The 56086-nt window shown below is 67.8% G+C and carries 52 protein-coding genes and 1 pseudogene (1 of these 53 cut by a window edge); 16 read left to right on the top strand and 37 right to left on the bottom strand.

What is annotated here, in order from left to right:
- Together C9I47_RS00260 and C9I47_RS00255 are read left to right on the top strand one after the other, a co-directional pair.
- Positions 1 to 660: the 3' portion of a TIGR00266 family protein gene (locus tag C9I47_RS00260; RefSeq protein WP_111264946.1), read on the top strand. The gene continues 357 nt to the left of window position 1, outside the view; only the last 660 of its 1017 coding nucleotides appear in the window; its start codon lies beyond the left edge, outside the window; its stop codon occupies positions 658 to 660.
- Between the two features lie 210 nt (positions 661 to 870).
- Complete coding sequence (locus C9I47_RS00255; protein ID WP_111264945.1) at positions 871 to 1923, top strand: patatin-like phospholipase family protein; 1053 nt, start codon at positions 871 to 873, stop codon at positions 1921 to 1923.
- Between the two features lie 15 nt (positions 1924 to 1938).
- Here C9I47_RS00255 and C9I47_RS00250 read toward each other — a convergent pair whose 3' ends face one another.
- The 7 genes from C9I47_RS00250 to C9I47_RS00220 all read right to left on the bottom strand — a co-directional run bounded on the left by C9I47_RS00250 (position 1939) and on the right by C9I47_RS00220 (position 8107).
- Complete coding sequence (locus tag C9I47_RS00250; RefSeq protein ID WP_111264944.1) at positions 1939 to 2499, bottom strand: hypothetical protein; 561 nt, start codon at positions 2497 to 2499, stop codon at positions 1939 to 1941.
- Between the two features lie 14 nt (positions 2500 to 2513).
- Entirely contained in the window at positions 2514 to 4001 is a 1488-nt protein-coding gene (locus C9I47_RS00245; RefSeq protein ID WP_190238556.1) for a peptidoglycan-binding domain-containing protein, read from the bottom strand.
- Between the two features lie 25 nt (positions 4002 to 4026).
- A complete protein-coding gene (locus C9I47_RS00240) occupies positions 4027 to 4671 on the bottom strand; it encodes a lysozyme inhibitor LprI family protein (RefSeq protein ID WP_190238555.1) in 645 nt (214 codons plus the stop codon).
- A gap of 286 nt (positions 4672 to 4957) precedes the next feature.
- Positions 4958 to 5302: a hypothetical protein gene (locus C9I47_RS00235; RefSeq protein ID WP_223250211.1), complete on the bottom strand. Its 345-nt coding sequence runs from the start codon at positions 5300 to 5302 to the stop codon at positions 4958 to 4960.
- 113 nt (positions 5303 to 5415) lie between these two features.
- Positions 5416 to 6672, bottom strand: a complete 1257-nt coding sequence (locus C9I47_RS00230) for a S8 family peptidase (protein ID WP_223250210.1) — start codon at positions 6670 to 6672, stop codon at positions 5416 to 5418.
- 39 nt (positions 6673 to 6711) lie between these two features.
- Entirely contained in the window at positions 6712 to 7275 is a 564-nt protein-coding gene (locus C9I47_RS00225; protein ID WP_111264941.1) for a hypothetical protein, read from the bottom strand.
- A gap of 346 nt (positions 7276 to 7621) precedes the next feature.
- Positions 7622 to 8107, bottom strand: coding sequence for an Lrp/AsnC family transcriptional regulator (locus C9I47_RS00220; protein ID WP_111264940.1), 486 nt, complete (start codon positions 8105 to 8107; stop codon positions 7622 to 7624).
- 131 nt (positions 8108 to 8238) lie between these two features.
- Between C9I47_RS00220 and phhA the strand changes: the two genes are divergently transcribed.
- The gene (phhA, locus tag C9I47_RS00215; RefSeq protein WP_111264939.1) at positions 8239 to 9129 is read left to right on the top strand and encodes a phenylalanine 4-monooxygenase; all 891 of its coding nucleotides are present in this window, start codon (positions 8239 to 8241) and stop codon (positions 9127 to 9129) included.
- A gap of 121 nt (positions 9130 to 9250) precedes the next feature.
- The gene (locus tag C9I47_RS00210; RefSeq protein WP_190238553.1) at positions 9251 to 10855 is read left to right on the top strand and encodes a DUF389 domain-containing protein; all 1605 of its coding nucleotides are present in this window, start codon (positions 9251 to 9253) and stop codon (positions 10853 to 10855) included.
- A gap of 127 nt (positions 10856 to 10982) precedes the next feature.
- On the opposite strand, the gene C9I47_RS00205 is transcribed toward C9I47_RS00210, so the two are convergent.
- From C9I47_RS00205 to C9I47_RS00185, 5 genes are all read right to left on the bottom strand, one after another.
- Entirely contained in the window at positions 10983 to 11396 is a 414-nt protein-coding gene (locus C9I47_RS00205; protein ID WP_111264937.1) for a hypothetical protein, read from the bottom strand.
- A 31-nt stretch (positions 11397 to 11427) separates the two neighbouring features.
- Positions 11428 to 12225: a LytR/AlgR family response regulator transcription factor gene (locus C9I47_RS00200; protein WP_111264936.1), complete on the bottom strand. Its 798-nt coding sequence runs from the start codon at positions 12223 to 12225 to the stop codon at positions 11428 to 11430.
- Positions 12218 to 13555 (bottom strand): sensor histidine kinase, encoded by a 1338-nt coding sequence (locus C9I47_RS00195; RefSeq protein WP_111264935.1) that lies wholly within the window; start codon positions 13553 to 13555, stop codon positions 12218 to 12220. The genes C9I47_RS00200 and C9I47_RS00195 overlap by 8 nt, the downstream gene beginning before the upstream one ends.
- Positions 13556 to 13715: 160 nt before the next feature.
- On the bottom strand, positions 13716 to 14402 hold the full coding sequence (locus C9I47_RS00190; protein WP_111264934.1) for a helix-turn-helix transcriptional regulator: 687 nt from the start codon (positions 14400 to 14402) through the stop codon (positions 13716 to 13718).
- A 70-nt stretch (positions 14403 to 14472) separates the two neighbouring features.
- On the bottom strand, positions 14473 to 15231 hold the full coding sequence (locus C9I47_RS00185) for an NIPSNAP family protein (protein ID WP_111264933.1): 759 nt from the start codon (positions 15229 to 15231) through the stop codon (positions 14473 to 14475).
- Between the two features lie 470 nt (positions 15232 to 15701).
- On the opposite strand from C9I47_RS00185, the gene C9I47_RS00175 reads away from it, so the two are divergent.
- Entirely contained in the window at positions 15702 to 16025 is a 324-nt protein-coding gene (locus tag C9I47_RS00175; protein WP_111264931.1) for a hypothetical protein, read from the top strand.
- 18 nt (positions 16026 to 16043) lie between these two features.
- Here the strand turns inward: C9I47_RS00175 and C9I47_RS00170 are convergent, their stop codons facing one another.
- Both C9I47_RS00170 and C9I47_RS00165 read right to left on the bottom strand, forming a co-directional pair.
- The gene (locus C9I47_RS00170; RefSeq protein WP_111264930.1) at positions 16044 to 17405 is read right to left on the bottom strand and encodes an ATP-binding protein; all 1362 of its coding nucleotides are present in this window, start codon (positions 17403 to 17405) and stop codon (positions 16044 to 16046) included.
- The gene (locus C9I47_RS00165) at positions 17402 to 18070 is read right to left on the bottom strand and encodes a response regulator transcription factor (RefSeq protein ID WP_223250209.1); all 669 of its coding nucleotides are present in this window, start codon (positions 18068 to 18070) and stop codon (positions 17402 to 17404) included. The genes C9I47_RS00170 and C9I47_RS00165 overlap by 4 nt, the downstream gene beginning before the upstream one ends.
- Positions 18071 to 18259: 189 nt before the next feature.
- Here C9I47_RS00165 and C9I47_RS00160 point away from each other — a divergent pair, with 189 nt between their 5' ends.
- The 4 genes from C9I47_RS00160 to C9I47_RS00145 all read left to right on the top strand — a co-directional run bounded on the left by C9I47_RS00160 (position 18260) and on the right by C9I47_RS00145 (position 22424).
- A complete protein-coding gene (locus C9I47_RS00160) occupies positions 18260 to 18757 on the top strand; it encodes a GNAT family N-acetyltransferase (RefSeq protein WP_111264928.1) in 498 nt (165 codons plus the stop codon).
- Positions 18758 to 18845: 88 nt separating this feature from the next.
- Positions 18846 to 19928 (top strand): MBL fold metallo-hydrolase, encoded by a 1083-nt coding sequence (locus C9I47_RS00155; RefSeq protein WP_111267869.1) that lies wholly within the window; start codon positions 18846 to 18848, stop codon positions 19926 to 19928.
- A gap of 86 nt (positions 19929 to 20014) precedes the next feature.
- Complete coding sequence (locus C9I47_RS00150; RefSeq protein ID WP_111264927.1) at positions 20015 to 21082, top strand: class 1 fructose-bisphosphatase; 1068 nt, start codon at positions 20015 to 20017, stop codon at positions 21080 to 21082.
- A 610-nt stretch (positions 21083 to 21692) separates the two neighbouring features.
- Positions 21693 to 22424: a 2OG-Fe(II) oxygenase gene (locus C9I47_RS00145; RefSeq protein ID WP_223250208.1), complete on the top strand. Its 732-nt coding sequence runs from the start codon at positions 21693 to 21695 to the stop codon at positions 22422 to 22424.
- A 94-nt stretch (positions 22425 to 22518) separates the two neighbouring features.
- On the opposite strand, the gene C9I47_RS00140 is transcribed toward C9I47_RS00145, so the two are convergent.
- On the bottom strand, positions 22519 to 22956 hold the full coding sequence (locus C9I47_RS00140; protein WP_111264925.1) for a response regulator: 438 nt from the start codon (positions 22954 to 22956) through the stop codon (positions 22519 to 22521).
- A complete protein-coding gene (locus C9I47_RS00135) occupies positions 22956 to 24161 on the bottom strand; it encodes a sensor histidine kinase (protein ID WP_111264924.1) in 1206 nt (401 codons plus the stop codon). The genes C9I47_RS00140 and C9I47_RS00135 overlap by 1 nt, the downstream gene beginning before the upstream one ends.
- Before the next feature lie 141 nt (positions 24162 to 24302).
- On the opposite strand from C9I47_RS00135, the gene C9I47_RS00130 reads away from it, so the two are divergent.
- Both C9I47_RS00130 and C9I47_RS00125 read left to right on the top strand, forming a co-directional pair.
- Entirely contained in the window at positions 24303 to 26156 is a 1854-nt protein-coding gene (locus tag C9I47_RS00130) for an SLC13 family permease (RefSeq protein WP_223250207.1), read from the top strand.
- Positions 26157 to 26181: 25 nt separating this feature from the next.
- Positions 26182 to 26937 carry an AAA family ATPase gene (locus C9I47_RS00125; protein WP_111264923.1) on the top strand — a complete coding sequence of 252 codons (756 nt, stop codon included), beginning with the start codon at positions 26182 to 26184 and terminating at the stop codon, positions 26935 to 26937.
- A gap of 66 nt (positions 26938 to 27003) precedes the next feature.
- On the opposite strand, the gene C9I47_RS17340 is transcribed toward C9I47_RS00125, so the two are convergent.
- Positions 27004 to 27540: a hypothetical protein gene (locus tag C9I47_RS17340; protein ID WP_145985369.1), complete on the bottom strand. Its 537-nt coding sequence runs from the start codon at positions 27538 to 27540 to the stop codon at positions 27004 to 27006.
- 23 nt (positions 27541 to 27563) lie between these two features.
- Positions 27564 to 28223, bottom strand: coding sequence for a tetratricopeptide repeat protein (locus C9I47_RS00115; RefSeq protein ID WP_145985368.1), 660 nt, complete (start codon positions 28221 to 28223; stop codon positions 27564 to 27566).
- Between the two features lie 156 nt (positions 28224 to 28379).
- Between C9I47_RS00115 and C9I47_RS00110 the strand changes: the two genes are divergently transcribed.
- Both C9I47_RS00110 and C9I47_RS00105 read left to right on the top strand, forming a co-directional pair.
- Positions 28380 to 28700, top strand: a complete 321-nt coding sequence (locus C9I47_RS00110) for a transposase (RefSeq protein WP_111264920.1) — start codon at positions 28380 to 28382, stop codon at positions 28698 to 28700.
- Entirely contained in the window at positions 28661 to 29542 is an 882-nt protein-coding gene (locus C9I47_RS00105) for an IS3 family transposase (RefSeq protein WP_111264919.1), read from the top strand. The genes C9I47_RS00110 and C9I47_RS00105 overlap by 40 nt, the downstream gene beginning before the upstream one ends.
- A 512-nt stretch (positions 29543 to 30054) precedes the next feature.
- On the opposite strand, the pseudogene C9I47_RS18200 reads toward C9I47_RS00105, so the two are convergent.
- The 7 genes and pseudogenes from C9I47_RS18200 to C9I47_RS00080 all read right to left on the bottom strand — a co-directional run.
- Positions 30055 to 31134: pseudogene (locus C9I47_RS18200) on the bottom strand (RHS repeat-associated core domain-containing protein); the annotation flags it as partial.
- 72 nt (positions 31135 to 31206) lie between these two features.
- Entirely contained in the window at positions 31207 to 31563 is a 357-nt protein-coding gene (locus tag C9I47_RS17335) for a hypothetical protein (protein WP_145985367.1), read from the bottom strand.
- A gap of 56 nt (positions 31564 to 31619) precedes the next feature.
- Positions 31620 to 31961, bottom strand: a complete 342-nt coding sequence (locus C9I47_RS18195; RefSeq protein ID WP_407067531.1) for an STY0301 family protein — start codon at positions 31959 to 31961, stop codon at positions 31620 to 31622.
- Positions 31962 to 32445: 484 nt separating this feature from the next.
- Positions 32446 to 32664, bottom strand: coding sequence for a hypothetical protein (locus tag C9I47_RS00095; protein WP_111264917.1), 219 nt, complete (start codon positions 32662 to 32664; stop codon positions 32446 to 32448).
- A gap of 3 nt (positions 32665 to 32667) precedes the next feature.
- Positions 32668 to 36933, bottom strand: a complete 4266-nt coding sequence (locus C9I47_RS00090; protein WP_111264916.1) for an RHS repeat-associated core domain-containing protein — start codon at positions 36931 to 36933, stop codon at positions 32668 to 32670.
- A 39-nt stretch (positions 36934 to 36972) separates the two neighbouring features.
- Entirely contained in the window at positions 36973 to 37515 is a 543-nt protein-coding gene (locus C9I47_RS00085; RefSeq protein ID WP_145985366.1) for a hypothetical protein, read from the bottom strand.
- Positions 37516 to 37748: 233 nt separating this feature from the next.
- Entirely contained in the window at positions 37749 to 38864 is a 1116-nt protein-coding gene (locus tag C9I47_RS00080) for a PA0069 family radical SAM protein (RefSeq protein WP_111264914.1), read from the bottom strand.
- Between the two features lie 91 nt (positions 38865 to 38955).
- Between C9I47_RS00080 and cls the strand changes: the two genes are divergently transcribed.
- The 3 genes from cls (at position 38956) to C9I47_RS00065 (ending at position 42234) form a co-directional block, all read left to right on the top strand.
- A complete protein-coding gene (gene cls, locus C9I47_RS00075; RefSeq protein WP_111264913.1) occupies positions 38956 to 40383 on the top strand; it encodes a cardiolipin synthase in 1428 nt (475 codons plus the stop codon).
- A 730-nt stretch (positions 40384 to 41113) separates the two neighbouring features.
- Complete coding sequence (locus C9I47_RS00070; protein ID WP_111267867.1) at positions 41114 to 41386, top strand: hypothetical protein; 273 nt, start codon at positions 41114 to 41116, stop codon at positions 41384 to 41386.
- Positions 41387 to 41454: 68 nt separating this feature from the next.
- Positions 41455 to 42234, top strand: coding sequence for a pyridoxine 5'-phosphate synthase (locus tag C9I47_RS00065; RefSeq protein ID WP_111264912.1), 780 nt, complete (start codon positions 41455 to 41457; stop codon positions 42232 to 42234).
- 63 nt (positions 42235 to 42297) lie between these two features.
- Here the strand turns inward: C9I47_RS00065 and C9I47_RS00060 are convergent, their stop codons facing one another.
- The 12 genes from C9I47_RS00060 to dnaA form a co-directional block, all read right to left on the bottom strand.
- Positions 42298 to 42720, bottom strand: a complete 423-nt coding sequence (locus C9I47_RS00060; protein ID WP_111264911.1) for an ExbD/TolR family protein — start codon at positions 42718 to 42720, stop codon at positions 42298 to 42300.
- A 535-nt stretch (positions 42721 to 43255) separates the two neighbouring features.
- Positions 43256 to 43666, bottom strand: coding sequence for an ExbD/TolR family protein (locus C9I47_RS00055; RefSeq protein WP_111264910.1), 411 nt, complete (start codon positions 43664 to 43666; stop codon positions 43256 to 43258).
- Positions 43667 to 43678: 12 nt separating this feature from the next.
- Positions 43679 to 44098: an ExbD/TolR family protein gene (locus C9I47_RS00050; RefSeq protein ID WP_111264909.1), complete on the bottom strand. Its 420-nt coding sequence runs from the start codon at positions 44096 to 44098 to the stop codon at positions 43679 to 43681.
- Between the two features lie 39 nt (positions 44099 to 44137).
- A complete protein-coding gene (locus C9I47_RS00045; RefSeq protein WP_111264908.1) occupies positions 44138 to 44890 on the bottom strand; it encodes a MotA/TolQ/ExbB proton channel family protein in 753 nt (250 codons plus the stop codon).
- Positions 44891 to 45013: 123 nt separating this feature from the next.
- Positions 45014 to 45688, bottom strand: coding sequence for an energy transducer TonB (locus C9I47_RS00040; RefSeq protein WP_111264907.1), 675 nt, complete (start codon positions 45686 to 45688; stop codon positions 45014 to 45016).
- A gap of 163 nt (positions 45689 to 45851) precedes the next feature.
- Complete coding sequence (locus C9I47_RS00035; RefSeq protein ID WP_111264906.1) at positions 45852 to 47066, bottom strand: tetratricopeptide repeat protein; 1215 nt, start codon at positions 47064 to 47066, stop codon at positions 45852 to 45854.
- 177 nt (positions 47067 to 47243) lie between these two features.
- Positions 47244 to 48101, bottom strand: a complete 858-nt coding sequence (locus C9I47_RS00030) for a M48 family metallopeptidase (protein WP_111264905.1) — start codon at positions 48099 to 48101, stop codon at positions 47244 to 47246.
- A gap of 130 nt (positions 48102 to 48231) precedes the next feature.
- Positions 48232 to 49050 carry a CPBP family intramembrane glutamic endopeptidase gene (locus tag C9I47_RS00025; RefSeq protein WP_111267866.1) on the bottom strand — a complete coding sequence of 273 codons (819 nt, stop codon included), beginning with the start codon at positions 49048 to 49050 and terminating at the stop codon, positions 48232 to 48234.
- Positions 49051 to 49204: 154 nt separating this feature from the next.
- On the bottom strand, positions 49205 to 51685 hold the full coding sequence (gene gyrB / locus C9I47_RS00020) for a DNA topoisomerase (ATP-hydrolyzing) subunit B (protein ID WP_111264904.1): 2481 nt from the start codon (positions 51683 to 51685) through the stop codon (positions 49205 to 49207).
- A 222-nt stretch (positions 51686 to 51907) separates the two neighbouring features.
- Entirely contained in the window at positions 51908 to 53005 is a 1098-nt protein-coding gene (gene recF, locus C9I47_RS00015) for a DNA replication/repair protein RecF (protein ID WP_111267865.1), read from the bottom strand.
- A 312-nt stretch (positions 53006 to 53317) separates the two neighbouring features.
- A complete protein-coding gene (gene dnaN, locus C9I47_RS00010; RefSeq protein WP_111264903.1) occupies positions 53318 to 54418 on the bottom strand; it encodes a DNA polymerase III subunit beta in 1101 nt (366 codons plus the stop codon).
- Between the two features lie 336 nt (positions 54419 to 54754).
- Complete coding sequence (gene dnaA, locus C9I47_RS00005) at positions 54755 to 56086, bottom strand: chromosomal replication initiator protein DnaA (protein WP_111264902.1); 1332 nt, start codon at positions 56084 to 56086, stop codon at positions 54755 to 54757.

Genomic DNA, 56086 nt, shown 5'->3' with positions numbered 1-56086 from the left:
GACGGCTCGCACAGCGGTCAGGGCGGTGGCGTGTTCGACAAGCTGCTGGCGGCCGGCAAGCGCGTGGTCACCGGCGAGAGCCTGTTCACCACCACCTTCACCCACACCGGCCACGGCAAGGCCCACGTCGCCTTCGCCGCGCCGTATCCGGGCACGGTGCTGGCGATGAAGCTCGACGAGCACGGCGGCCGGCTGATCTGCCAGAAGGACAGCTTCCTGGCCGGCGCGCGCGGGGTCTCGATCGGCATCCACCTGCAGCGGCGGATCCTGACCGGCCTGTTCGGCGGCGAAGGCTTCATCATGCAGAAGCTGGAGGGCGACGGCTGGGTGTTCGTGCATGCCGGCGGCACCATCGTCGAGCGCGAACTCGCCGCCGGCGAGCACCTCGACGTCGACACCGGCTGCGTGGTCGCCTATCACCACAGCGTGCAGATGGACATCACCAAGGTCGGCGGCATCAAGAGCATGCTGTTCGGCGGCGAGGGCGTGTTCCTCGCGCGGCTGAAAGGACCCGGCAAGGTCTGGCTGCAATCGCTGCCGTTCTCGCGGATGGCCGGTCGCATGCTGGCGGCGGCGCCGCAGGCCGGCGGCCAGAACCGCGGCGAGGGCTCGGTGCTCGGCGGCTTCGGCCGCTTGCTGGACGGCGACAACAACTTCTAGGGCGCCCCGGGCGAGGCCCTCCGCGTCAACGGCCTCGCCCCCCTCACCCCAACTCTCTCCCCCGATCCCGATTGGGGGAGAGGGCGCCTTGCCCGGCGCGATGCGAGCGCCCCGCCGGTGCGCAGCCCGGCGCCCCGTTTGGCCGCCAGTCGATTTTGTCGCCACCGGCCCGGCTATGCTGCGGCGTCACTGCCTGTCGATGGCCCCCGCATGCGATCCCACATCCCCCGTCCGCTTCGTCGAACCGCGCTGCTGGCCGCCGCGACCGTCCTGTTGGCCGCCTGCGGCGGCAATCCGACCCGGCCGGATGCGTCCACGCCGGCGCCGGTTCCGCCACCGCCTGAGCTGAAGGTCGGCCTGGCGCTGGGCGGTGGCGCGGCCAAGGGCTTCGCCCACATCGGCGTGATCAAGATGCTGGAGGCCAACGGCATCCGCGTCGACACCATCGCCGGCACCAGTGCCGGCAGCGTGGTCGGAGCCCTGTACGCCAGCGGCATGGATCCGTTCGAGATGCAGCGCAAGGCGGTCGCGCTGGACGAGTCCAGCATCCGCGACGTGCGTCTGTTCTCCGGCGGCCTGGTCCAGGGCCAGGCGCTGCAGGACTACGTCAACGGCCAGGTCGACGCCACCCCGATCGACCGGCTCGCGCGCCCGTTCGCGGCGGTCTCGACCCAGCTGGAGACCGGCAAGCGCACGGTGTTCGTGCGCGGCAACACCGGCCAGGCGGTGCGCGCATCCAGCAGCATTCCCGGTGTGTTCGAGCCGGTCACGATCGCCGGCAAGCACTATGTCGACGGCGGCGTGGTCAGCCCGGTGCCGGTCGATGCCGCGCGCGAACTCGGCGCCGACTTCGTGATCGCAGTGGACATCTCCAACAAGGCCCGCGGCACCGCGCCCAGCGACATGCTCGGCATCGTCAACCAGTCGATCGCGATCATGGGCCAGCGCGCCGGCGCCGAGGAGCTGGCGCGCGCCGACGTGGTGATCCGGCCCGAGGTCGGCGACATCGGTCCGGCCGATTTCGAGCAGCGCAGCGCGGCGATCCTGGCCGGCGAGCGCGCGGCGCTGGCGGCACTGCCGGCGATCCGCGCCAAGCTGGCCGAGGCCTCGGTCGCCCGCGCCAGCGAACACCGCAGCCGTCACCAGCGCGAACAGCGCGAGGCCGCCCGCCTGGCCTGCCTGCAACAGGAGCCGGGGCGCATCGCCCGCCTGCTCGGCCGCGAACCCGACTGCGAAGCCGCCGCGGCCTCGACGAGCAATTGAGGTCGCGCACCCGGATCAGCGCGCCGCCGCCTCCTGCGCGCTGCGCGGCAGGACCGGTCGATACCGCCCGCGCTCACCCCGCGCCGGGCTCTTGCTGTCGACGTTGACGCACAGCCGCTCCTCGCACAGCACCGCATCGGAGTTGTAGAAGGCCCGAACGACGGGTACCGCATTCTCGTAGCGCTCGAGTTCATCGCGGGCCTGTGTCAACTCGCGCTGGTAGTAGCCCAGCACAGCCCATCCGGCCAGCGCGGCCACCAGCAGGGTCGCTCCAGCAACGGCGAACCACGACCAGACCATCCTGCCGGCGCCCTTCAACTGCCCGGAGACTGCCGAAACGGCATGACCGTACTCGGCGGCGACCGGCCTGAGCGCCTCGCGCGCCTCTTCGGTGATCCGCGCCTGGGCGCCGTCGACGATGCCGTTGACGCGCTGCTGCAAACGACCGACCTCGTCCTGCAGCCCCTGCAACCGCTGATCGAACACGGCTTGCATCCGCGCCTCACGCTGCTCGATCTTGGCGACCAGCGCAGATAGAAGCTGGAAGACGTCCCGGGTCGGGGCTACGCTGGACATGGGGCCTCCGTGGCTCAGTGATGGACCAGGTTTTGCGATTGAGCTTCGTTCTGACGGGCCGCATCCTGTTGCTGGCGCTCCTGCTCGGCCAGGGTCTCGTGTCCCTGTCGAACCATGGCCGCCATCTCCGGCGAACGCTCGATCTCGGCGCAGATCCGCGATACGGCGGCGTCATCGTCGGCCAGTAGCGCCGCCGCCAGCCGTTGCATCCGTGGGTCATCGAACACCGGTTCCGGACCGCAGGGCTGCAGCTGCCGACCTTCCGGCTGCGATAGGCCCGCCCGCAATGCCTGCACGGCCGCGCCCGCGTCGCTCCTCCCCGACAGGCTCGAATCCACAGCGGGGATGCCTTGCAAGGCCCGGTCGAAGGCCTGCTGCGGATCGAGCTCGTTCACCCGATCCTGTATCGCTTCGACGATCCCGGGTGTGAGCCTGCCGTCGACTTCGATTCCACGGTCGGACTGGAACGCCTCGATCGCATGGCGGGTGGCCGGCCCGAAGTCGCCATCCGCCACCAGTGCGCGGCCCCGGCCATCGGTGAACCCAAGGGTGTTCAGATTCTCCTGCAGCTGCAAGGTCACCTGCTCGGAGTAGCTGAGGTGCCGCGAACGCAGTCCAACCGCGTGCAGGGACTGCTGGATGTCCAGATCGCCCGCCTCCGTCGCCGGATCGTAGTCCTCGGCGCTGACCTTGGCATGCGCTCGGTCCATTGCCGCCTGCTTCAAAGGGTCGGAGTATTCGGCCTGATAGCGGCGAGCGATCGCCGCCGCCTTCAGTCCGTCGTAGTAGCTGATGTTCGAATCCAGCCTCTCTCCGACGGCCATCACGGCATCGTAGTCGCCGCCATCCTTCAACGCCGTCTCGAATCGATCCAGCCGTGCCGGCATCTGGTTCGCCGTCTTGGCGATCATCGATATCACTTCGAACTTCCTGTCCTCGGGAATGTTCTGCCCGAAGTCCTCGACCATGGTGGTCGCGGCAGTGCTGATGTTCCGTACCTGGGCGATATCGATGTTCCGATGTATCCAGTTCTTGCCTTCATCCGAACCGGCCCATGCGTTGATGCTGTCTCTGGTCGCGGTATCGATGAAGCTGACTTCTTCCCTTCTCGTGCCGTTTGGCCTCAGTCCACCATCTCCATGACTGAGTAGATCGGATCGAAGCCGGGGCAGGTCGTCGGTGAATTGCAGTCCGTTCCGCTCGGCATAGCCGGACGCCTGCTCGATGATGGCATCGACATAACTGATCTCACCTTCTTCCAGCGCACGGTCCCCGGTCTCCCCCAATGGCCACGTCCCACGCTGGCCAAGATCCACCTGGATGGCGCCGATGGTGTATCCGCTGTTGGAAGCAACCGCGTCCACCACGCCCCAAGTGCGGTTGGTAACGCCGGCAATCGACAAGCGGTACGAAGCCGCACCCCCCTCGGTACCTCTTCCCACCACGAAGTAGACCGCGCCCACCACCGAATCAGCATCGTTCAGATCGACCCCTTGGTTCATCGCGGCTCCCTCCATGGCGACATTGCTACAGCTCTACGGTGTCGAGGTACTTCTCCAACAGGTTGGCTCGTTCGCAGATCCTGAACAGCCTGTTCTCGTGCTTTTGTGCGTTTTCGACTATCTCGTTGCCGTAGATATGGCTCTCCAACTCCATATCGCTGGATGCGAGCTTGATCCAAGCGCTTTGAGATTGCCTGAGATCGTCCTTTCCGTCCTCGCCCAGTGCCTCCATGAGCTCTCCATACAGTCGGTTCAAGCGCGCATCCTGGCGCTCGATCTCGCTGGAAACACAGCTCGCACTTTCCACGGCACGATAGTTCGTCCGCTTCAGGCACGAAAAGTACGATTCACTAAGCCCTTTGGGCGACCGGCTACGGAACCGACGTTCTTCGTCATAGGCGGTTTCAGCCACGCCTCCGGCACTGTGCGAAGGATCATCGCGCCGATGGCCACGATCACGTTCCAGCTCATTCGTGACCACCTCCGGTGAAGGCCCATCGTCGGAAGCTGCCTGCGCCGTCGGCTTGCAGGCCACAACCGCGATCAGAAGCACCAGGACAGCGGTAGTGAGTCGCCGCGCCGCTGCGTCCGTCTCGCGCTCTGCCATCCTTGAACCCCCGCTTACCGTATCGAATCCAATTGCAGGCTCTTTAGGCGTCTTCAGATCCATGGCGACTCTGGCCACATCGAGTCCAGAGCAGGATGCCTTGGCATCAATCGTCATGGCAACGCGAGATTTGGTCTCGTCGGCACCCCAGGGCCGTGTGACGTTGAGTCTTTCGATCGCCCCACGTCCGCTCGACAAAGCCGGCCACCATTCGACTGGATGCGGTCTCCCGCCCGCATGCCAGCGTGGCTAGCGATATGGCAATTGCAGACGCGTGGGTGCAAGGGTGGCTTCCCGCTGTACGGACCGCGCACCCTCTACGCACCTTTGCGGGCACAAGGTGGCGGACTCACCCCTCCGGCGCGTCCCCCGCGCTCGCCGCCGAGCAATGACTGTCGAAGGCCTCGGCGCTGTCCTCGAAGCCTTCGCTGGCGGCCAGTTCCCACGGCCGCACGCATTCGTTGCGGCTTTCGCACCACTGGTAGCCGGCCGAGCCGATGCAGCCGTGGGCATCGCGGTCGCCACCGACCATCGGCGGCGACTCCGACTCTGCCTGCGCCTGCTCTTGCGGCTGTGCGCCGTCCTGGCCGCTCTGCGGGGCCGCGCAGGCGGCGAGGATCGCCAGCGGCACGGCCGCCAGGACGCCGACGATGGCGCGCAGCGCGCGCGGGCGGTTGTGGATCCGGAGCCTCATCTGTCCTCCTGACCTGCCGGATCGGCAGGGATCGATCGACGGTGCCGGCACGCTGCCGACACCGCCGATCCTACCCCGGCGCGCGTCAACGCAACCGGGGCCCGCGCGACCGGTCAGTGATTGCCGGCGCCGGTCTTCTTGCCCTTGCAGGGATTGACGGCGAGGTAGTCCATCGCCGCCTGCGCCTGCACCAGGCCCCAGCCGCTGTAGTAGTCGTAGCCGGGCGCCTCCAGGTCGTAGGCGGACTCCCGCAACGCGTTGCGGATCTGGTGGTTGCTGCACTCCTTGTGGTTGCTCCACACCAGCGCGGCGACGCCGGACACGTGCGGGGTCGCCATCGAGGTGCCCGAGGCCGTGCCGTAGGCGCCGTTGAGCACGGTCGACAACACGTCGACGCCGGGGCCGGCGATCTCGACCTGGCTGGTGTACTGCGAGAAGTACGCCTTTTCCAGATTGTTGTCGTAAGCGGCGACCGACATCACCGCGTCGTAGGACGCCGGATAGGAGAAGGTCGCGTAGTCGCCCTTGGGCTCCAGTCCGCCGATCGAACCGCCGTTGCCGGACGCGGCGACCAGCAGCACGCCCTTCTTGTTGAGGCGTTCGGCGACGCGCTCCTCCAGCCGGCTGGAGTAGTCGCCGCCCAGGCTCATGCTGATCACGTTGGAGCCGGCCGCCGCGCAGTCCTCCATCGCGCCGGCCAGATCGGAGGCGTAGACGAAGCCGCCGCCGGAATCGAACAGACGCACGATGTGCAGGTCGAGGTCGCCGCCGGGCACCACGCCGATCACGCCCTGGCCGTTGTCGCCCAGCGCCGCGATGGTGCCGGCGACATGGGTGCCGTGGTAGTGGAGGCCGCCGCCGTCGCTGTTGTCCCAGGGGCCGGCGCCCTCGTCCTCGCCGTCGACCCGGGTGGTCTGCAGGTCGGGATGGCCGAGGTCGTAGCCGGTGTCGATGATGCAGACCTTGCGGCCGCCGCCGTAGGGCACGCCGAGCGAGTCGACCGCCTGGATGCCCCAGGGCACGGTCTCGCCGTCGACGACGACATCCTCGATCGGGGTCGGGATCGCCATCGTGCGGCGGGCGACGTCGATGCCGTAGCCGGTCACCTGCGGCAGCTGGGCGCGCAGCGCGACCAGGTCGGGCAGGTTGGCCATGTCGACATTGACCGCCAGGGTCGCGCCGTTGGCATCCTCGAAGCTGCGCACGACATCGACGCCGTGCGACTGCAGGACCGCGGTCACCGCGGCGGCGTCGCTGCCCGGCGCCAGGTTGACCAGGTAGCGCTGGGTGTCGGCCGCCGATGCCGGCGCGGCGATCATCGCCAGGCCCGCACCGAGCGCGGTGGCGAGCAGGGTGTTCTTCATGTTCATGTGGATTCCTCGTGTATGCGTGGTCCGTCGCGATCGTGCTCAGCCTTCGGCCGGCGCCTCGCAGGCATGCGTCTTGATGTTTCCGCTCATCGTTCCGTGGTTGAAGTAGCCGTCGTACGGCCCGCCCACGAACGAGATGTCGTTCACCAGGACCACGTTGGGATCCACACCCCCGACATCGTTCTCCCGCGTCGACAGGAAGCAGGCGCGGAACACGCCCTCGCCCGGTGCCGCCGGGTTGGTCGACACATAGGTGCCGACCGCGGCCGGCCAGCCCTCGCAGATGCATTCGGACTCGTCCGGGTCCAGCGAGCCGGAATCGCCCATGCCGCAGACGCCGGCCTTGGCGATCGTCGCGGTCGCCGCCACGCCGCCCACCGCCTCGAAGTCGATCGCGGTACGGTCGGCGTACTTGACCCGTCCCTTGGCGTTCTCGTTGCCGCCGCAGGTATCGGCATTGATGGTGATCACCGCCTTGCCGGTGCCCCCCGCCGAGTTGAGCGTGCCGCCCCCGGTGTACTTGGCGTTTCCGTCAACGGTGCAGGCGGACGTTCCAAGGACCAGGGCCGCGCACAGGCCCAGCAGTCGGTATTGCTGTCTCATCTGTTGATCTCCCGAATCGTTGAGAATCGGGGTCCCCCTGTTTGACGCAACCCGACCTGGCCATGCCCGCCCTGGCGACGCCACCCCCTCGTCGGCGCCACAAAGCACATCCAGCGCCTACTTGCAGGCAACCCGATGTGACGACCGATGTCAATCTCGTTTGTCTCTTTGCGCGCAGACGTGTCGCGAAACGTGTCGCAGCCCGCATGCGAATCGAGTTTCCCTATCGGATCGAACGGTTCATGCGCACGCTGTCGATCCGAATGCTGCGTCGCGCAAGCCCGCAGCGCAGCCATACGTCAGCGCATGCACGGCACCGACGACCGCATCGGCGGCCATCGCCCGCTCAACCGCCGCCCTGGCGCGGCAGCGGCATGCCGCGGAACGCCTTGACCGTGCGCAGCACGAAGCTGGAATTGACGTCGGCGACGCCGGACTGGTTCAGCAGGCGGTCGAGCAGGAAGCGCGAGAAGTGGTCGAGATCGCGCACCGCGATGTGCAACAGATAGTCCATGTCGCCGGTCAGCGCATGGCAGGCGATCACCTCGTCCCAGCCGTTGACGAAGCGGCTGAACGCCTCGATCGCCTCGCTGCCGTGGTCGGACAGTTGCACGCGGACGAAGGCCTGCAGGCCCAGGCCCAGCCGCTCGGGATCGACCTCGGCGCGGTAGCCGGCGATCACCGCCTCGCGTTCCAGCCGCTGGACCCGGCGCAGGCAGGCCGAAGGCGACAGATGTACCCGCTCGGCCAGCTCGGCATTGCTCTGGCGGCCGCTGCGCTGCAGTTCGGCCAGGATCAACAGATCGGTGCGATCGAGCTCGATGGCGCTCATGACATGCGTCCTATTCATGTTGTGCGCAATATTATTGCTTGATATCCGGCATACCGTGCAACTTTGCAAGCCCATTGCGCGCATCCTGCGCTACGTTGGGAGATCGCCCCAGGAGCCCCGAGGACACCGCCATGAATGCCACCCCCAAGCGCGTCGAGCACCAGCTGACCGACAAGGGGTACGTGCCGGTGTACACCACCTCGGTGGTCGAGCAGCCGTGGGCCGACTACAGCGCCACCGACCACGAGGTCTGGGCGACGCTGTTCGAACGCCAGCGCGAAGTCCTGGTCGGCCGCGCCAGCGACGAGTTCCTGTCCTGCCAGCAGGCGATGGGCATGAGCCCCGACCGGATCCCGAAGTTCGACGACCTCAACCCGGTGCTGCGCAAGGCCACCGGCTGGGAGCTGATCGGCGTCGAGGGCCTGCTGCCGGAGCTGGATTTCTTCGACCACCTCGCCAACCGCCGCTTCCCGGTGACCTGGTGGATCCGCAAGCCCGAGCAGCTGGACTACCTCAGCGAGCCGGACCTGTTCCACGACCTGTTCGGCCACGTGCCGCTGCTGATGAACCCGGTGTTCGCCGATTACATGCAGGCCTACGGCCGCGGCGGGGTCAAGGCGCACGGCATCGGTCCCGAAGCGCTGGTCAACCTGACCCGGCTGTACTGGTACACCGTGGAGTTCGGCCTGATCCGGCAGAAGGACGGGCTGCGCATCTACGGCAGCGGGATCGTCTCGTCCAAGGGCGAGTCGATCCATTGCCTGGAAAGCGATGCGCCGAACCGGATCGGCTTCGACCTGGAGCGGATCATGCGCACCCGCTACCGCATCGACACCTTCCAGAAGACCTACTTCGTGATCGACAGCTATGAACAGCTGATGGAAGCCACGCGTCCGGACTTCACCCCGATCTACGCCAGGCTGGCGCAGCTGGACTCGGTCCCGGCCGGCGACGTGCTCGACACCGACAGCGTCTACAACCGCGGCAGCGGCGAGGGCTGGCTGGACGACGGCGACGTCTGAGGCGGACCGGAACCCGCGGTCGGGAGCCCGTCCCGACCGCGACAGCACCATGATCGCCGCACACCCGGTATTGCAGCGGGACCGGGTAAGCTCCGCACAGCTTCCCGTCCGGACCACCCGCTTGCCGACCCTGCCCAATCTCCACGTGCGCTGGCGCTGGCTGCGCCGCTGGCGCGCCCGCCACCTGAATGTCGACCGCCACGCGGTGGTCGATCACGTCTGCGAAGCCGGCGCGATGGCGCCGCGCTACGTGTTCATGACGGTGATGTCCTGCGGCATCGCCACCCTCGGCCTGCTGCAGGGCTCGGCCGCGGTGATCATCGGCGCGATGCTGATCTCGCCGCTGATGGGGCCGATCGTGTCGATGGGCATGTCGCTGGCGACCTTCGACTTCCGCGCGCTGCGTTCGGCATTGAAGGCGATCGCGATCGGGGTCGCGGTATCGCTGCTGACCGCCACCGTGATCGTGCTGGCCTCGCCGTTGCGCGAGCCGACCGCCGAGATCCTCGCCCGCACCGAGCCGACCCTGTTCGACCTGCTGGTGGCGGTGTTCTCGGGCCTGGCCGGCGCGTACGCGACGATCACCCGCAAGGGCGAGACCATCGTCGGCGTCGCCATCGCGACCGCGTTGATGCCGCCGCTGGCGGTGGTCGGTTTCGGCGTCGCGGTCGGCAGCGGCACCATCGCCGGCGGCGCCGCGTTCCTGTTCATGACCAACCTGCTGGCGATTGCGCTGTCGGTGACGATCATGGCGCGCTGGTACGGCTTCGGCGCGACCGACTCGCCCAAGCAGACCGCCTGGCAGGCGACCCTGATCGTCGGCACCTTCGTGCTGTTGTCGATCCCGCTGGGCCTGGCGCTGCGCAACATCGCCGCGCGCGGCGTGGTCGACCGCACCGTGCGCACCACCCTCGACGAGGCCGCCCGCGATGTCGGCGGCCGCATCACCACGCTGCGGGTGGATCGCGACAAGCGCACCCTGCTGATCGATGCGGTGATGATGACCCCGGCCTACCGACCGCAGCTGGCCGACCAGATCGAACGCACCCTGGAGGCGGCGACCGGACAGCCGGTGGTGGTCGAACTGCGCGAGGTGGTGACCGCCGACGTCGATGCCCAGGCCCGCGAACAGGCCTCCGCCTCGCTGGCGCAGCTGCGCGACAGCGTGCAGCGGCTGCAGTCGGCCGCGCGCGTCGACCAGGAGGCGCGCACCGCCAGCGAACGCGCACTCGATGCGCTGCGCGAACAGGCGCTCGGCCATTTCGGCCGCTTCGAGGTGCTGCAGGGCGGCGGCGAGGCGTCGTGGCAACTGCGTCCGGAGGCCGGCCTGGACCTGCGCGCCGCGCATCGTCTCGAAACCGCGCTGCGCGACGGCAACCGCCGCCCGCAGGTGCGGGTGGTGCCGGCGCTGCAGCCGTTGCCGCTGATCGGCTTCGGCGACGACAGCGCCAGCCTCGACGCGGACGCGTCCGCCACGGTGCGGGACATCGCCTGGGCGCTGGAGCGCTGGCAGCTGGCGTCGGTCGAGGTGACCGGTTACGCCGGCGGCGACGACGCACTGGCCTCGGCCCGGGCCGAGGCGGTCGCCGCCGCGCTGCGCGAGGCCGGAGTGACGGTGACCGCGGTCGACGCCGCCGACCGCGAGCAGGCACGCGAGATGGTCGCGCGCGAAGGCCGGGGCGCGATCCGCGCCGCGCGGGTGCAGGCCGCCAGCACCGGGGATTGAGGCCGCCACCTCCCCGGCCGTGACTCCCAGCAGCGCGGACAGGTCGGGGAAGCTCCCAGAGAAGCACGTCCGGTGCGGGCGTGGCTCGCGCCCGGCGCTCTCCCGGGCCGGTGTTCCGCCGCGCGGTTCAGGCCGACGGCGACCGACCCTGCCCGTATCGCAGGCAGGCGGCGGTGACCGGCCCGCGGCGACCGCTGGCGCAGTGGCGGAAGCCCAGCGGCAGGCCGCCGACGCTGCGGTGCTCGCCGACCTTGAGATCGAACTGCAGGCGCGGCGCGACATCCTCGGCGCAACGCACCCGTCCGTCGCCCAATGCCGCGGACAGGCCGGCGCAGACGCCGCCGAACACCGCGTAGTGGCATCGACCGCTGTCGCTGGCCAGGCATTCGAAGCGCGCATGACCGGGCAACGCCCGGGTCCGGCTGTGGAAGCCGGTATGGCCGTCGCTGCCCTCGCGCAGCACGACGGTGGTGCCCGGGACGCCGCTGCAGGCGGCAGCCAGGGCGGCAAGGACGATCGCGATGATGGCGCGCAACAGCATGGTCGAATCCTTCCTCCGCGGACGGCCGCGGTCACATGTGCTTGAACAGGGTCATGTAGGGCGCGCTGACCGCGAGGGTTTCCTCGCGGTTGCGCAGGCGCAGGGTGCCGCGGCCGCTGTCGTCGCGGACGATCGCGGCGACCGCGCGCAGGTTGACGATGGTCGAGCGGTGGACCTGCTTGAACACGGTCGGATCGAGCACCTCCAGCAGGTCGCGGATCGGCTTGCGGATCAGCGCCTCGCCCTCGGCGGTGACCACCACGGTGTACTTGTGGTCGGCGCGGAAGTAGGCGACGTCGTCGACCAGGATCAGCCGGGTCTCGCGGCCGGCGCTGGCGGTGATCCAGGTCAGCGGCTCGGCCGGCCCGAACGCGGCGCCGCGCATGCGCGCGGCCAGCGCCTCGATCAGGGCGGCATCGAGCCCGACCCCGGACTGGCTCTGCAGGCGGCGCACAGTCGCGTCCAACCGCTCCAGGTCGACCGGCTTGAGCAGGTAGTCGATCGCGCCGTGCTCGAAGGCATCGACCGCGTACTGGTCGTAGGCGGTGATGAAGACGATGCGCGTGTCCGGGCTGGCCTCGGCGGCGGCGGCGGCGACGTCCAGCCCGGTCAGCCCGGGCATGCGGATGTCGAGGAAGGCGACCGACGGTTGCAGCTCGGCGATCGCGTCCAGCGCGCTGGCGCCGTCCTCGCACTCGGCGACGATCTCCAGCTCCGGCCAGGCCCTGAGCAGCTGTTCGACCAACGACTGCCGCAGCAGCGACTCGTCCTCGGCGACGATGGCGGTGGCGACGGCACGGGCCGGCGCCTGCGGGCGCGGATCACTCATGGCCGGCCACCTCGTCGCGGGTGTCGCGGTTGTCCTGGACCGGCGCGGCGCGCGGCGTCGGTGGCGGCACCGCGGTGCCCGGCGGCAGCGCCAGCGGCACGGTGATCGTCGCCGCCACGCCCTGCGGGAAGTTGGCCACCACCGACAACAGGGCGCTGTCGCCGTAGACCAGGCGCAGACGTTCGCGCACGTTCTTCAGGCCGATCCCGGTGCCGGCGGTCTTCCGGCCGCCGTCCTCGCCGCCGAAGCCGATGCCGTCGTCGGCGACGGTGACCGCCAGCTTGCGCTCGCTGGCGCGCGCCAGCAGCCACACGGTGCCGCCGCCGGGCTTGGGCTCCAGGCCGTGCTTGATCGCGTTCTCGACCAGGGTCTGCAGCATCATCGGCGGCAGCGGGGTCGCGCGCAGGTCGTCGGGCACGTCCAGCTGCACCTGCAGGCGCGGGCCCATGCGCAGCTTCAGGATCTCCAGGTAGGCCTGCGAGCGTTCCAGCTCCGCGCCCAGGGTCGAGACCGCCTCGTCGGTGCGCGGCAGCGAGCGCCGCAGGTATTCGATCAGGTGACCGAGCATCAGGTCCGCGCGCTGCGGATCGTGCCGGGTCAGCACCTGCGCGCTGGCCAGGGTGTTGTAGAGGAAGTGCGGTTCGACCTGCGCGTGCAGCAGGCTCAGCTTGGCCACGGTCAACTCCTTTTCGGTCGCGGTCTGGCGGGCGGCGGCCTGTTCGCTGCGGCGGCGCTCGGAGACACGACGGGTGATGGCTCGGGTGATGGCTTCCACGTTTTCCAGGTTGGTGCCGTCGTCGACCCGGAACCAGTCGTTCCAGGCGTCGCTCTCCGGCTCGCAGATCACGGTCGCGCTGCTGATCGCATCGCCGGGGGCGATGGTGGCGAGGATGCGGTTGCGGCGGGTGCGGAACAGGTCGTTGAAGAAGCGGCCAAGCCGCACCGTCCAGTCGCCGTCCTGCGGGGCCGCGCCGCCGGCACGGGCGCGCAGCTGCAGGCTGTCGCGCGCGCTTTCCACGCCTTCCACGTTGGGCAGGTCGCGGATCGCCGCGTCCACCACCGCGAACGCTTCCTCGGCATCGAGCGGAATCTCGACCTGGCGACGCTGGCGGTTGGAGACGGTGGAGGCGTCCAGGTGCCCGGCGATCATCCGCACCCGCCGCAGGTGCGAGAAACCCAGCGTGACCACGAACGCCGCCGCGACCACGAACAGGAAGAAGAACGGCATGACGTTCGGCAGCGGCAGCGAGTCCCAGACCATCGCCGCCAGCAGCAGCAGCAGGCCCCAGGCGAGCAGGCGACGGGCGATGAAGACGATCTGCAGGGTCATGGCGGCAGGCGGTCGGGGTGGGCGATGGGCCGAGCATAGCCAGCACACCGCGCGCCGGAAGGGGGCAGGCGACGAACCGGGGGCTGGCGCGACCAAACAGGGGATGCGCGGAACGGGCGCTTGGTTGCAATCGCGCCGCCGCGGGTCCGCGGCGGCGGTCTCAGGCGGGGCTGACGCCCATCGCGTCGAGATAGGCCTGCAGGCCGCGCGACCGCTCGTCGGCGAAGATCTCGCCGGTGCCGCTGTACTCGACGATGCGGTCGGGACGGAAGCTGCGGAAGTCGCTGCGCAACCGGCACCAGGCGCCCAGGGTCCAGCTGCCGCCCCAGAACGCCAGGCACAGCGGCTCGATCTCACGCGCGCTGCCGCGGCCGCTCTCGTCGCGGTAGTCGATCCGCAGCACCTGGCGCGCGGTCACCGCGTCGTGCAGCGCGTCGATGATGCCGCTGGTTTCCAGCCGCTCGACCTCGGGCGCGAAGATCCGCGAGCGCTCGCTGCTGGCGCGCAACTCGGGCGGCAGCACCGCCTCGATCTTCAGCAGCGCGGTGGTCGCGCCGCGACCCAGCCGCTCGCCGCCGAAGGCGCGGACGAAGCGCGAACCGACCACCAGGGCTTCGAGCTCGTCGGGCGTGAACATCAGCGGCGGGATGTCCGAACCCTTGCGCAGCAGATAACCGACGCCGGCCTCGCCCTCGATCGGCACGCCCGAGCGCTGCAGGTCGGCGACGTCGCGGTAGACCGTGCGCAGCGAGACCTCGAGCGTCTCGGCGAGACGTTGGGCGGTGATGGCATTGCGGCGGCCACGCAGGGCATGGATCAACAGGAACAGGCGGTCGGCGCGGCGCATGCGGCATCTTCGCAGGCAGATGAGGCCGGCTCAATCGCGGCATACGGGCGGACGGGAAAAGCGGTGGCGGTCATCGGCGTTGCTCCGATCGCGGGGTGGCGCGCAGCTGCAGCCAGTCCGGCGGCGCCAGCAGCCCGGTGGCGCGCGCGTCGTCGAGCGCGGCCCGCCACTGCCGATCGCGGGCGAGTGCGTCCAGGTGCCCGATCCGGGCGGCGTCGCTGGCGAAGCCGGCGAACCAGACGAACGCCTGTTCGCCCTCGCGCACCGGCAGGCGCGGAAAGGTGTTGATGGCCGCTTCGGTCATGTAGCGCGCGCGCAGCGAGGCGCCGTGGCGCGCCAGCAACGGCGCGAGCCGCGCCTCGAACACGGCGGCGAACCCCTGGTCGGCCGGGCGCGCGAGCCGGCAGATGCCAGCCACCAGCGACCCGTCGGCCATGCCGGCACCGGTATCGGCCGGCCGTGGGTCCGCGGCCGCGAAGCCCGAACCCGCCGCCACCGGGCGCAGCAGCAGCACGTCGTCGGAATCGATCATGGTCGCGTTGGCGGCGTCGCGATGGCGCTGCCAGACCGGACCGCCATAGAACGCGCCCAGCGCGCGTTCGCGGACCCGCATCGACGCGAAGCCGCGCAGCCAGACGAAGCGGTCGGCACGGTCGAGGTCGTGGAACTGGCCGATCACATGCATGCCGACCGCCTCCTGCGACTCGACGAACTCGCGCTCGAACAGCCCGACCAGGGTGTCGCGCGTGCCCGGATGCAGGGTGTACTGGCGCAGCTCGACCACGGCATCGTCCCAATGCCCGGCGACGGCCACGGACGGCGCGGTCATCGATGCGAACGTGGGCCCACTCATCCGGCGCTCCCGACGATTCCGGCGACACCGCCGGCGTTGACCGGCGAGCCGTCCGCGGCGCAGGGAAGGCCCGGCCGCCGCAGTCCGTCCCGCCAGGGCCTCTCGCCCGCAGGCACCAGCGCGTGGGCGCCCCCGGCCATGTCCAGCGCCGCCGCGTTCAATCCCTGCATGAAGGCCTCCCAGCCCGTCGTGCCCACGCCCACCATGACCCTGCTCCCGCACCGTGCCGATCGCACCATGACAGCCTGCGCCGGTGCTGCTGCCAGCCTGATGGCAGCAATGGCCACCGCCGCGCACACGCCGCGTCGACGTCGATGAACCGGTCGCGAACGTCATCCGCATGTCCGCCGCCGGGGCGCACGGCTGTCATCTGCGCACCCCAGACTGCGCGCCTGCCCGGCCGGGCCGTCTCATCCCCTGCAACCGCCGACGGACAGCATCAGGTCATGAACGACACTTACGACAACGAAGGCCGGGCGCGGCTGCGCGAGACCTACCTGCGCACCGAGATCACCCTGTCGCTGATCCGCCGCCACGCCGGCGGCGGCCTGGACCCGCACGTGGAACGGCAGCTCGACCATCACCAGCGCATGCTGCGCGGCCAGCTCGGCAGCGAAGCCGACCTGGCCAGCGATGCGATCGACGCGGCCAAGCGGGCATTGACCGCGGCCGACCCGGCGGCGCCACTGCTGATGCTGGAGATGGCCCGCGACGCGCTGGCGGCAGGTGTGCGTCGCCGCCTCGCCGACGGCGCGCGCAAGGCGGCCTGAGCCGGCGGCGGCGCGCGCTCAGTCGCCCGGGAAGAACACCGTCACCGACAGGCCGCGACCGTCGAGGCCGTCGCCGACGGCGATCGTCGCGCCGTGGGTGCGCGCGATCCGCGCGACCAGCGACAGCCCAATCCCGCTGCCGCCGTTGCCGGCGCCGCTCTGGACCCGGTAGAAGCGGTCGAAGATGCGTTCGCGCTCGTCCGGGTCCGGCACCCCGGGACCGTCGTCGGCCACGCACAGCGCCAACCCGGAGACCCCGTCGCGCACCTCGCCCCGGCAGGCGACCGCGATCTGGCCGCCATCGCCGGCATGGCGGACCGCGTTGTCGACCAGGTTGCGCAGCAGGATGCCGAGCTGGTCGATGTCGCCGCGGATCGTGCCCGGCTCGGTGCGCAGGCTGATCCGCTGGCCGCGTTCGCGGGCGAGCGCTTCGAAATCGCGGACCACGATCACCACCAGGCCGGCCAGCTCGACCGGCGCCAGCGCGTTGGCGCCGGTGGCGGCGTCGAGCCGGGCCAGGTCGAGCAGCTGCTCCGACAACCGGGTGCTGCGCTGGACCCCGGCGCTGAGCCGGCGCAGGGCCAGGTCGCGTTCCGCCTCGCTGCCGGCCCGGCGGGCGACGTCGGCATGCGCGCTGAGCACGGCCAGCGGTGTGCGCAGCTCGTGGGCGGCATCGGCGATGAAGCGACGCTCGTTCTGGACCGCCTGGTCGACCCGGGTCAGCTGTTCGTTGAAGGCGGCCACCAGCGGATGGAACTCGCGCGGCAGGTCCGGCGCCTGCAGTGGGGTCAGGTCCAGCGGCGGCCGCGATTGCAGGGTATTGCGCAGAGCGGTGATCGGCCGCAGCGAGCGCCCGAGCACGATCCACACCATCAATACGAACAACGCGAAGATCAAGGTCGCCGCCGCCAGGGTCTGCATCATCAGGCCCCACAGCTCGGTGGCGATCATCTGCTTGGAGCGGCCGACCTGGACGATCAGGCCGCGCGCCGGGTCGTGCAGGCTGTAGACATGCCAGGTCTCGCCGTCGATCCGGCGCCGGGCGAAGCCGTCGATGAAGTCCGGCTTCAACGGCTCGAACGGCGCCGCGGCCGAATAGACCACGTTGCGGCCGTGCAACCAGACCTGGAAGCTCATCTTGTGGTCGACCGGAGGGCGGGCGGCGGCATCGGCGTCGTGGGGGCGCGACGGCAGCCGCTCCAACCCGTCCGGCATCGAACCGAGGATCTGCGCGGCGATCTCGCGCAGCGAGGCGTCCCAGAAACCCGAGTGCGAACGGGTCAGCTGCCAGGTCAGGCAGCCCAGCCAGATCAGCCAGGCGACCAGCACGCATTTGACCGCGACGAAGGTCAGCCGCCAGCGCAGCGAACGGGTCTTCATGCGCCGCCGCCGATGCGGTAGCCGTAGCCGTGCACGGTGGCGATCAGCGATTCGCCGAGCTTGCGCCGCAGCTGGTGCACGTAGACCGCGATGGTATTGCTCTCGATCGTTCCGGAGCTGCCGTATACCGCCTCCTCCAGCTGCTCGCGGCTGACCACCCGGCCGGCGCGTTCCATCAGCAGCATCAGGGTGCGGAACTCGTGCATGCTGACCGCGACCGCCTCGCCGTCGCGGGTGACCTCGCGCCGCGCCGGATCGAGGGTCACCCCATCGCAGCTGAGCACCGGCGACACCCGCCCCTGGCTGCGACGGACCACCGCGCGCAGCCGCGCGTACAGCTCGTCGGGCTGGAACGGTTTGACGATGTAGTCGTCGGCGCCGGCGTCGAGCCCGCTGATGCGGTCGCTCAGCTGGTCGCGCGCGGTCACGATCAGCACCGGAGTGGTGTCGTAGCGGCCACGCATCGCCTGCAGCACGCCCAGCCCGGAGCCGCCGGGCAGGCCCAGGTCCAGCAGCACCGCGTGATAGCCGTGGTCGACCAGCACGGTCCTGGCCTGGGCGGCATCGACCACCCAGTCGACCTCGAACCCCTGCTGGGCCAGGCCGGCGCGCAGCGCCTCGGCCAGCATCGCGTCGTCTTCCACCAGCAGCAGGTTGGTTTCCACGTTCTCGGCACCTGTTCGCATCGTGCGCACTGTGTCGCAGCGCGATTAAAGAGTTCTTAAAACCCGTTCCGCACCCTGACCGTGCCCCCAACGCCGTGGAGTCGCCACGATGTCCCTGCCGCTTCGTCCCGTCGCGAGCGTACCGATCCTACCCCCGCCGCCGTCCGCCCGCGCCACCGGGGCGCGGCCATGAGCGCCGCCGAACCGCTGGCGCTGGCCGACATCCGGGTCGACCCGGTCACCCGCGACGACAGCGCGGCCCTGCTGCAGCTGAGCGCGGAACACCATCGCCGCGTCGCCGCCCAGCGGCTGCCGTTCGGCAGCGCGCGCGACTCCACCCTGGAACTGCTGGAGGCGCTGTTCGAGCCGCCGCTGCGGGCCTGGGCCTGGCTGGCCCGGCACGACGGCGAGGCGATCGGCTACATCGCCGCCACCGTCGGCTTCTCGATACTCGAGCGCGGCTACGTGTTCCAGCTCGACGCGCTGTACGTGCGCGCGCCCTGGCGGCCGGACCAGGTCGCCGATGCGCTGTTCGCGCAGGCGCGGGCGATGGCGCGGCAGCTGGACTGCGTGAACCTGCAGTGGCGGGCGGCGCCGTGGTGGTGCGAGGCGGCCCGCCCGGGCCCACCGCGCCATGCGATCCGGGTCGACGGCGAGCACTACGTGCTGGCGCTGGCGCCGGACTGAGCACGTGGACGCCGCCTCCGTGCCGCGGTGGCGCCGTCGCCCACGCCGGCGCTGGCTGCTGGCGCCGACCTTCATCGTGACGATCCTGATGACCCCTATGAGCCTGAGTGCCTGCAGCACCCTCCCCTATCCGCAGTCGCCGCAGTACCGCGACGGCGCGTTCCGCAATCCGGTCAGCCCGCGCCAGCCGCAGGGCTGGGGCCAGACCCTGCGCCTGATCGGCCGCTTCCTGTTCGACAAGCCCGCCGACGCGACCCCGTCGCAGCCGCCGCCGGTGCTGCCGCTGAGCCGCGCGCGTCTGCTGGCGGCCGCCGACGGCTCGCTGTTCCGGTTCGGCCACTCGACCGTGCTGTTGAAGCTCGACGGCGGCTTCTGGCTGACCGATCCGGTGTTCTCCGAGCGCGCCTCGCCGGTGCAGTGGGCCGGCCCCAGGCGCTTCCACCCGCCGCCGATCGGCATCGCCGAGCTGCCGCCGCTGCGCGGGGTGATCCTTTCGCACGACCACTACGACCACCTCGACCGCGCCGCGGTCCTGGCCCTGGCCGGGCGCACCGAGCGCTTCGTGACCCCGCTCGGGGTCGGCGACCTGCTGATCGAATGGGGCGTCGACGCCGACAAGGTCGTCCAGCTGGACTGGTGGGACGAGGTCCGCCTCGGCGGCCTGCGACTGGCGGCGACCCCGGCCCAGCACTTCTCCGGACGCCGCCCGTTCACCGAGAATCCGACCCTGTGGGCATCGTGGGTGATCGTGTCCGAGAGCGAGGGGCTGCGCCTGTTCTTCAGCGGCGACAGCGGTTACTTCGACGGCTTCGCCACGATCGGCGAGCGCTACGGGCCGTTCGACATCACCCTGCTCGAATGCGGCGCCTACGACGCTTCCTGGAGCGGCGTGCACATGCATCCGGAGCAGACCCTGCAGGCCCACCTCGACCTGCGCGGACGCTGGCTGCTGCCGATCCACAACGGCACCTTCGACCTCGCCCTGCACGGCTGGACCGATCCGCTGGAGCGGATCTCGGCGCTGGCCGGCGAGCACCGGGTCGATCTGGCGACACCGATGTTCGGCCAGGCGCTGGCGATCCGGCAGCCGCAGGCGGGACCGGCCTGGTGGCAGGCCCCCGGTCGCGCCGGCGGCCCCGTCTCCGCGCGGACCGCGCCCGGTACGCCCTGAGTCGCCGCACGAACGCGGGCCGCCGGCCTTAGAGTCCGGCGCCGTCATCGGCGACAATGGCGGCCCCTTCCGCCGCGGTACCGTCCATGTCCAGCCTCTCGCCCCAGGCGTCCCCGTCCCCCGTCTCGTTGACCCGCCATCTGCTCGAGGAGCAGCGCGCCGGCCGCATCAACGCCGACCTGCGGCTGCTGATCGAGGTCGTCGCCCGCGCCTGCAAGAGCATCTCGATCGCGGTCGGCAAGGGCGCGCTGGGCGGCGTGCTCGGCGACGCCGGCAGCGACGGCGAGGCCAGCATCAACGTGCAGGGCGAGGCGCAGAAGAAGCTCGACGTGCTCAGCAACGAGATCCTGATGGAGGCCAATGCCTGGGGCGGCCACCTGGCCGGCCTGGCCTCGGAGGAAATGGACCACTCGGTCCCGATCTCCGATGCCCAGCCGCGCGGCAACTACCTGTTGCTGTTCGATCCGCTGGACGGCAGCTCCAACATCGACGTCAACATCTCGGTCGGCACGATCTTCTCGGTGCTGCGCTGCCCCGACGGCGTCACCACGCCGGGCGACGAGCACTTCCTGCAGCCGGGCACCGCGCAGGTCGCCGCCGGCTACTGCACCTACGGGCCGAGCACGATGCTGGTGCTGACCATCGGCCACGGCACCCACGCCTTCACCCTCGACCGCGAGATCGGCAGCTTCGTGCTGACCCAGCGCGGGATGACGATCCCGGAGGAGACCAGGGAGTTCGCGGTCAACATGTCGAACCAGCGCTTCTGGGAAGCGCCGATGCAGGCCTATGTCGGCGACCTGCTGCAGGGCAGGGAAGGGCCGCGCGGCAAGGACTTCAACATGCGCTGGGTCGCCAGCATGGTCGCCGACGTGCACCGAATCCTGACCCGCGGCGGCATCTTCAGCTATCCACTGGACAGCAAGTGCGCGGCCAAGGGCGGCAAGTTGCGGCTGATGTACGAAGCCAACCCGATGAGCCTGCTGGTCGAACAGGCCGGCGGTGCCGCCAGCACCGGCCGCCAGCGCATGCTGGAGGTGCGGCCGACCGGCCTGCACCAGCGCGTGCCGGTGTTCCTCGGCTCCCGGGCCGAGGTCGAAGCGGCGGTGCGCTACCACCACGAACACGACAGCCAGGAGCAAGGCGACGGCTGAACCTGATCGCCCGGGGCATCTCCCCTGGGGAATTGAAGGAGCGGCGCAAGCCGCGATTCCCGGGCGACCCCATGAAAGCCCCATCGCGGCTTACGCCGCTCCTACGAAAAGCGATGCAGCACGGCCCCAGCCCCCTGAGTGAGGGGGCGATTCGCGCGCAGCGCGAATGGGGGTGTGGAGGCGCAACGGCGGGGCCCAAGGTTTGCGTAGCAAATTTTGGGAGATATCCGGGCGCAGCCGGATATCGTTCCCCCCCTGAGTCAGGGGGCGATTCGTGCCGTAGGCAGGAATGGGGGTGTGGAGACGCAACGGTGGGGCCCAAGGTTTGCGAAGCAAATCTTGGGAGATATCCGGGCGCAGCCGGATATCGTTCCCCCCTGAGTGAGGAGGCGATTCGCGCGCAGCGCGAATGGGGGTGTGGAGGCGCAACGGCGGGGCCCAAGGTTTGCGAAGCAAACTTTGGGGATTCCCGGGCGCAGCCCGGGGATCGCGGCTCACGCCGCTCCTACGGATGTTTGGGGGATCACCTTCATTTGACGCGGGGCGGTCCGCCCGTGCGAGGATGCCGGTCCCGATCGTCCGATCGCGCACGCTCCGCTGCCGCACGCTCATGGCCGACGCTTCTACCGCCATCACCGACTTCATCGAGGTCTATCCCGACGCGCTCAGCCGCGAGCAGTGCGCCGCGGTGGTGGAGCGCTTCACCCGCAGCGGTGCCGACGGACCGGGCCTGGTCGGCGGCGGCCACCGGCCCGATCTCAAGGACAGCCGCGACATCACCCTGACCGGCAAGCAGGAGTGGCGCGACGTCGAGGGCCTGCTCAACGCCGCGGTGTTCAAGGGCCTGATGGCCTACCTGCGGCGCTATCCGTACACCCTGATCGCGCCGCTGATGCTGGAGGTCGCCGGCGACGACGGCGGCCGCCACCGGCTGACCGCCGACCGCCTGCAGGCGATGGACGACGCGGCCCTGGCCGGGGTCGTGCAGACCGTGCTGCGACCGGGCTCGATCAATCTGCAGCGCTACACCGGCGGCCGCGGCGGCTACCCGTACTGGCATTGTGAGCTGTTCCCGCGCGACGCCGGCGGCGAGACCCTGCACCGCCACCTGCTGTGGACGATCTACCTCAACGACGGCTTCGACGAGGGCGAGACCGAGTTCCTCTATCAGCAGCGCAAGATCGCGCCGAAGGCCGGTAGCCTGTTGATCGCACCGGCGGCATTCACCCACACCCACCGCGGCAATCGTCCGCAGGGCGGGGACAAGTTCATCGCCACCAGCTGGGTGCTGTTCCAGCGCGCGCAGGCGCTGTTCGGCGGCGGTCAGGGCGCCAGCGGCTGAGCCGGCCCGGGCGTCCCGGGAACGCCGGCGCCCGCCTCCGCTCCAACAACGAAGCCGCGGCGGGGCGCGGCCTGGGATCGGACCTTGTCCGGTTTCAGCCGCCGTGCTGCGGCTGGTTCAGCACCAGCCAGTACAGACCGACCTGCTTGACCGCCCAGACGAACTGTTCGAAGTCGACCGGCTTCTGGATGTAGCTGTTCACCCCCAGCGCGTAGCTGGTGTCGACGTCGAGCGGCTCGGCGCTGGTGGTCAGCACCACCACCGGCAGCGCGCGGGTGATCTCGTTCTCGCGGATCGCCTGCAGCACCTCGCGGCCGTCGACCTTGGGCAGGTTGAGGTCGAGCAGGACGATCGAGGGCAGGTTGTGCGGGTCGCGGTCGGCATGGGCGCCGCGTGCGAACAGGTAGTCGAGCGCCTCCACACCGTCCTTGGCCACCACCAGCCGGTTCGCGACCTTGGCTTCGTCGAACGCGATGCGCGCGAGCTCGGCGTCGTCAGGATTGTCCTCGACCAGCAGGATAACTTTCTCCATCAATGCGTTTCTCCATGAGCGGGCTCCACCGCGGCGGGCGCGGCCCCCGATGATGCCATCGATGCGCGGGACGGTCGCAGCGGCAGCTCGATGGTGACGATGCTGCCGACCTCCGGGGTGGAGCGGGCGTCGATGCGACCGCCGTGGCGTTCGGCGATGCGCTGGGCGATCGCCAGGCCCAGGCCGTGGCCGCCGCCCTGGTCGGGACCGTGCAGGCGCTGGAACGGTTCGTACAGTTTGTGCGCATAGCGCATGTCGAAGCCGCTGCCGTTGTCACGGATACGCAATCGCAGCCGCCCGTCGTCCGCCGGGGTGCCGGCAACGACCTCGCCCTCGACCTCGATCAGCGCCTGGCCGCGCTCGCGGGTGAACTTCCAGGCGTTGTCGATGACCTCGTCGAGCAGCATCTTCAGCAGCCGCTCGTCGCCCTCCAGCTCCAGCCCCGGCTGGATCCGCATCTGCACGATCCGCGCCGGGTCGGCGTCCTGGCGCTCGGCATAGGCCCAGTCGGCCAGCAGGCTCAGGTCGACCGGGCGCACGCGCAGCTCGGCGCGGGTCGCCTGCGACAACCGTCCCAGCGCGGCCAGCAGGCCGGACATCCGGGTCGCCGCCAGGCGGATCCGCTCCAGGTGGTCGCGGGAGACGTCGTCGAGCTGGCCTTCGAGGTTCCGCGCCAGGCGCTCGGAGAAGCTCTCGATCGCCCGCAGCGGCGCGCGCAGGTCGTGGGTGACCGCGTCGGCGAACAGCTGCAGCTGGCGGTGCGAGACTTCCAGTTCTGCGCCGCGGTGCTCGGCGCGCGCGCGCAGGCGGGCCTCGCGCGCCAGCTCGTCGCCGATGTCGCGGATCTGCGCCAGCAGGCACAGCGGCTGGCCGTCGCGGTCGCGCAGCACCGCGACATTGATATGCGCCTGCAGGACCGAACCGTCGCCGCAGACGTAGCGGCGTTGCTCGTCGAGCATGTCGTCGGGCTGCCGCAGCAGCTGCTGGACGAAGGCGATGCAGGCCTCGGCCTCGTCCGGATGGACGATTTCCAGGTAGGGACGCCCGATCAGCCACTGCGCGTCGTAGCCCAGCATCCGGCAGAACGCCGGATTGACCTCCTGCAGGCGTCCGTCCAGGTCGGCCAGGGCCATGCCGGTCGCCGAGGCCGCCATCACCAGGCGGAGCGCGTCGTCACCCGGCAGGCGCGAGAGGAGGGCAGACATCGATACGGCAGGTCGCTATACGTCGGGGCCGCAGTGTACCGGGCCGCCGTGATGGGCCGGTGCAGGCTCGATGGCAGGGCCGGACCGGTTCGTTCGGGCCATGTGAATGCGGGTCATGGCTTTTGCCGCACAATGGCGCCCATGGACGTTCCTTCGCCCGGCTTCATCCAGCTCGTCATGTCCCAGGTCTCCTGGCAGCAGGTCACGTTCCTGCTGATCCTGGCCGGCGCGCTGTACCTGTTCGTCAGCGAGCGCCTGCGGGTCGACGTTACCGCGATGCTGACCCTGCTGGCGCTGGTGGTGACCGGGGTGCTGGACTCCCGGCAGGCGCTGTCGGGCTTCGCCAGCGAGCCGGCCATCATCGTCGCGGCGGTGTTCGTGATCTCCGGCGGCCTGGCCGCGACCGGCATCACCGAGCGCATCGGCCAGTGGATCGGCCGGGTCAGCGGGCGCACCGAAAGCCGGGCGATCGCGGTGGTGATGCCCGTGGTGGCGGCGCTATCGTCGTTCACTCACCACGTGATGGTGACGGCGATGATGCTGCCGATCCTGACCCGCTTCGCGCGCGCGCGCGGGCTGTCGGCCTCGCGCCTGCTGATGCCGATGTCGTTCGCCGCCTCGCTGGGCACCACCCTGACCCTGGTCAGCGCGCCGGCCTTCCTGCTGGCCAACAACCTGATCCAGCGCACCGGCGCCGAGGGCCTGGGAATCTTCTCGATCACCCCGATCGGCATCGCCCTGGTGCTGATCGGCATGGTCTACATGCTGCTGACCCACTGGCTGCTGCCCAAGCGCGGCGGCGACACCGGCGACGACGAGTACATGCGGCTGGACCGCTACCGCACCGAGCTGCTGGTGATCGAGGGCTCGCGCTGGAGCACGCGGCCGCTGGCCGACCTGCAGAAGGCGCTGGGCGACCGCTTCCGCCTGGTCGGCTGGATGCGCGACGGCAAGCTGCGCAAGGACCTGGGCCCGACCAGCCCGCTGATCAGCGGCGACGTGCTGCTGGTCGAGGCCTCGGCCGACGCACTGGCCTCGCTGCACGACGACCCGGGCCTGGACCTCAACGCCGTCGCCCGCTTCGGCGATACGGTCACCGGCGACGGCGAGGCCCAGCTGGTGCAGGCGGTGGTCGCGCCGGGCTCGGAGTTCATCGGCCACTCGGTGCGCGAGCTGGACTTCTCGCGGCGCTTCCACGCGGTGATCGCCGGGCTGTGGCGGCGCGACGGCAGCATCGCCCCACGGATCGCCGACGCACGCCTGCGCGAGGGCGACCTGCTGGTGCTGTGGGGCAAGCCGGCGCGCTTCGCCGAGCTGGCCTCGCATCACGGCTTCCTGATGCTGGTGCCGTTCGCCGGCGAGGCCAAGCGCCGGGTCCGCGCGCCGCTGGCGCTGATGGTGATGGCGGCGACGGTGCTGGCCGCGGCGACCGAGTGGCTGCCGGTGCCGCTGGCGTTCCTGCTCGGCGCGGTGGCGATGGTCGCGACCCGCTGCGTCGACATCGAACAGGCCTACCGCGAGATCGACGTGCGCATCTTCGTGATGATCGCCGGCGTGATCCCGCTCGGCATCGCGATGGAGCAGACCGGCACCGCCTCGCTGATGGCGCGCGGCCTGCTGCACGTGGTCTCGGACTGGTCGCCGCTGGCGGTGCTGCTGGTGGTGTTCACCGCCGCCGGCCTGCTGACCCAGATCCTGTCCGACGCCGCCACCACGGTGCTGCTGGGCCCGATCGCGATATCGCTGGCGCAGTCGCTGGGGCTGCCGCCGACCCCGTTCGTGGTCTGCACCGCGCTGGGCGCGGTGGCCTCGTTCCTGGTCCCGATCGGCCACCACGGCAACCTGCTGATCCTCGGCCCCGGCCAGTACCGCTTCAGCGACTTCATCCGCATCGGCCTGCCGCTGACGATGATGCTGGCCTTTGCCAGCGCCTGGATGGCGCGCTGGCTGTGGCTGGGCGGACCGCTGCTGCCGAGCAGCTTCGGCGGGGTCTGAGCGGGCGGAGGCCCGAATAGCCGCGATGCGTGCCATCGACGCCGAACACTACCTGCTGGAACTCCGGCTCAAGCGCGACAAGGTCGACTCGTTCGAGCGCTACCCGTTCTCGCTGCCGGTGGTGCGCCACCTGCACACGCTGGAGCTGCACCCGAAGGTCACCTTCATCATCGGCGAGAACGGCAGCGGCAAATCGACCCTGCTCGAAGCGATGGCGGTGGCCTGGGGCTTCAACCCCGAAGGCGGCACCCGCAATTTCAACTTCAATACCCGTGCCTCGCACTCGGAGCTCAACGAGTACCTGACCCTGGTCAAGGGCGTGCGCCGCGCCCGCGACGGCTTCTTCCTGCGCGCGGAGAGTTTCTTCAATGTCGCCACCGAGATCGAACGGCTGGACCAGGGCCCGCCCCTAGGCACACCGGTCATCAATTCCTACGGCGGCGTCTCCCTGCACCAGCAATCGCATGGCGAATCGTTCTTCGCGCTGATGGTGCACCGCTTCGGCGGCAATGGCCTGTACCTGCTCGACGAACCGGAGGCGGCGCTGTCCCCGCAGCGGCAGCTGGCGATGCTCGCGCGCCTGCACCAGCTGGTGCAAACGAACTCCCAGTTCGTGATCGCGACCCACTCGCCGATCCTGATGGCCTACCCCGACGCCTGCATCTACCAGATCGGCGACGACGGCCTGGACCGGATCGACTACGAGCAGACCGAGCACTACCAGGTCACGAAGGCGTTCCTGGCCAATCCGAAGCGGCAGCTGGATCTGTTGTTGGAGTGAGTGCTGGGGGGAAAGAGCTACGGCTCGAGGACTGTCCCAGTTTCATTGACAATCTCCACGAAGGCTTCAGGGACTTCGATCGCACTGCCATCGCCTAGCTCGATGAGATACAAGGTCGATCCGATCATGCTGTCGAACCTTCTGGCTTGCTCGGTGGTTTCCACCTCCCTGATGCCGCAGACAGCCGCCATGCTTCCGGCGCACATCTCCGACGGCGCGTCTCTCTTGATCCTTACGGTGTCTCCCCAGGTCGGACGGCTCATGTTTGATGTCGCTCCTACTGGTTGATCGGCAGTCACGACGCCAGCCTTTGGAAAGGCAGCGATCATATTCAATGCAGAGCAGACGGTTGGCGGCTGTCGCGATGGCGTCGAGCAGGCCCATCGGCAGGTCGTCGGGCCAGATCGCTTGTTGCTTCGGTGCGCCGCTGGCGTCGTAGTCGCCGACCCAGTGGCCGGCTTCGTCGTAGACGCTGTAGGTGACGTCGCTGCCCAGGTGGCGATGCACGCGCTCGCCGCGGCCGTTGTAGCCGTAGTACATCGTCACCGTGCCGCCCTGCTTGACCGCGCTCAGGCGGTTGGCGGCGCCGTAGACGTGCACCATGAGTCCCTACATCAACTCAGGAATTACTCACGACCGAGTATGGCATCAAGCTTCATGGTACGGCAGAGCTCATCCGGAAAGACACGATCATCCTCAGCTGTCGTGCTCCACAGTTCGTGAAATGCGATCAGATCTCTCGCACTAACTGCCTCCGCATCCATTCTGATTCGGCAGACAATGGAGAGCTCCCGCAATTTGAGCTGCGTCCAAGTTGCGAGGCGATCGCAGTCCTCGTTCAGAACTGTGTCAATTAGCGAAGAAGCACAACCATAGTCGCCCTCATCAAAACATTGATAGGCCAAGTACAGCCTCGCATGGAAGCATTCGGGCGCGAGGGCCAAAGCCTTCTCCAATGTCGACCGCACGCTTTCTCCGTCTACTTCCACCGTTTCACCCAAGAGGAAATACCTGGCCACTCCGAGCAACGCCCAGTACCGGCCTTCTGATGGACTTTCGCTTACCAAGCCCTCCAAGCTCAGGAGCACCCTCCTCAACCTGTCGACTCTTTCTCCAGAACTCTCAGTTCCGGACAATGGGGTAAACACTGATTCCTCGGCCTTCAGATACGTCTCTTCGCATTCCATGGTTGAGTCTTTTCGCTTGACCTGAATCTTCATCCGTCCAGCAAGATCACGCAGCTCTGGATGTCTTCTCAAGAGCTCGTCCGCCTTCTTTTGAAGCATGGCAGCTATGCGGGAGCAGGGAGCGCCGCCCTGCTTGACCGCGCTCAGGCGGTTGGCGGCACTGCAAGTAAATCCTCATGCCCGGTCAATAAATAAACCTGGACTGGCCCGCCTTTCACAGACACCTGAAAATGGGGACAACCCCGGAGGTGTTTGATGGTAAGGCAGAAGTTCACCGCAGAGTTCAAGCGCGAGGCGGTGCGGTTGCTGGAGCGCGGCGACAAGCCGGCTACCCAGCTGGCGCTGGAGTTGGGCGTACCGCGTAACCGGCTCTACAAATGGCGCGATGCGATTGCCACTGATGGGGATCAGGCGTTCCGTGGCTCTGGCCGGCGTTCGCCACAGCAGCAGGAGCTAGCCCAACTGCGCCGGCAGGTCGCTCGGCTAGAGCAGGAAAACACGATCTTAAAAAAAGCGACGGCGTACTTCGCGAGCGCATCCAAGCGCGGTACGCCTGGATCGACGGACAACGGATGACGTTTCCTCTGACAGACCTGTGCCGGGCGCTGAAGGTGTCGCTCAGCGGCTATCACGCCTGGAAGCGGCGTCCACCAAGCACCAGGGCAACGGAAGACGTGAAGCTGGCGGCAGTTATCGCAGCCACGCACCGGGAACTTCGAGAGAGCTATGGAAGCCGTCGTCTGTGGCGTGAGTTGCGTCGGCGTGGCATCGACTGCGGACGCCATCGAATGGATCGCCTTCGTCGAGAGTTCGGCCTGTGGACGCGCCGCCGACGCCGCTTCTTGCGTGCTCGCGCCGCCTATCAGCGCACGCCAGCGGCACCACGGCTATGCTCGTGGCCGTTTGCCGCACCGACGCCGGACCGGCTGTGGGTCGGCGACATCACGCAGTTGCCCACGCGCGAAGGGCCGCTCCACTTCGCGGCCCTGATCGACGCCTGCAGCCGACGCGTTGTTGGCTGGGCGATGGACAACCACCAGCGGCTCGATCTCACCGAGCGCGCCCTCGATATGGCCTTGCAGCAGCGTCGCCCCAAGCCGGGTCTGATCCTTCACCATGACCGCGGTAGCCAGTACACCGGCGCCCGTTACCGGGCCAAAGCGGAGGCAGCGAAAATCCGTCTGAGCATGAGCAGGCCGGGGTTGCCCTACGACAACGCCATGGCCGAGAGTTTCTTCGCCACCCTCAAGCACGAGATTGGTGACGACAGACCCTTTGAAAGCCGCGAAGCCGCACGCATGGCAGTGTTCGAGTATGTCGAACTCTTCTACAACCGCATCCGCATGCACTCGGCACTGGGCTACCAATCACCCGTGCAGGCGGAGAGGAACTATCTATCGGTCAGGCTTGTATCCTGACCACCTGTCTGTGAAAGCCGGGGCAGTCCAACCTGACCCTTTTCCCGCTACTCAAAGTTGGGGGGACGTCGACAAGAGCGGAAGTTGAGCGAACAAGCCCGGGTTGGGCGCGGACTTGTCGTCGAACATCAAAAGTGGGTGTCCTTGTCTTTCCGGATATCAACGCACAATTACCGACTCTACGCGCTTGTTGGATCGGCATCTTTTAGGAAGACCATCGTATTCGGCTCGAGTGATCGCAACTGGTTCGTCTGGTACTCGCTTTAGAAATGGCTCAAATTTCGGATTCATTAAAACCCAAATTCGTTGCGGTCTGTTGCTCGACGAGACAACCCCCAGAAGACAGTAGTCTTCATGGATTTTGACGATAGTGCCTGACGAGAGATCTAAATCTCGATTCTGATACTCATAAACCTGCAGAATCGACCATTCGTGCTTCTTTCCAGTGTCCTCGCAACCAGTAAGCAAGAAAAAAAATAGGATCAGGCAAGCAACTTGGACGATGCGCTTCATCACGGCTTGCCATTAAACTGATTGAGCGCTGCAGGAATTGACGTTGAACCTCTGGGGACGCTGACTGTAGTGCCACCCGTTAAATTCGAATAGAAAGCTGCCGTGTAGGCTGAACTCTCAGGAAGCGGGCTCGTTACCCCGAAAGCAATCGACAAAAAAGTAGAGTATGGGTTTGATGGATCATGCATCCCAGCAACTCTTAATGCCTCGTTGGTTCGCGTCGCACATGTGTCATCGCTGTCTGGACCAGGCACAGCAGGGAGTGGATCTCCCACTCTCGATCGCAGGTAATCCATAATTTTGGCCTCCTCTTCCGGCGTAGTATTGATGATAAATACAGTTGAATCGCGCCTTTCCGCTTGATCCAGCAGATATGAAGAGATGCTTGAGCCAAACGGCGTAGCAGTACCGAAGCTGTAAACACCAGAGCCAGAAACCGCAATCGCGACGTGACCAAAAGGGTTATCGCCGACAGGCCCTCCGAAAATTACCGCGGTCGCAAGACCAAACTGATCGGCCCGTGTTAACGGATTTCCGCCGACGTAACCATACAAACTCACGCCGCCAAGCAAGCCGATGGGATCGGGCGTGCTGTATCTGCCCGTCCCCGCCTCATAGTCGCGGAAGTAGTTGTAGTTCAACCCGCTCGCGGCGTCGTAACGCTGGCCGGGGAAGCGCATGTCGAGTGTGAAGGCGGTGCTATCGCCGTCGGGGTCCGGGTTGGGGGCGCTGTTGCCGAAGGCTTCGCTGGCGATGTCCCAGGTCCAGACGGCGACGTCGCGCTGGGGTTCGATCACCGCGCGCGGGGTGCCGAGGTGGTCGGGTTCGATGTAGTGCAGGCGGTTGCTGGCGGTCGCTACTCCGTTGAGCAGGCCCACCGGCAGGTCGTCGAGCCAGATCGCTTGTTGCTTCGATGATCCGCTGGCGTCGTAGTCGCCGATCCAGTGGTCGGCTTCGTCATGGACGCTGTATGTGACGTCGCTGCCCAGGTGGCGATGCACGCGCTCGCCGCGGCCGTTGTAGCCATAGTGAATCGTCACCGCGCCGCCCTGCTTGACCGCGCTCAGGCGGTTGGCACTGCGGACGCACTCATTGAATTTGGGCAGTGATGTTTATTTCTGGCAAGTTAAATTGATTTAATGATTAGCATCTCAATAATACCCTTTACACTCCCACCGTTTCTGCTTGTAAGTCTGATCTCGAAAACATGAATTTCGACCTGGCCCCGAATAACTAAACTCAAACTTGTACTCGTCTGAACCATTAGAATCGTAATGAAAACTTACAGAGCTCCCAGGAGCATGATCCTTTATAAACGTAGCACTGAGATAGTCTGGAACAAGATCCTCCAATGCTCTTGGATAGGCGTTGTGCCTGACTTGAAACGATTCAATCGCCGCCACGATGGTCTCGGCCTGTTCCTTAGCGCTGTCATAGGCGCGACCCTCGCCAGGCTCGGCGCACGCTGAAATCAATATGCATAGCATCATCAACTTCAGCATTTTCATGATGACGTTCACATCCGTATCAAGGACTCAGGTGCATGCCACAAAGGCCGACAAGCCTAACTATTGCATTCGCCTTTGGCGGCGATCCTGCGCCCCGGATCCGCCCTAGTAAACACACAAGACTCGACCTTACCCACGCTCCGGAAGAGTATGACAGCAGAGTTTCTATATCGACACTCCACCCAAACATCATCTTCACCCAAACTCCATACAAAAGAGCCATTCTCTTCAATTGGCCTCAACGCCCTGCGCCTTGAAGGATGACCAATAAACACCTCCATATAGTCGAGTTTTCTGTCTCCCCCAGCGACCCGAACATTCCAGCCCTCTATGTTCGACACACCTTGGTTATCTCGAATTGCCGATGGGCAAGCGATCATCAGTGCCGACACCAGCATTGATTCAACTAAAGGCATCTCACCACCCTCCTGTCCAAGATCCACGTGAACGCTGCGAGTAGTGCCGCAATCCTAGTGCGGACGCACGCGCTCGCCGCGGCCGTTGTAGCCGTAGTGCATCGTCACCGCACCACCCTGCTTGACCGCGCTCAACCGATTGGCGGCACTGCAAGTAAATCCTCATGCCCGGTCAATAAATGAACCTGACCCTTTTCCCGGACCCTTTTCCCGCTCGATCAGATTCGACTGGTATGGCTCAGTGGGGGCAGGTCACATTGTCACCGCGCCGCCCTGTATGACCGCGCTCAGGCGGTTGGCTGCGCTGTGAATTAATTCAATGATCTGCAGATCATGGCCAAAAAATAGAATTGAAAGAAACGGTTCATGGTCTCTACATAGGCGACATGAAAAGCCTAGATGCGTGCCGTCTATAGGTGACCACTCTGGTTCCCACCCACCTAGACTACTCAATCTACTTCAAATGCTACTTTAGCTGTAGATCAACCCTGACCTTACCAGCCCTTGCTTGTTCAAGCGCATACAGCCAGTCATCTTGGATCGCTGGATCTGCGGTGGAGCCATCAGGCAACAACGACATGCTACTGAGCAACGTCGCCAAATCATCCGACTCTGTTAAACGATAATAATTCTCCAAGAACGCAAACATCGCTGCGTACGCTTCCTTTTCTGATAGATTTTTCATTTATCATGGCTCAACTATGTTCGGAAAACTCTTTGGCACTTGATTCACTCCACCATTCTGAATAACTCCGTTCCTGGTCGAAACCCAAACTTGGGTGCCATCTGACCTTATAAAGGAAGACCACACGCTTCCAAATCGGTCAATGCCAATTCGATTCGCGGGATTGCTTGCCACACCAGAGAGCAATCTACGATTCGCCGGGGTGTCAGGTAGATGTCCAACTTTGTTTCTGAATATGTGCTTAATTTGCCCCGCAGCCCTTGGGAAGGTAACTGCCAATCTTGCTCCAAACATTCTCCCGAACCATCCAGCTGCTGCCGCTTCAAGCGATACTGGACATGCAGTAATGGCGGCATACGACCAGACTTTAATATACTTTTCAGTCAACCTATCAACATCATTACAGAACTGGCATGGCATCGGGCTTTCCACTGGAATGCCTGCCTGGACTGCAGCTTGGTACTGGGGTGATGTTCCGTACGAGACGATTCTGTTCGCTTGCGCAGCATTGATTGGCCCGACGCGAGGCATATGTACTTGGTGTTGCAGTCCAAGCGGATCGATATAGCTTGTTGGCTCTCCTCCGACATAGGAGTAAGTACTTAACCCCCCCAGCAACCCAATCGGATCCGGCTGCGAATACCGCCCCACTCCCGCCTCATAGTCCCGGAAGTAGTTGTAGTTGAGTCCGCTCGCGGCATCGTAACGCTGACCCGGAAAGCGCATATCCAGCGCGAAGGCGGTGCTGTCGCCGTCGGGGTCGGGGTTGGGGGCGCTGTTGCCGAAGGCTTCGCTGGCGATGTCCCAGGTCCAGACCGCGACGTCGCGCTGGGGTTCGATCACCGCGCGCGGGGTGCCGAGGTGGTCGGGTTCGATGTAGTGCAGGCGGTTGCTGGCAGTCGTTGCCCCGTTGAGCAGGCCCACCGGCAGGTCGTCGAGCCAGATCGCCTGCTGCTTCGGTGCGCCGCTGGCGTCGTAGTCGCCGACCCAGTGGCCGGCTTCGTCGTAGACGCTGTAGGTGACGTCGCTGCCCAGGTGGCGATGCACGCGCTCGCCGCGGCCGTTGTAGCCGTAGTGCATCGTCACCGCGCCGCCCTGCTTGACCGCGCTCAGGCGGTTGGCGGCGCTGTAGACGTATTCCTTCGTGCCGCCGATGGCGGTGGTATTGCCGACCGCGTCGTAGCCGCGGGCCACGCCGGCGACCGCGCCGAGTCGATGGCTGTCGGTCGGATAGCTGTAGGCCTGGGTGCCGCCGGCATTGGTGAAGCTGGTGCGGTTGCCGGTGGCGTCGTAGCCGTAGCTTTCGATCGCGGTGCCGGTCGGGCCGTCGCGGAACGCGGTCAGCCGGCTCAGCGCGTCGTAGTCCAGGCGCACCCGCGGCGGTTCGGCACGATCGGCGCCGTGCAGGCTGGTCAGGTTGCCGACCGCGTCGAAGCGGAAGCCCAGGTCGAGACCACCTCCGCTGGTGGGTGATGCGGTGTCGGTGCTCAGGATCGACTGCGGGCGGTAGTCCAGGTCCAGCGTGCGCGACAGCGTGCGGCCGTTGCCGAAGGTCCAGGCCCCGACCGGGCCGAACGGGTACCAGCTGGCGTTGCTCAACAGCACTTCGCGGCTGCCGCCGGGCGCGGTGACGCCGATTTCGCTGGTGCGGCCCTGGCCGTCGCGGACATAGTCGACCTCGGTGCCGTCCGGATAGGTCATCAGCCTCAGCTGGCCGGCCTGGGTGTAGGCGTAGCGCAGGGTGAAGGACTGGCCATTGGTGACCTGGACCTTGCGCACCAACTGGCCGAAGCGGTCGTAGCAGTAGTCGGTGTGGCCTGAGCCGTCGCTGATCCGGCTCAGGCGGCCGATCGCGAAGGTCTCGCCGGCGGCGCAGCCGGGCTGGACGCTGTCGTAGGCATAGGCCACGTCCAGGCTGCTGTCGCTGTAGCTCACCGAGGTCAGGCGGTTGAGCGCGTCGTAGCCGTAGCCGGTGGTCTCGCCGCGGGCGTCGGTCTGGCTGCTGCGGTTGCCGGCGGCGTCGTACTGGTAGGTGGTGACGCCGGTGTCCGGGCTGTCGAGCTGGGTCAGATCGCCGAGGCCGTTGTAGCTGTAGACCGTGTCCAGGCCCTTGGGGTCGGTGACCTTGGTGAGGTTGTCGAGCGCGTCGTACTCGAACGCGGTCGAAGCCTCGATGCCGCCCACGTCCTGCAGGGTACCGATCAGGCGGTTGAGCGGGTCGTAGTCGTTCTGCGTCACCCGGCTGAGCGCGTCGGTGACCGTCTCCAGATTGCCGTTGGCGTCGTAAGTGAAGTCGGTCGGGTTGGCGCCGGCATCGGCCTGGGTCGCCAGCTGGCCGAGCTGGTTGTAGACCCGCGACAGGCTGCGCTTGAGGGCGTCGCCGCTGTCGCGGCTCTCCTCGGCCAGGCGATTGCCGGCCAGGTCCAGGGTGTACTGGAGGCTGTTGCCGGCGCTGTCGCGCACCGCCACCAGGCGTTGCGCGTCGTCGTAGTCGTACTCGATCCAGGCGCCGTCGGGCGGGGTGATGCGGCTGACCTGGCCGCTGGGCAGGTAGTCGATGAGGGTGGTGCGGTCGTCGGCCTCGGTCTCGCCCCAGACCTGCACGCCCGCCAGCCAGCCGCGAGGCGTGTAGCCGTAGGCGGTGACCACGCCATTGGCATCCTGGGTGGCCCGCACGCGTCCGGCCGGGTCGTAGGCCAGGATCTCCTGCACCTGGCCCAGGCCGTTGGTGACCTTCCACAGGTCGCCCTTGCGGAAGTCGCAGGCGCCGGTGGGCGTGGCGCAGCCGCTGTCGTCGGCGGGGTGGTAGCTGAAGCTGCGGGTGTCGGCGACATCGGTGCGCGGGCCGTCGACCGTCTTGAGCAGGCCCAGCTGCGGGCAGGTGCTGCCCGGCGCCGCGACATCGGCGGCCTCGCAGTAGCCGTAGGTCGTGGTCCGCACCTGGCTGGACACCAGATCGGTGGTGCTCACCGACAGCGGCTGTCCGCGCGCGTTGCGGACCACGTCCACCCGGCGGTCGCCCTGCTCGACCGACACCAAACGGTTGCTGTCGGTCGCGGTGCGCACCACGACGGTGCGCTCGGACGCCAGGCCCGCGGCCTCGCGGATGGTGTGCACGCTTACCGGCAGGCCATCGTCGACCGCCTCGGTATAGGTATGCAGGGTCTCGACATCGGCGCGGTCGACGCTGCGCACCAGCCGGCGACGGAAATCGACGGCGGCCGCGGCGTACTCGCGGGTCACGGTGCCGGCGGCGTCGGTGACCGCGCCGACCTTGGGCAGCCCGGCCGTCTGCGGGGTCAGGTCGTAGGTGGTCTGCGCGCCCAGCGCGTCGGTCACCACGGTCTGCGCCGCACCGTAGGCGAGGGTGACGCCGTCGGCGCCGCCGTCGTGGTAGCTCGCCACCACCCGCCTGTCGTCGTCGTACTCGAACCAGCTGTAGCGGATGCCGCGCTCGTCGGTGACGCCGGTCAGGAAGTAGGGGTAGCGCTCGTCCTCGTAGTGGTAGTCGCGGTACTGGCCGCTGCCCAGGCCGACGTAGCTGATCTGACCTTCGATGTCGCTCAGATAGCCGTAGGACACCAGCTGGACGCCGTCGAGCTGGATCGCGTCCATCGGCGCGTGGCGGGTAGTGCCGTCGTAGAGGAAGTCGAGTCGGCGGCCGGTGGAATGGGTGATGTGCTCCAGCCGGTCCGCCGCATCGTAGGCGTAGTCGAGGAAGGTGCCGTCCTCGCGGGTGGTGCGCGCGATCCGGCCCTGGGCGTCGAAGGCGACCGTGCGATCCGCCGCCGACAGCGTCCAGCCACCGCCGGTCTCCGTCTTGATCCGGTCGCCCGACGCATCGGCGGCCACATAGACCGCGCCAACGCGACGGAACGGACGTTGCAGGCCACCGCCTTCACTCAGCAGGGCATGGTCGCCGCTCACCGACAGCCGCAGCTCGTGCGAATGGCTCCAGCCGGGCCCGAAGTTCGACTGCCGCGCGACCTGCGAGGAGCGGAAGGTGCGCACGAAGCTGACCCAGCCCAGGTCGAAATCCAGCTCCGGCTGCGACTTGGCGCCGGTCTGGACGTCGCAGGGGTTGCCCCGGGAGCACTCGTCCGGCTGCACCGGGCCGGTGAGGTAGGCGACCACGTCCGGGCGCACGCAGGCCTGGTGGTCGTCGTCCCACTCGGTGTAGGGAATTGGGCATTGCAGGCGCCGCGAACGCGTCGCATAGCCTGCGCTGACAAAGGGTCCGCAGCTGCCATCGGACGCCCGGAATTGCATGTTGACGTCGTAGTAGCGCTGTTCCTCGCGCCCCTCGACCTAGGGAGAAATCGCGGCCCATTCGGTGCTCGGCTCGATCGACATCTCGCCGCAGGACGGCTCGTGATTGGGGCTGTAGAAGGCCTCCATTCCCACCAGCATCGCCGCCTCGGTGACATAGTCGCTGCCGAGGGCCCAATAGCCCCATTCCGGATCGAGCGGCTGTTCGGCGCCGAGGGTGAACACGATCGTGGTGTTGACCCCGTCCACCGGCAGCAGCTTCTGGCTCTTCACATAGGCGTAGGCACCCTCGGCGTCGCTGGGTCCGGGAACGTCCCACAGCGCGGACTCGGCCTCCTCCTGGGTCTCGAACGTGCCCACCACCGTGCGCGGCTGTTCGGCATGTTCGACTTCCAGCGTCCACGGCGGCGTCGTGGTCTGCGCCAGGGCCGGCGTCGCGGCGAGCAGCAGGCAGGCCAGCCCCACCCTCGCCAACCTCACCCTCGCCAACGACCTGGCCGGCGGGGCCTTGCCGCTGGACCGCGCATTGTCCGATGCGCCGACACGGCGCGCCACGCGGCGCGCGAGACCTGAAAGATGCATGCGTTTTCCCTTTCCTTTTCAGTCCGTTGCGGACCGAATATCCATGGGTGACTCGTTTCCGAGCGCGCCGGACGCGTTCCTGTCGGCGCTTGATCGATGCTTGCACGGCCCGGATTTCAGATACAAGCGCGATTGTTTACCTGAAGTGGCGAATTCGCCCCGTTGCGTGTTGTCTTGCATTCGCGCCCCTTAACGATCTCCGCAACCGGCGCGAGTCCCGGCGTCCACGCGCGCTACGCAAACAGGTCCCCCTGCGGCGAGGCTCGCCGCGGTGCGACGAAGCGGCTGCAATCCAATGGCGGCAGGCGGCCGTAGCCCAGGCGCTTCTGGGCCTTGCGGAAGCGCTGCGCGATCAGCTCGGCGAACGGGCCGCTGCCGCGCATGCGGGTGCCGAACGCGCTGTCGTAGTCCTTGCCGCCGCGCATCTGCCGGATCAGGCTCATCACGTGGTCGGCGCGGTCGGGATAGTGCAGCTGCAGCCACTCGCGCCAGACCTGCTTGAGCTCGTGCGGCAGGCGCAGCAGCACATGGCCGGCCGAACGCGCACCGGCGGCGTGGGCGGCTTCGAGAATGGCCTCCAGCTCGCGGTCGTTGATCATCGGGATCACCGGCGCGACCAGCACGCCGACCGGCACGCCCGCCTCCGCCAATGCCCGGATCGCCTTCAGGCGGGTGTGCGGCGCCGCCGCGCGCGGCTCCATCCGCGCCGACAGGCGGTTGTCGAGGGTGGTCACCGACACGTAGACGGTGACCAGGCGCTCGCTCGCCATCGCCGCCAGCAGGTCGAGGTCGCGCAGGATCGCCGCGCCCTTGGTGACGAAGCTGACCGGATGCCGGCACTCGGCCAGCAGCTCCAGGCACTGGCGGGTGATCCGGTAGTCGCGTTCGATCGGCTGGTAGGCATCGGTATTGATGCCCAGCGCGATCGGCGCGCAGCGGTAGGACGGTTTCGACAGCTCGTGGCGCAGGCGCTCGGCGGCATTGGTCTTGGCGAACAGCCGGGTCTCGAAATCCAGCCCCGGCGACAGGTCCAGGTAGGCATGCGAGGGCCGTGCGAAGCAGTAGACGCAGCCGTGCTCGCAGCCGCGGTAGGGATTGACCGACTGGCTGAAGCCGATGTCCGGCGAGTCGTTGCGGCTGATCACGCTGCGCGCGCGCTCCTCGCGCACCTGGGTCGCCGGATGACGCAGGCCCTCGTCCTGGTCGGCGAGCGCGCCGGCCAGCGAGTCCCAGCCGTCGTCGGCGGCCTCGGTGCGGGTGGTCGCGAAGCGGCCCTCGATCCGCGAGGCGGCGCCGCGGCCTTTCACCTGCCGTGCAGACGGCGCAACGATTTTCCGGGCATCATCCATCGTCAGACAGCCTACGCCGCCGGCGTCGCATCCGCCGCGACGCCGGTCGGCGACCGGGCATGACGCCTCCCCTGCCCTCGCCACGCCCACCGTGCTGACCGATCTCTGGCAATCGCTGACCTCGATCCCGCACCTGGGCTACTACCTGGGCGTGGGCTGGCTGTTGTACCTGGTCTGGCTGGGCGGCTGGATCGTGCTGCAGAAGCGCGAGCCGGCGGCCACGCTGAGCTGGCTGATCTCGCTGGCCGCCCTGCCCTACGTGGGTTTCTTCGTCTACTACTTCTTCGGCCCGCAGCGGATCCACCGCCAACGGCTGCGCCGGCACCGCAGCCGTTCCGCGCTGCCGGCGCCACCGCGCGGCCTGCTGCCGGACCCGGACGCGATCGAGCTGGCACGGCTGGGCCAGGCGCTGACCGACCTGCCGCCAACCACCGCCACCCGGGTCGATCTGCTGATCGACGGCGCCGCCAAGTACACCGCGCTGCTGGAGGCGGTGGCGGCGGCGCGCGAGCACATCCATCTGGAGTACTACATCTTCCAGCCCGACCGCACCGGCACCGCGCTGCGCGACGCGCTGATCGAACGCGCCCGCGCCGGGGTCCGGGTGCGGCTGTTGCTGGACGCGGTCGGCTCCGGCCAGACCCGGCGCCGTTTCCTGCAGCCGCTGCTCGATGCCGGCGGCGAGGTCGCCTGGTTCCATCCGCTGCGGATGCGTTATTTCTGGAAGCGTCCGTGGCTGAACCTGCGCACCCACCGCAAGATCGTGGTGATCGACAGCCGGGTCGCGTTCACCGGTGGCATCAACATCACCGACGAGGAGGACGAGCGCCTGCGCGACGACGCCTACCGCGACCTGCACCTGCGCCTGGAGGGCAATGCGGTGCTGGAGCTGCAACTGGTGTTCGTCGAGGACTGGGCCTATGCGACCGGGGCGCCGCCGCTGCGTCTACCGGTGCCGGCACGGGTACCCGGCGCGATCGCCGCGCAGGTGGTGATGTCGGGTCCGGACTCGAACTGGGAGGCCATCCACCGCATGCACGTCAGCGCGATCCACTCCGCGCAGCGGCGGGTGTGGCTGGTGACCCCGTACTTCGTCCCCGGCGAGGCCGCGCGCATGGCGCTGACCTCGGCGGCGCTGGGCGGCCTGGACGTGCGCGTGCTGGTGCCACGGCTGAGCGACAGCCGGCTGGTGACCTACGCGGCGCGCTCCTACTTCGACGAACTGCTGGCCGCCGGCGTGCGCATCTACGAATACGGCCCGCGCATGCTGCACAGCAAGGCCCTGCTCTGCGACGACGATCTGGTCCTGGTCGGCAGCGCCAATTTCGACAATCGCAGCTTCCGGCTCAACTTCGAGGTCTGCGTGCTGTTCCGCGATACCGGCCTGGCCGGGGAACTGGCCGCGCTGATCGAGCACGAGTGCGAAAGCTGCACCCCGGTGTGCGACCGCCGCCAGCGGCCGCTGTGGACCGCGCGCCTGCCCGAGGCGCTGGCACGGCTGGTATCGCCGCTGCTCTGATCGCATTGCCGTGATCGCGGCCGCGGGACGCAGCGATTTCCGGGGCCACCCCGAGGATCGCGGCTCACGCCGCTCCTACGAAGAGCGTTTGTCTACCTCGTGAACCCATCCCCCTGAGTCAGGGGGCGATTCGCATCGCAGATGCGAATGGGGGTGTGGCAGCGCTACGGCAGGGGCCATGGTTTGCGCAGCAAACTTTGGGAGATATCCGGGCGTAGCCGGATATCGTTCCCCCCTGAGTCAGGGGGCGATTCGCATCGCAGATGCGAATGGGGGTGTGGAAGCGCAGCGGCGGGGCCCGAGGTTTGCGAAGCAAACCTTGGGAGATACCCGGGCGCAGCCGGATATCGTTCCCCCTGAGTCAGGGGGCGACTCGTGCCGCAGGTGCGAATGGGGGTGTGGAAGCGCTACGGTGAGGCCCGAGATTTGCGAAGCAAACTTTGGGGATTCCCCGGCGCAGCCGGGGATCGCGGCATACGCCGCTCCTACGGGAGGCGCTCCTACAGGATAGGGACGGAGCTGAAGGTGGAAGTATCAAGCCATCGCCGTCCGCAACCGCCTGCTCCCACGACCCGTAGGAGCGGCGCGAGCCGCGACGGGGCTTCCCCATGATCGCCGGATACGGCCCGCCGGACTCCGACCAGCGGCCCCTGAGCGGGCATGACCGGAGGCGCATCGCCGGCGGTCGTGGGTACACTGCGGGGGCCGTCCCGCTGGAACCGTTCCGATGATGCCCTGGCTCTCCCTGTTGCTCGCCCTGGCCGCGCTGGCGGCCGCGTTCAAGGCGTCGACGCCCGGCGTGCTCGCGCTGTGGCTGCTGTTGTCGCTGCTGCTGTTGCTGGGCTGGGTGTTCGGCCTGCTCGCGCAGCGCGTGGGCAGTCGCAGCCGCGACGAGTCCTACATCCTCGACCCGGCCGAGTTGCAGCGCATGCGCGAACAGGCCGAGGCGCGCCGGCTGGCCGCGCAGAACAGCGCCACCGTCGGCCAGGAACCGCCGCACTGAGCCACGATCGCCCCGCCCCGGCGGGCGACACCCGACCATTGCCGTCGCGGCCGCGCTAAGCTGTCGCGATGACCGTACTCAGCGTCAACGTCAACAAGGTCGCGGTGCTGCGCAACTCGCGCGGTGGCGGCGAGCCGGACGTGGTGCAGGCCGCGCGGGCCTGCCTGGATGCCGGCGCCCATGGCATCACCGTGCATCCACGCCCGGACGCGCGCCATATCCGCGCCGACGATGTGTACGCGCTGGCCGAGCTGACCCGCGAATACGGGGTCGAATTCAACCTCGAGGGCAATCCGTTCGCGCCGCCACGACCGGGCTACCCGGGCTTTGTGACCCTGTGCGATCAGGTACGTCCGGCGCAGGCGACCCTGGTGCCCGACGGCGACGCCCAGCTGACTTCCGACCACGGCTTCGACTTCGTCCGCGATGGCGAGGCACTGCGCCCGCTGGTCGCCGAGCTGAAGGCATTCGGCTGCCGGGTCAGCCTGTTCGCCGACGCCCATACCGTGCCGGAGCAGTCGCGGATCGAGTGCGCGGCCGAGTGCGGCGCCGACCGGGTCGAGCTCTACACCGGCCCCTATGCCGAGGCGTTCGGCCGGGCCGACGAAGCGGCGGTACTGTCGCGTTTCGCCGGGGCGGCGGCACGCGCCGGCGCGGCCGGGTTGGGCGTCAACGCCGGCCACGACCTCAGCCAGGCCAACCTGGGACGCTTCCTCGGCGGTGTCGCCGGCGTGCAGGAGGTGTCGATCGGTCACGCGTTGATCGGCGAGGCGCTCTACGCCGGTCTGGCCGCGACCGTGCGCGGCTATCTGGCCATCATCGCCGCCGCCGAACGCGGCGACGGCTGAGCACGGGTTCCGCGTCGCGATCGCCGTTGCGGTCCCGGGGCCGGGCCCCGGGACCGGCCGCGCTCATTGCGCGTGGGCGATCTCGCCAATGCCGCTGGCGCGGGCCAGCTTCAGCGCGTCGGCGAAGGCCTGGTAGTCGGCGTCGTCGCTGGCACCGACCATCAGCACCTGCGGCTCGCCGCTGGCGGCACGGGCGGCCAGGCTCTGGGCCAGCATCGCCGAATCCATGACCACGCCATCGAGGCTGAAACGGTCGTTGCCGCGGGCGAGCAGTTCGATCTTCTCGATCTTCTGCGGGTTCGGCTCCAGCTTCGACGGCTGCGGAAGGCGGGCGTCCAGCGATCGCGTCGCCACCGGCGCGATCACCATGAAGATGATCAACAGGACCAGCATCACGTCGATCAGCGGGGTGATGTTGATCTCGGCCAGCGCGGCGGAACCGCGGGCATTGTCGAACGGACTGCGGGACTGCACGGAAACTGCCATGGCGCCCTCCTGTCATGGGCCCGATGCCCGCCTTCGACGTTACCCGCACCGCCGCCGGCTGGCAATCGCGAAAGTTTCTGCTACCCGTAGGAGCGGCGTGAGCCGCGACCTGGCGTTCATAGGAAAGCGCCATCGCGGCTTACGCCGCTCCTACGAAAATCGTTTGTCTGCCTCATGACCCCAGGCCCCTGAGTCAGGGGGCGATTCGCGCCGCAGGCGCGAATGGGGGTGTGGCAGCGCAACGGTGGGGCCCGAGGTTTGCGAAGCAAACTTTGGGGATTCCCGGGCGCGGCCCGGGGATCGGGGCTTCGTAGGAGCTGCGTGAGCTGCGACCCGGACCTTTCCGGCAAGGCCCCATCGCGGCTTACGCCGCTCCTGCGAAGAGCATGGGAGTTTCGCGCGCATGGCGATCGCCGGCGGCGCCGCTGCTGCTGCGGAGTTGCGGCTTCGCGGCGGGCAAAAAAAACGCCGCCCATCGGGGCGGCGTTCAATTGAATCATCACGACGGTAAACGTCGATCGGTTCCGGCGGTCGATCAGTTCTCGACGAAGCCGATCTTTTCCATCTTTGCGTTCTTGGCCGCGGTCAGGACCTTGGCCAGGGTGCCGTAGGCGGCGTCGCCGTTGGCGTCGATCTCCAGGGTCGGCTGATTGGTCGGGTCGCGCTGGACCTCCGACGTCATCCGGGCCTGCAACTCGGCCAGCGGTGCCGGCGAGTCGTTCCAGTAGACCGTGCCGCTGGCGTCGATCCGCAGACTGATCGGCGGCGGCGGATCGCTCTTGACCTCGGGCGGGTTGACGCTGCGTTGCGGCAGCGAGATATCGACCGGATAGCTGGCAATCGGTGCGGTCACCATGAAGATGATCAGCAACACCAGCATCACGTCGACGAGCGGCGTGACGTTGATGTCGGCCATCGCGCCGCTGCCACCAGTAGTGAAAGCCATAGCTGCGCTCCCTTAGTTGCCGCGATCGGCGATGGTGACGAAGCCGACCTTGCGCATGCCCTGGGACTGCGCGGTCTTCACGACTTCGTTGACGATCCGGTACTTGGTGGTCTTGTCGCCACGCACGTTCACCTGCGGCTGAGGCGTTTTCTGCGCCTCGACCGAGAAGCGGCTTTCGAGCATGTCCTTGGTGACCGGCTCGTCGTTCCAGAACAACGAGCCGTCCTCCAGCACCGCCACCGTGATCGGCGGTGTCGGCAGGGGTTCCTGCTTCTCGTCCAGGTTGGCCTCGGGCAGCTCCACCTTCACTTTGTGCGTCATCAGGGGCGCAGTGATCATGAAGATGATGAGCAGCACCAGCATCACGTCCACCAGAGGCGTGACGTTGATGTCGGCCATTGCGCCGCCGCTACCGCCAGAACTGAAAGCCATGTTCGAACTCCAAAATCGCGTGTGTGACGACGGCTGGTATTAGCGCTTGCCGCCGATGTCGCCGACGCGCGAACCGGTGGCGAAGAAGTCGTGCAGGTCGTGCGCGAAGGTGTCGAACTTGTTGTTCGTCACGCGGTTCAGGCGGGTGAAGAAGTTGTACGCCAGCACCGCCGGGATCGCGACGAACAGACCGATCGCGGTCATGATCAGCGCCTCGCCGACCGGACCGGCCACGGCGTCGATCGACGCGTTGCCGCTCATGCCGATGCGGATCAGGGCGTGGTAGATGCCCCACACGGTGCCGAGCAGACCGACGAACGGCGCGGTCGCACCGACCGAGGCCAGCAGGGTCAGACCCGACTCCAGGCCCGAGCTCTCGCGGGTGACGGCCTGACGCAGGGCGCGGTCGACGAACTCGGAGCGGTTCAGCGACTCGACCAGACGCGAGCCTTCATGGCGCTGGTGGTGCGAGGCGGCCTGGGCGGCGTCGAGGGCGATCTTCGAGAACGGCTCGCTGCGCGGCTGCTCTTCCATGTAGCGGATCGCGTCCTGCGCGTTCGGGGTTTCCCAGAAGGTGCTGATGACGCGGTCGGAACTCGCGCGAAGACGCATGTTCTTCACGAAGTTGTAGATCATCCAGTAGATCGACATGGCCGACATGGTCACCAGGGTGATGAACACGATCCAGGCGACCGTATCGAAGTTCTGGATCATGTGGCCAAAGCTCATCTGCTGGAGAGCTTCGGCGTTGGAGCCTCCGGCAGTGGCAGCGGTGGTGGTTTCCTGCAGCATGACGCTTACCTTTGAATGTCGTGGAAGGAAAAAGCAGTTACGAAAGAGCGGAGCGTTTCTTTAGGAAAGTTGAAACGTATTGCCCGGTGTGGTGTTGCCTTGTTGCCCGTCCTGCCGGCCCGATCAGCGCGGCGGGACGAAATCGACCGGGACGCGCACCTTGCTGGCCACGGCCACGCCGTTGCGCATTTCCGGATTGAACCGCCACTTGCGTGCAGCTTCCATTGCGGCGCGGTCCAGATTGCGGTTGCGGCTGGACTTCTCCACCGACACGTCGAGCACGTTGCCCTGGGCGTCGATGCTGATGACCAGCACCACGGTACCGCCGACACCCTGACGGGCCTCGGTAGGCGGATAACGCGGCGGGTTGAGCCGGCGCGAGGACGGATCAACGCTGGAACCGATGGTGGTGGCCGGCGGCGGCGGCGACGGCGGAGCCGGCGGCGGGGCCTGGACGTCGACCGGGCTCGGATCTTCGAACACGACCGGCGGCTCTTCCGGCGGCGGCGGCAGCTGGGTCGGCTGCGGCGGCGCGATCTTCGGCGGCGGCTTGAGCTCCTTCGGGGGCTCCGGCGGCGGCGGCGGCGGCGGGGGCGGCGGCGGCGGCGGCTTGATCAGATTGACGAGGGTGACCTCTTCCTTCTGCTCTTTGGGCGGCGGCGGAGCCATCGGGGCCAGCAGCAGCAGCAGGGCCGCGGCGTGCACCGTGATCGCCATGGTGATACCGGCAATGCGGGCCCAATTGAGGCCTTCGTCGCGATCGTCGTTATGAACGTGGTTTTCGAGGTCTTGCGTCATGCGCCGTCAGCTCGGGGAGGTGTTTCCGCAACGTCTGACGCCGCGGGCGTTGGTGATGGCCCGGACGCCGCGTTAGCCGCGCCCGAACCTCCTAGCTTATACCAAATGGGTCTCGTCGTTCCAAGTGGAGGCCCATCCTTTTGTCGTATTGATCGATCGCCGATCAACCGCCAGGCAGGGAGGTGATCTGCTTGGCTTCCTCGGGGCGCTTGACCCCCTTTGCCAGCGCCTGACGCGCCGCCTCCTTGGCCTCGGCGATGCGGTCCTCCTGCCACAGCACCTTGGCCAGATTCAGATAGGTCTCGCCGTCGTCGTCCAGCGGCGCGGCCTTGCGGTAGGCCTCGATCGCCGGTCCGATCTGCTCGGAGAAGTAGTAGGACTGGGCGAGAGCCAGATTGTTCTGGAAGTCGTTCTGGAGGATGCCCTTGTCCAGGCCCTCCTTGATCACGTTGGCCGCGTCGCGCTCCTTGCCGTCCATGTTGAGGTAGGTCGCGTACAGCTGGCGGTACTCGCGGTCCTCGCTCAGCTGGCCGGCCGCGCGCAGCTTCTCCAGCACCTCGGCGGCCTTGGCGAAGTTGTCGGCCTGCTGGTAGGTCGCGGCGAGGTTGAGCTGGGCGCGCTTGTCGCCCGGGTTGCGGGCGGCGATCGCCTCGGCCAGGGCGGCCGCCTCGGCGGTCTGTCCGGTCTCGAAGTAGGTCGCCATCAGCAGCTGCTGCCAATCGTTGCGCGGCTCGTCGGCGGCGTCGAGCGCCTGCTTGAGCACGGTCGCGGCCTCCGGGTAGCGCTCCATGCGGTACAGCGCATTACCCTTGATCACCAGGTGATCGGGTTTGGTGCTCTTGGTCTCGGCGAAGAAGCGGTCGATCGTGGCCAGGGCCTGGTCGTACTGCTCTTCCTGCATCTGCAACTGGCCCAGCATCAGCATCGCGCCGTAGTGGCCGTTGTTGTCCAGACCGTTGAATTCCAGGGTCTTGCCGAGATAGTCCATCGCCTTCGCGGTGTCGTCGCTGTCGTAGGCGCTCTGCGCGGCGATCTGGGCGGCGAACGACTTGTCGTAGGCGTTGGCCTTCTCGTTGGCCATGATCTCCTCGGCGATCGCGATCGCCTCGGCGCCCTCGTCGTCGTCGTAGCGGTCCATCATCTTCTGCAGCTTCGACGACATCCGCGAGGAGGCCTTGGTCCTGGGCTCTTCGCGGGTCGCATCCGGATAGTCGACACTGGACTCGGCCTGGCCACCGCGCTGGGCCTGACGTTCGCGGCGCTCCTCGGCGCGCTGCTGGGCGCTCTGCGCGTTGACCTGCGAGACGCCACCGAACACGAGCACCGCGCCAATGGCGGCGGCGAGCAGGTTGAGGTGGCGGGGCGTGGTTGCATTCATCGAGTCACCTTTCTGGATACTGCGACCGTCCTGGGTCGGAAGCGGGGTCGTAATCCGGCAGATCGGAGTCTGCGGGCCGGTCACGCTACCAGAAACGCGTGATCGCGGCATACTGGGTTGACGTTGTTACATTTTTGTTGCCCGAGCGCGGCTCGCCGACGGTGCAGGGGGACGGTGTCAGCCGCAACGCGGCTGGCGACCACCGGCCCGGGCCTGTTGCCAGACCGGCGCCAGGCTGTCGGCACGGCGGTCCAGCTCCTGGATCCGCGAGGCCGGGTTGGGGTGGGTCGACAGCCATTCCGGCGGCTGTCCGCTGCTGGCGGCGAGCATGTTCTTCCACAGGTCGACCGCCTGGTGCGGGTCGTAGCCGGCGCGCGCCATCAGACGCTGCCCGACCACGTCGGCCTCGGTTTCCTGGGTGCGGTTGTTCGGCAGCAGCAGGCCGGCCTGGACCGCCGCGCCGCCGAGCTGGCCGGTGGTATTGGCGGCGTTCTGGCCGTAGCGCGAGCCGACCAGGGCACCGAGCAGGCCGAGCCCGGTCCGGGCGCCGATCTGGCGGGTGATGCGCTCGTCGTGATGGTTGGAGATCACGTGACCGACCTCGTGGGCGACCACCGCGGCGAGCTGGTCCTGGTTCCTGGCGACCTTGAAGATGCCGGTGTTCACGCCGACCTTGCCGCCAGGCAGGGCAAAGGCATTGGGCTCGTCGTCGACAAACAGCGCCACCTCCCAGCCGCTCTGTTGCTGTGCCGGCAGTTCGCGGGTGATCGAGTCGACCACGCAGCGCACGTAGCGGGTCTGTGCCGCATTGGTACTGATCTTCTTGCTCTTTTTGGCCTGATCGAAGGCCTGGATGCCCAGTTGCTGGAGCTGGGCGTCGGACATGCCGCCGACCACCTGGGTGCGGCCGGTGGGCGAGGTGGTGGTGGCGCAGGCCGAGAGCAGGGCGGCCAGCGCGAGGCCGGCGGCGAGCGGGCGCCAGCCCGCGGCGACAGGCGCGCGGGCCCGGTCGGGCGACGGGTTTGTGCTGTGCATGTGGCGGCCCCTTGCGTGAACAGGCTCGTTGTAGCCCAACCCGGATTAACGTTCCGTAATCGGGTACGGCCGAGGGGCCTTTACGGTTTCACCCGGTCGCACGAACGGTCGGGGCCGACGGACCGGCGGCTCAGCCGCCGGCGGACAGCAGCAGCGCGCAGGCAAGGGCATTGTTGAGCGCATGCGCGCCGATCGCCGCCCACAGGGTGCCGGTACGGCGGTAGACCCAGGCGAACGCCACCCCCATCAGTCCGTAGACCAGCCACAGCTGCAGCATCGCCGGCCACGGGTTGTCGCTCAGTCCCGGCAGTTCGTGGACCAGGGCAAAGGCCGCGCCGCTGAGCAGCATGCCCAGGATCGGATACCCAGCGCGCCACAGGCGACCAAACAACACGCGGCGGAACAGCAACTCCTCATAGGCCGGCGCCAGCACGATCGCGAAGCCCAGCATGAACAGCGGACTGTCAGCGAAGGCGGCTTCGACCATCGCCACATTGCTCGGCACCGGGGTCGACCCCAGGCGCTCGCCGATCCAGTTGATCAGCATGCCCAGACCGGATACCGCCAGCCCGGTCACCAGCATCCAGGCCCAGCTCGAGGTGCGCGCCAGCGCCGCGCGGGATGCCGCGCGCTCGCCGACGTCGGCACGGCGGCGCAGGAAGTAGACCAGCAACACCGCCGGCAGCATCGACAGCAGGGTGATCCAGACCAGGACCACGCCTTGCGGCTGCGGCGGTTGTTGCCGCAGCTGCGCGGCGACCGCGGCGGGGTCGCCGCCGCTCGCGCCCAGCGCGCTCCACAGCATCCACAGCGAGACCAGGGCGGTGCTCAGCAGCAGCGACACCGCCGCCACCGCCAGCAGGTCGACCACGAAACCGAACAGGGCACGACCCGGGCCGGTCGGTGCGGCGGCGGCCGGCGGCGAGGCGGGCAGGTCGAGGCGGCTCATCGCGGCGTGGGCGAGGGCGGGTGCCACAGGCACGTGGGCTGCCCGATGGCAGGCCACGAAGCCCGGGCTCCCTGTGCGAAGGGCGCGGGGTACTTGGCGAGGCCAGGAAGGCCGAGCGTAGTGCCACTGGAGCCGCGCGGCCGCATGCCCGGACTCAGACGTCGAGGTTGGCGACCTTCAGCGCGTTGTCCTCGATGAACTCGCGGCGCGGCTCCACCACATCCCCCATCAGCGTGCTGAAGATCTGGTCGGCGGCGACCGCGTCCTCGATGCGCACGCGCAGCAGGCGACGGGTCTCCGGATTGACCGTGGTTTCCCACAGCTGCTCGGGATTCATCTCGCCCAGGCCCTTGAAGCGCTGGATCTGGCGGCCCTTCTTGGCTTCGTCCATCAACCAGGTCTGGGCCTGGGCGAAGCTCTCGACCGGCTGCGCGCGGTTGCCGCGGACGATCTGGGCACCGTCGCGGATCAGGCCGTGCAACTGGTCGGCGGCCTCGCGCAGGGCGCGCAGCTCGCCGCCCTCGAACGCGGCCAGCGGCAGCAGCTGGGTTACGGTCTGGCCCATGTGGGTGCGCTCGATCCGCAGCGCGGCCGGCTGCAGGTCGTTGGCCGGCTGGAACGCCAGCGCGTAGCGCGGCTGGCCCAGACCGGTGCGGTTGAGGCGCGCGGCGAGGGCGTCGAGTTCGTGCTGCTCGTCGGTGTTGTCCTGCAACCGCGCCGGGTCGAGCGGGGTGAAGTCGATCAGCGCCTCGAGCACGCGCGGGTCGAAGCGGTGCTGGTTGCGGGCGATCACCTCGCGCGCGGACGCGTAGTCCAGCAGCAGCTTCTCCAGCGCCGCGCCGGTGATCGGCGGCTCGCCGTCGGCCGGCACCAGGCTGGCGTTCTCGACCGCGTGGCTGGCCAGGTACTCGTCCAGCGCCGCGTCGTCCTTCAGGTACAGCTCGGTCTTGCCCTGCTTGATCTTGTACAGCGGCGGCAGCCCGATGTAGACGTGGCCGCGCTCGATCAGCTCCGGCATCTGCCGGTAGAAGAAGGTCAGCAGCAGGGTGCGGATGTGGCTGCCGTCGACGTCGGCGTCGGTCATCAGGATGATGCGGTGGTAGCGCAGCTTGTCCGGGTTGTACTCGTCCTTGCCGATGCCGGTACCCAGGGCGGTGATCAGGGTGCCGACCTCGGCCGAGGACAGCATGCGGTCGAAGCGCGCGCGTTCGACGTTGAGGATCTTGCCCTTCAGCGGCAGGATCGCCTGGGTCCGGCGGTTGCGGCCCTGCTTGGCCGAGCCGCCCGCGGAGTCGCCCTCGACGATGAACAGCTCGCTCAGCGCCGGGTCCTTCTCCTGGCAGTCGGCGAGCTTGCCGGGCAGGCCGGCGATGTCGAGCGCGCCCTTGCGGCGGGTCAGGTCGCGGGCCTTGCGCGCGGCCTCGCGCGCGCGCGCGGCGTCGACCACCTTTTCGCAGATGGCACGGGCCTCGTGGGGGTTTTCCTCGAGGAACTCCTGCAAACGTGCACCGAACGTGCTCTCAACGACCGGCTTCACGTCGGAGCTGACCAGTTTTTCCTTGGTCTGGCTGGAGAAACTGGGGTCGGGCACCTTCACCGACAGCACCGCGATCATGCCTTCGCGCATGTCGTCGCCGGACAGGCTGATCTTGGCCTGCTTGGCGATGCCATTGGCTTCGATGTAGTTGGACAGGGTGCGGGTGAGGGCGGCACGGAAGCCGGCCAGGTGGGTGCCGCCGTCCTTCTGCGGGATGTTGTTGGTGAAGCAGAACATCGTTTCCTGGTAGGCGTCGGTCCACTGGATCGCGACGTCCACGGTGATGTCATTGGCTTCACCGGACACCGCGATCACGTTCGGGTGCAGCGGGGTCTTGAGCTGGGCCAGGTGCTCGACGAAGGAGCGGATGCCGCCCTCGTACTGGAACACGTCGCGCTTGCCCTCGCCACGCTCGTCGACCAGGGTGATCTTCACCCCCGAGTTCAGGAACGACAGCTCGCGCAGGCGCTTGGCCAGGATGTCGTAGTGGAATTCGGTGTCGGTGAAGATCTCCGCCGCCGGCTTGAAGCGCAGCTTGGTGCCGCGCTTTTCGGTGGCCTCGAGGATCTGCAGCGGTGCCAGCGGTTCGCCCAGCGCGTACTCCTGGTGGTGGTGGTGGCCGTCGCGCCACACATCCAGCCACAGGTGCGAGGACAGCGCGTTGACCACCGACACGCCGACGCCGTGCAGGCCGCCGGACACCTTGTAACTGTTGTCGTCGAACTTGCCGCCGGCGTGCAGCACGGTGAGGATCACCTCGGCCGCGGACACCCCTTCTTCCTTGTGCACGTCCACCGGCATGCCGCGGCCGTTGTCCAGCACCGAGACCGAGCCGTCCTCGTGGATGGTGACCACGATGTCGTCGGCGTGACCGGCCAGGGCCTCGTCGACCGAGTTGTCGACCACCTCGAACACCATGTGGTGCAGGCCGGTGCCGTCGTGAACGTCGCCGATGTACATGCCCGGACGCTTGCGCACCGCTTCCAGACCACGCAGCACGGTGATCTTGCTGGAGTCGTAGGTCTGGGGCACGGCGGGGTCCTGGACGGACTCGCTCTGGGTATCGGGGGAGTTGGGGTCGTGCTCGGATGAGGTCATTGGGGCAACAGGCTCCGGCAACGCGGCCGCATAAGCGCGACGCGTCCATACACATTGGCTAAAAGCGACAGTCGAGTATAGCAGCCGGGCAGGGGGCTCCGGCGGCCCGGGCAGCAAGGGCCTGCCCGCGTTCACCCGGGCCCCGGCGGCCGCGCTCGACGCCCCCGCGCGCGGCTGCGGACGCGGACCTGTCGCAACCGCGACCGGAACCGCGGATTGGCGTTACTGACGCGCCAACGCACCATGTTCCACGTGGAACCTCGCGACCTCGACCGCCACCGTGGCCAACCCCGGGGGCGGCTCGGTACCGGTGATGAAGACCTGGGCATCGCTGGCGACCAGGTGTTCCAGCACCCGGCCCTGGTGGACGCGATCGAGTTCGGAACCGAGGTCGTCCAGCGCGATCACCGGCCAGCCGCCGCGGATCGCCGCATGGTGCGAGGCCTGGGCCAGCACCGCCGACAGCGCGGTCAGTTTGGCCTGGCCGCGCGAAAGCGCTTCACGTCCGGGCAGGCCGGGGAAATGGATGCGCCAGTCGGCGCGATGCGGACCGACCGAGGTGTGCCCGCTCTGGATATCGCGATCGCGGGCCAGCAGCAGGGCGTCCTCCAGCGACACCGCCTCGCGGCGCCAACCCGGCAGGTATTCCAGTTCGACCGACCCCAGCGCCGGGGCCAAGCCGGCCAGCAAGGGCGCCAGCCGTGCCTGCAGGTCCTCCAGGTACAGCTGGCGACGGCGGCTGATCGGCTCGCCGGCCTCGGCCAGCTCGCGCTCCCAGGCATCCAGCCCGTCGCCGAGCCTCCGACTCTTGAGCAGGGCGTTGCGTTGCTTCAGTGCCCGCGCGTAGCGTCGCCACAGCGGCAGGAACTCATGTTCCACGTGGAACAACCCCCAATCGAGGTAGCGACGGCGGGTCTCGGCGCTGCCTGTGACCAGGGCATGGCTGCCGGGCTCGAAGCTCACCACCGCCAGCGCCGCGCACAGGTCGCCGAGCTGGGCGACATTGGCGCCGTCGAGGCGCCCGGTCCAGTCCTGACCGCTATGGCGCAGGCCGGCCTTGCGGACCCGGTTGCCGGCGGCGTCGCCGCCATGCTCGCGCCACTCGACGAAGACCTCCAGCGCCTCGGCGCCCGCCTGCAGCAGTCCATCGCGAACCCGGCCGCGGAAGCTGCGGCCATACGCCATCAGGTGCATGGCCTCCAGCAGCGAGGTCTTGCCGGCGCCGTTGTCGCCGGTGATCAGGTTGATGCCGGGGGCGGGCGCCAGGCTGACCTCGTCGAAACGGCGAAAGCGGCGGAGGTCGAGGCGGGTGATCTGCATCGGCAAAGCTTAAAGGGGCCGGGCACGGCTGGGGAGGGCTGGATCGGGCGGGGCAGGCGGGGCGGGCGCAGCACGGCAGCAGGTGCGTGCCGGGGTGCGGAAGCGCGACGGCGGCGTTCCCCAAATAGCCTCGCAGGCGCGGCGGCGGCCAACCAGGTTCGGAGGCAGATTCTCGTAGGAGCGGCGTAAGCCGCGATTGGACCCGAATCGCAATATCTCCATTGCGAGCCGCTACGCCCCACAAAGAAAACGCCCGGCACGGGGCCGGGCGTCGATGTTCCACGTGGAACCAGAAGGCTCCTTCGGCGGCAACTACAGCCGCAGCGGCATCACCACGTGGCGGCTGCGCTCGTTGCCGGCCTCGCGCACCAGCGCCGAGGAGTTGGCATCGCGCAGGGCCAGGATCACCTGTTCGTCGCGCAGTGCGGTCAACGCGTCCAGCAGGTAGTTGACGTTGAAGCCCACAGCCAGGTCGTCGACCTTGGTGTCGGCCTCCACCTCTTCCTGCGCCTCTTCCTGCTCCGGGTTGTGCGCGCTGATCTTCAGCTGGCCCGGCGAGACCTCGATGCGGACACCGCGGTACTTCTCGTTCGACAGGATCGCCGCACGCTGCAGCGAGGCACGCAGCACCTCGCGATCGATCAGCACTTCGCGGTCGGCGCCGATCGGAATCACCGCCTCGTAGTCGGGGAAGCGGCCGTCGATCAGCTTGCTGGTGAAGGTGACATCGTCGCGCTTGATCCGGATGTGGCCGCGGCCCATCTCGATCTCGACTTCGCGGTCGCCGCCCTCGAGCAGGCGCTGCAGCTCGGTCACGCCCTTGCGCGGCACGATGATCTGGCGCTTGGTGCCGTTGCCGCCGTCCAGCTCGGCTTCGCACAGGGCCAGGCGGTGGCCGTCGGTGGCGACGCAGCGCAGGCTGCCTTCGCGCAGGTCGAACAGCAGGCCGTTGAGGTAGTAGCGCACGTCCTGCTGGGCCATCGCGAAGGCGGTGCGCTCGATCAGCTCCTTCAGGGACGCTTCCGGCACCCGAACCCGCTCGGTGGCTTCGACCTCGTCGATCGCCGGGAAGTCGTTCGCCGGCAGGCTGGCCAGGGTGAAGCGCGAACGCCCGGCCTGCACGGTGATCTTCTCGGCGCTCTGGCTGACGGTGACGCTGCTGCCATCGGGCAGGGCGCGCACGATGTCGAACAGCTTGCGTGCCGGAATCGTGGTTTCGCCATCGGCGGCATCGTCGACCGCGATCCTGGACACCATCTCGACTTCCAGATCGGTACCGGTCAGCGACAGCTGCCCGTCCTTGACCTGTACGAGCAGGTTGGCCAGCACCGGCAGGGTCTGGCGCCGTTCGACCACGTTGACGACTTGCGCCAACGGCTTGAGAAACACTTCACGTTGCAGGCTGAAACGCATGCTCAACCGCTCCCCTATGCCCAAGACAAAAGATTGGATAAATCAAAAACGTGGTGGTGGTGGTGTCGCCGAAAACGCGGGAAAACTGCCACAACCGTTTGTTTTGAAACGAAAATTTCTTCGGATGAACCTTTGTGAAACCGATCTGACAAGCGGGTACAAGCTGTGGACAAGTTTCGAGCCTTGCGGCGGCGGTGCAGTTGTCCACAGCTTGTACGCATGCCGTCCAGAATATTCCCTTTCCTGTTCACATCCACCGGATTTCACGTCTTTCGAGCGATTCCGCCACCGTTGTCAGCCTGCCCGGAGACGCCGGCAGGCGCGATGGCGCGTCGATCATTCGCTCAACTTGCGGATCAGCTTGTCCCAGTCCTCGCGCATCTTGCCGTCCGTCTCCATCAGGGTGCGGATCTGCCGGCAGGCATGCAGCACCGTGGTGTGGTCGCGGCCGGCGAAGGCGTCGCCGATCTCCGGCAGGCTGTGCTCGGTCAGCTCCTTGGTCAACGCCATCGCCATCTGGCGCGGACGGGCCAGCGAGCGGGTCCGCCGTTTCGACAACAAATCCTTGATTTGCAGGCCGTAGTAGTCTGCCACGGTCTTCTGGATGTTGGGGATGCCGATGGCCTGCTGCTGCGCCCGCAGCAGGTCGCGCAGGGTCTCCTGGGCGAACTCCACGGTGATCGCCCGGCCGGTGAAGTTGGCGCGCGCGGTCAGCGTGTTGAGCGCGCCCTCCAGGTCGCGCACGTTGCTGCGCATCTTCTTGGCCAGCAGGAAGGCGACGTCCTCGGGGATCTGCGCGCCGCGCTCACGCGCCTTGCTGAGCACGATCTGGGCGCGGGTCTCGAAGTCCGGCGGCTCGATCGCCACGCTCAGGCCCCAGGCCAGGCGCGACTTCAGACGCGGCTCCAGGCCGTCGACCTCGCGCGGGTAGCGGTCGCAGGTCAGGATGATCTGCTGCTTGCCGTCGAACAGCGCATTGAAGGTGTGGAAGAACTCTTCCTGGGTGCGGTCCTTGCCGGCGAAGAACTGGATGTCGTCGATCAGCAAGGCGTCGACCTGCTGGAACTGGCGCTTGAACGCGTCCATGGTCTTGTCCTGCAGCGACTTCATCATCGCGCTGAAGAACTGCTCGCTGCGCAGGTACATCACCCGGGTGCCGGGGTTGTTGGCGCGCATCGCGTTGCCGGCGGCGAACATCAGGTGGGTCTTGCCCAGGCCGGTGCCGCCGTACAGCAGCAGCGGGTTGTGGGCGCGGTCGCCGGGCTTGAGCGCGGCCTGCCAGGCGGCGGCGCGGCCGAGCTGGTTGCTGCGGCCCTCGACGAAGTTGTCGAAGGTGTAGTGACTGTCGAGGTGGCCGTTGAACGGCGCCGCCGGAGGCGAGGTCGGGGCCACGGTCGTGATCACCCGCGTTTCCGGGGCCGGGGCCGGCGCGCGCGGCAGCGAGCCGACCTCCAGGCTGACCTCGGGACTGCCGGCGAAATGGCCGAGCAGTTCGCGGATGCGGGCGAGGTAGCGTTCGCGTACCTGCTCGACGACGAAGGCGTTGGGTGCGTACAGCACGGTCACCTGGTCGCGGCGGGTGGCCTGCAGCGGTTTGAGCCAGGTGTGGACGTCCTCGGCCGGGAGTTCGGCTTCGAGGCGTTCGAGGCAGCGGGGCCAGGCGTCCAT

The organism is Marilutibacter maris, from assembly GCF_003233695.1.
GTDB lineage: Bacteria > Pseudomonadota > Gammaproteobacteria > Xanthomonadales > Xanthomonadaceae > Marilutibacter > Marilutibacter maris.
This window is presented reverse-complemented; position numbering and strand designations above follow the sequence as displayed.

What these genes read in the sequence shown, in the direction of transcription:
- C9I47_RS00255 (WP_111264945.1), top strand. Translation starts at nt 871, where the DNA reads ATGCGATCCCACATCCCCCGTCCGCTTCGTCGAACCGCGCTGCTGGCC.
- C9I47_RS00250 (WP_111264944.1), bottom strand. Translation starts at nt 2,499, where the DNA reads ATGTCCAGCGTAGCCCCGACCCGGGACGTCTTCCAGCTTCTATCTGCG.
- C9I47_RS00245 (WP_190238556.1), bottom strand. Translation starts at nt 4,001, where the DNA reads ATGAACCAAGGGGTCGATCTGAACGATGCTGATTCGGTGGTGGGCGCG.
- C9I47_RS00240 (WP_190238555.1), bottom strand. Translation starts at nt 4,671, where the DNA reads ATGGATCTGAAGACGCCTAAAGAGCCTGCAATTGGATTCGATACGGTA.
- C9I47_RS00235 (WP_223250211.1), bottom strand. Translation starts at nt 5,302, where the DNA reads ATGAGGCTCCGGATCCACAACCGCCCGCGCGCGCTGCGCGCCATCGTC.
- C9I47_RS00230 (WP_223250210.1), bottom strand. Translation starts at nt 6,672, where the DNA reads ATGAACATGAAGAACACCCTGCTCGCCACCGCGCTCGGTGCGGGCCTG.
- C9I47_RS00225 (WP_111264941.1), bottom strand. Translation starts at nt 7,275, where the DNA reads ATGAGACAGCAATACCGACTGCTGGGCCTGTGCGCGGCCCTGGTCCTT.
- C9I47_RS00220 (WP_111264940.1), bottom strand. Translation starts at nt 8,107, where the DNA reads ATGAGCGCCATCGAGCTCGATCGCACCGATCTGTTGATCCTGGCCGAA.
- phhA (WP_111264939.1), top strand. Translation starts at nt 8,239, where the DNA reads ATGAATGCCACCCCCAAGCGCGTCGAGCACCAGCTGACCGACAAGGGG.
- C9I47_RS00205 (WP_111264937.1), bottom strand. Translation starts at nt 11,396, where the DNA reads ATGCTGTTGCGCGCCATCATCGCGATCGTCCTTGCCGCCCTGGCTGCC.
- C9I47_RS00200 (WP_111264936.1), bottom strand. Translation starts at nt 12,225, where the DNA reads ATGAGTGATCCGCGCCCGCAGGCGCCGGCCCGTGCCGTCGCCACCGCC.
- C9I47_RS00195 (WP_111264935.1), bottom strand. Translation starts at nt 13,555, where the DNA reads ATGACCCTGCAGATCGTCTTCATCGCCCGTCGCCTGCTCGCCTGGGGC.
- C9I47_RS00190 (WP_111264934.1), bottom strand. Translation starts at nt 14,402, where the DNA reads ATGCGCCGCGCCGACCGCCTGTTCCTGTTGATCCATGCCCTGCGTGGC.
- C9I47_RS00185 (WP_111264933.1), bottom strand. Translation starts at nt 15,231, where the DNA reads ATGACCGCGCCGTCCGTGGCCGTCGCCGGGCATTGGGACGATGCCGTG.
- C9I47_RS00175 (WP_111264931.1), top strand. Translation starts at nt 15,702, where the DNA reads ATGAACGACACTTACGACAACGAAGGCCGGGCGCGGCTGCGCGAGACC.
- C9I47_RS00170 (WP_111264930.1), bottom strand. Translation starts at nt 17,405, where the DNA reads ATGAAGACCCGTTCGCTGCGCTGGCGGCTGACCTTCGTCGCGGTCAAA.
- C9I47_RS00160 (WP_111264928.1), top strand. Translation starts at nt 18,260, where the DNA reads ATGAGCGCCGCCGAACCGCTGGCGCTGGCCGACATCCGGGTCGACCCG.
- C9I47_RS00155 (WP_111267869.1), top strand. Translation starts at nt 18,846, where the DNA reads ATGACCCCTATGAGCCTGAGTGCCTGCAGCACCCTCCCCTATCCGCAG.
- C9I47_RS00150 (WP_111264927.1), top strand. Translation starts at nt 20,015, where the DNA reads ATGTCCAGCCTCTCGCCCCAGGCGTCCCCGTCCCCCGTCTCGTTGACC.
- C9I47_RS00145 (WP_223250208.1), top strand. Translation starts at nt 21,693, where the DNA reads ATGGCCGACGCTTCTACCGCCATCACCGACTTCATCGAGGTCTATCCC.
- C9I47_RS00140 (WP_111264925.1), bottom strand. Translation starts at nt 22,956, where the DNA reads ATGGAGAAAGTTATCCTGCTGGTCGAGGACAATCCTGACGACGCCGAG.
- C9I47_RS00135 (WP_111264924.1), bottom strand. Translation starts at nt 24,161, where the DNA reads ATGTCTGCCCTCCTCTCGCGCCTGCCGGGTGACGACGCGCTCCGCCTG.
- C9I47_RS00130 (WP_223250207.1), top strand. Translation starts at nt 24,303, where the DNA reads ATGGACGTTCCTTCGCCCGGCTTCATCCAGCTCGTCATGTCCCAGGTC.
- C9I47_RS00125 (WP_111264923.1), top strand. Translation starts at nt 26,182, where the DNA reads ATGCGTGCCATCGACGCCGAACACTACCTGCTGGAACTCCGGCTCAAG.
- C9I47_RS17340 (WP_145985369.1), bottom strand. Translation starts at nt 27,540, where the DNA reads ATGGTGCACGTCTACGGCGCCGCCAACCGCCTGAGCGCGGTCAAGCAG.
- C9I47_RS00115 (WP_145985368.1), bottom strand. Translation starts at nt 28,223, where the DNA reads ATGCTTCAAAAGAAGGCGGACGAGCTCTTGAGAAGACATCCAGAGCTG.
- C9I47_RS00110 (WP_111264920.1), top strand. Translation starts at nt 28,380, where the DNA reads ATGGTAAGGCAGAAGTTCACCGCAGAGTTCAAGCGCGAGGCGGTGCGG.
- C9I47_RS17335 (WP_145985367.1), bottom strand. Translation starts at nt 31,563, where the DNA reads ATGAAAATGCTGAAGTTGATGATGCTATGCATATTGATTTCAGCGTGC.
- C9I47_RS18195 (WP_407067531.1), bottom strand. Translation starts at nt 31,961, where the DNA reads ATGCTGGTGTCGGCACTGATGATCGCTTGCCCATCGGCAATTCGAGAT.
- C9I47_RS00095 (WP_111264917.1), bottom strand. Translation starts at nt 32,664, where the DNA reads ATGAAAAATCTATCAGAAAAGGAAGCGTACGCAGCGATGTTTGCGTTC.
- C9I47_RS00090 (WP_111264916.1), bottom strand. Translation starts at nt 36,933, where the DNA reads ATGCAATTCCGGGCGTCCGATGGCAGCTGCGGACCCTTTGTCAGCGCA.
- C9I47_RS00085 (WP_145985366.1), bottom strand. Translation starts at nt 37,515, where the DNA reads ATGCATCTTTCAGGTCTCGCGCGCCGCGTGGCGCGCCGTGTCGGCGCA.
- C9I47_RS00080 (WP_111264914.1), bottom strand. Translation starts at nt 38,864, where the DNA reads ATGGATGATGCCCGGAAAATCGTTGCGCCGTCTGCACGGCAGGTGAAA.
- C9I47_RS00070 (WP_111267867.1), top strand. Translation starts at nt 41,114, where the DNA reads ATGCCCTGGCTCTCCCTGTTGCTCGCCCTGGCCGCGCTGGCGGCCGCG.
- C9I47_RS00065 (WP_111264912.1), top strand. Translation starts at nt 41,455, where the DNA reads ATGACCGTACTCAGCGTCAACGTCAACAAGGTCGCGGTGCTGCGCAAC.
- C9I47_RS00060 (WP_111264911.1), bottom strand. Translation starts at nt 42,720, where the DNA reads ATGGCAGTTTCCGTGCAGTCCCGCAGTCCGTTCGACAATGCCCGCGGT.
- C9I47_RS00055 (WP_111264910.1), bottom strand. Translation starts at nt 43,666, where the DNA reads ATGGCTTTCACTACTGGTGGCAGCGGCGCGATGGCCGACATCAACGTC.
- C9I47_RS00050 (WP_111264909.1), bottom strand. Translation starts at nt 44,098, where the DNA reads ATGGCTTTCAGTTCTGGCGGTAGCGGCGGCGCAATGGCCGACATCAAC.
- C9I47_RS00045 (WP_111264908.1), bottom strand. Translation starts at nt 44,890, where the DNA reads ATGCTGCAGGAAACCACCACCGCTGCCACTGCCGGAGGCTCCAACGCC.
- C9I47_RS00040 (WP_111264907.1), bottom strand. Translation starts at nt 45,688, where the DNA reads ATGACGCAAGACCTCGAAAACCACGTTCATAACGACGATCGCGACGAA.
- C9I47_RS00035 (WP_111264906.1), bottom strand. Translation starts at nt 47,066, where the DNA reads ATGAATGCAACCACGCCCCGCCACCTCAACCTGCTCGCCGCCGCCATT.
- C9I47_RS00030 (WP_111264905.1), bottom strand. Translation starts at nt 48,101, where the DNA reads ATGCACAGCACAAACCCGTCGCCCGACCGGGCCCGCGCGCCTGTCGCC.
- C9I47_RS00025 (WP_111267866.1), bottom strand. Translation starts at nt 49,050, where the DNA reads ATGAGCCGCCTCGACCTGCCCGCCTCGCCGCCGGCCGCCGCCGCACCG.
- gyrB (WP_111264904.1), bottom strand. Translation starts at nt 51,685, where the DNA reads ATGACCTCATCCGAGCACGACCCCAACTCCCCCGATACCCAGAGCGAG.
- recF (WP_111267865.1), bottom strand. Translation starts at nt 53,005, where the DNA reads ATGCAGATCACCCGCCTCGACCTCCGCCGCTTTCGCCGTTTCGACGAG.
- dnaN (WP_111264903.1), bottom strand. Translation starts at nt 54,418, where the DNA reads ATGCGTTTCAGCCTGCAACGTGAAGTGTTTCTCAAGCCGTTGGCGCAA.
- dnaA (WP_111264902.1), bottom strand. Translation starts at nt 56,086, where the DNA reads ATGGACGCCTGGCCCCGCTGCCTCGAACGCCTCGAAGCCGAACTCCCG.